A 57671-nucleotide genomic window follows, 5' to 3' on the forward strand; every position below is an offset into this window, starting at 1 on the left:
GTCGGACCCTTCGCGAGTGGTCAGGAGCCGTTGCCGGCCCTCGAGCCCGCCGTCGCATGGCGTTTGGTGAGCGAGAACCGGCGTGAGATCGCACGGGGATGCCGTGTGTTCACCGATGAGGGGGCGGCCCGCATCGATCTGGCGCAGCTGTTGCGCGCGGCATCGACGTTCGAGATCCACACCAGTCCGGCGCCCCGGTTGCGCAGCACCGGGTGGTTCGTCAGCGCGCGCGGATCGCTCGTGATGATGGGCGCTCGTCGCTACGAGAAGCGCTCGGCCGCCGAGAGCGCTGCGGCTCTCGCGGTGCGCCTCATGCAGGAGCTGGCCGCCACCGCGTCGCGCGGCACCGACCCCGGGCGCGGCCGGCCGGCACCGGTGGACCCGCTGATCCTGCAATGAGCGACGGCCTCATCGCCGAACGGTTCCGTCTCCGGAAGCTCCGGGGAAGCGGCGGCACGGCCGCCGTCTTCGAAGCCGATGACACACGGCACGGGCGCCGCGTGGCCGTGAAGCTGCTGCACCCGCATCTGGCCGTCGGGCCGGTCGCCTGGGAGGCGTTCTTCGAAGAAGTGCGGGCTGCGCAGGCGATCGCGCATCCGAACATCGCCGAGGTCTACGACGCGGGTCTCGCGCCGGGTGATCCACCCGTTGCATGGATCGCGATGGAGCTCGTCGAGGGCGTCACTCTCGCCGACCACGTACGAGAGCGCGGGCCATTGACCATCGTGGATGCCGTGGCCGTCTTCGCCGCCGTCCTCGACGCGACCGGCGCCGCGCACGCCGGCGGTGTCGTCCACCGCGACATCACGCCATCGAACATCATGCTCACCTCCCGCGCGAGCGCCGACGCGGACGGCACGGTGAGCGGCATCCGGCTCCTCGACTTCGGTCTGGCCGATGTGCCGGGGCGCACGACGCGCGGCGCGGACCCGCTGCTGAGCGGTGCGGCATCCGAAGGGGCGGACGCGGGCGTCGTCGCCAGCGTTCCCTATGCCTCGCCGGAACAGCTCTCGGGTGAGGCGGTCGGAGAAGCGAGCGACATCTACCAGATCGGTGCCACGCTCTTCTTCGCGCTGACGGGACGTTCGCCGTTCGAGGGCGAGACTGCGGCAGTCGTCCGCGCGCACCTGTCGGCGCCCCCACCGGTGCCGTCGGCGCGTCGTCGCGGCATCCCGCCGGCTCTCGACCGGCTCGTCACGACCGCCATGCTGAAGCGCCCGCAGGATCGATACCCCGATGCCGCCGCGATGCGCGCCGCTCTCGACGCCGTCGTCGACGTGGGGCCGGGCGAGGCGATGGCCGCATCGCCCACGGTGGCGACACGTGTGTATCGCACGCGGCTGCCGGGCGGCGATGTCCCCACCGGCGGCAGCGGGCTGCCCCTCGCCTCCACACCGGGGCCCCCGCCCGCACCTCTCTCGCACACGCGCGGGGCGTGGAGGGCGCCTCTCATCGCCGCCGGACTCATCGCCGCCGTGACCGCCGCTGCCGGCTGGTCGGCCATGGCCGCCTCGACGCCGGAGAACCCGATCGCGACAGCGGGCGCCGCCGCGACGGCGACGGCGACGTCGGCCCCGAGCGCATCACCGGCCGACACTGCGGCGGTGAGCGCGCGCCGCGTGGTCCCGGATGTCCGAGGGCTCACGGTCGACGAGGCGGTGAGCACGGTGGAGCGGGCGGGACTGACGGTCGGTGACATCGGCCGCGACGACGGACCCGCGGTGCGCGACACCGTGCTCGCCTCGGTGCCCGCCGCCGGCGACGAGGTCCGTGCGGGCGCCGTGATCGCGCTGCGCGCGGCGTCAGGCCTCAATACTGTTCCCGTCGTGACGGGGATGGTGCCGGCGGAGGCACAGGGCGTGCTGTCTGCCGCCGGCTTCTCCTCTCGTGTGGCCGTCGGCGGCTCGGGTGTCCCGGGCGTCGTCGCCGAGACCGCACCGGGGCCGGGGCAGGTCGCTGCGGTGGGCGCGGTCGTGGTGCTGCGGGTTCCCCCCGAGGCGTCCGCGACGCCGCGCGCGTCGGCGAGCCCGTCGCCGACGCCCCTGCCGTCGGCGACCCCGACGGACACGCCCCCGGCGACGGAGCCTCCCCGACCATGACGGACACCTCTCGCACGCACAGCGGTCATGCGTGCGACACGATTGCAGCGGTCGTCGTTCACCCTCCCGCGTCATCCTGGCTCCGCGAAGCCCCTCCCGAGGGCTCCGCCGCGCGCGCGTTGCGGAACGACCAGCGTCGCTCGGCCTCGAGATCCGCCCACCCGTTCCGCACGCCAGGGAGGCGCCATGACCACTGACTCCGTGACGGAGGTCATCCCGGCATCCCCGACCCCTCGGCCGCGGTCGCTGGTCTCGCGTCCCGTACAGGCGGACCGGGTCTTCCGTGCCGTCTGCTACGCGGCCGGAGGCATCACCGTGGCGATCATGCTCGCCGTCGGGGTGTTCCTCTCCGGCCGTGCCGGCGAGGCGCTCGCCCGCTCGGGGCCGGCGTTCCTGTGGACCCAGGCGTGGTCGCCGGAGGGCGGAGACGGCCAGTTCGGCATCGCCGCCGTGCTCTTCGGCACCGTCACGATCGCGTTCATCGCTCTGTCGATCGCGTTGCCGCTGTCGCTGGCCACGGCGCTGCTGATCAGCGAAGTGGTGCCCGGGCGCATCAGATCCACGCTCATCTCCCTCGTGGATCTGATGGCTGCCGTGCCCAGCGTCGTCTTCGGCCTGTGGGGTGTGTTCTTCCTGCAGGCGAATGTCATTCCGGTCTCGCAGTGGATCTCCACCTACTTCGCGTGGATTCCCCTCTTCGCCGTCACCGACCCTTCGGGCGCCCGCGTGACGGATGCCGGCGCCTTCACGTCCTCGGCCTTCATCGCCGGCATCGTCGTCTCGCTCATGATCGTCCCGACGCAGACCTCCGTCATGCGCGAGGCCTTCTCGCAAGCGCCGCTGGGTGAGCGGGAGGGCGCGCTGGCCCTGGGATCGACGCGGTGGGGGATGATCCGCACGGTCGTGCTGCCGTTCGGACGCGGCGGCATCATCGGCGGCACCATGCTCGCGCTCGGACGGGCGCTGGGGGAGACCATCGCCGTCGTCATGATCATCTCGCCCATCTTCACCATCAACTGGCAGGTGCTGAAGACGGGAACCAACTCCGTGTCGGCGCTGATCGCTCTTCGCTACGGCGAGGCCAGCCAGTTCGGTCTGTCCGCGCTCATGGCCGCAGGCCTCGTGCTGTTCATCATCACACTGATCGTCAACTTCACGGCATCCACCATCGTCGCCCGCAGCCGGTCGGGTGCGGAGAGCAACTGATGGCGATCATCGAAACAGTCCCGCGGTCGCCGGCCGCGCACGAGCAGTCGCCGAAGGTCCGCACCGCGATCCCCGTCCGTCACGACGAGGTGGGACAGCGGCGAGACCTGCGCAGCGTGCCGCTCGACGACGCGTTCAACGTGATCGGCGCGGTGGCAGCGGGCATTGCGGTCGCGACGCTGCTGTTCGGCTGGCTGACACCCATGACGGGGTTCATCGGATGGCTGATCATCTCGTTCATCGCCTTCCTCGGCATCTACGCGGTGCTCTCGTCGCTGCGTGCCGATCGCCTCACCGTCAGTGAGCGGATCATGACGGCCCTCTTCTACTCGGCGGGAGCGATTCTGCTCGGCGCCTTGGTGTTCGTGCTCGGGTATACGGTCGTGCGCGGTGTCCCGGCGCTGATCAACCCGAACTTCTTCGTCGAGACGATGAAGCTCGCCGGACCGCTCGAACCGCTCAGCGTCGGGGGCATTGCGCACGCGATCGTCGGTACGCTCATCCAGATCTCGATCGCCCTCGTCATCACGATCCCGCTCGGAATCACGACGGCGGTGTTCCTCAACGAGATCGGCGGTCGCTTCGCCCGGTTCGTGCGGACGATCTCCGACGCCATGACCGCGTTGCCGTCGATCGTCGCCGGCTTGTTCATCTACGCCGCAATCGTCACCCTCGTCACGCACCAGCGGTCCGGGTTCGCGGCGGCGCTCGCGATCAGCGTCATGATGCTGCCGATCATCATCCGCGCCTCCGACGTCGTCCTCCGCCTCGTGCCGAACAATCTGCGGGAGGCATCGTACGCCCTCGGCACGACCCGGTGGCGGACGGTCTGGCACGTCGTGCTTCCGACCTCGCGCTCGGGTCTGGTCACCGCAGTCATCCTCGGCACCGCGCGCGGCATCGGCGAGACCTCGCCCGTGCTGTTGACCTCGGGCGTGACGGCCGAGATGAACCTCAACCCGTTCAGCGGCCCGATGATCTCGCTGCCCCTGCAGGTGTTCGACTTCGTCAAGTCGCCCGAGCCGAACATGATCGCCCGAGGTTTCGGCGCGGCCGCCACACTCGTGCTGCTCGTGCTCGCCCTGTTCCTCATCGCACGCCTCATCGGCGGGCGGGGGCCCGGGCAGCTGAGCGACCGGCAGCGTCGCGCGGTCGCCGCGGCATCCGCGCGAGACCTCGGGCGCATCGAGGATGCCGCCGCGCGCACGCCGCGTGCGCAGCCCACGGCATCCGCTTCGCCAGAACCCACCCATTCGAACGAGGAGAACCCGTCGTGATCGCGCGAGCCCGCTGGTACCGTTTCGCCGCCGCGACCGTCGTCGCCGCGCTGATCGCGCTGATCCCGCTGCCTGCGCAGGCGGCCGAGTCGTATGTCCCCATCTCGGGCTCAGGATCGACCTGGTCGCAGAACGCACTCGACCAGTGGCGCAAGAACGTCGCGGGCAACTACGGCATGACGGTGAACTACTCCGGAACCGGCTCCTCGGCCGGTCGACAGGACTTCATCAACCAGACCGTCGACTTCGCGATCAGTGAGATCCCGTTCCAGGCCCACCCGGAAGACGGATCGGCGCCCGAGATTCCGGCCACGACCTACTCGTACATGCCGATCGTCGCCGGAGGTACCTCGCTGATGTACAACCTCAAGATCGCCGGCAAGCAGGTGACGAACCTGCGACTGTCGGGCGAGGTCATCGCGAAGATCTTCACCGGGGCCATCACCAACTGGAACGATCCGGCCATCCAGGCCGACAACCCCGCGCTCGCGATGCCCGACAAGTCGATCACGCCGGTCGTGCGCTCGGACGGGTCGGGCACGAGCGCCCAGTTCACACTGTGGATGTCGTCCCAGTTCCCGAGCATCTGGACGCGCGGCATGACGTCGCAGTTCCCGTCGCTGAGCGGAGCCTTCAAGGCGCAGAGCGGATCGCTCGGCGTCGCCGGCTACGTCAGTCAGAACTACGGTGAGGGTGCGATCACCTACGTCGAGTACTCGTACGCGCTGAAGTCGGGCTTCCCGGTCGCCAAAGTCCTGAACAAGTCGGGGTACTACGTCGAGCCGACCTACCAATCGGTCGCGGTCGCGCTCATGGGCGCGGCGATCAACTCCGATCTCACACAGAACCTCGACGGTGTCTACAACAACGCCGACCCTCGCACGTACCCCATGTCGAGCTACTCGTACATGATCGTTCCCACCCAGCCGACGAAGGTCTTCACCGCGGAGAAGGGGAAGACGCTGAGCAAGTTCGCGGACTACATGATCTGCGAGGGGCAGCAGCAGGCATCCGCGCTGGGGTACTCGCCGCTGCCGATGAACCTCGTGCAGGCGGCCTCCGACGTCATCAAGACGATCCCCGGAACCGTCGGCGGCGTGGACTTCAACAGCTGCAACAACCCGACCTTCAAGCCGGGCGACTCACCGTCGAACAATCAGCTCGCCGCCACCGCTCCGATGCCGGCCGACTGCGACAAGCAGGGAACGACGCAATGTGCCACCGGCACGGGGGGAGCGACCGTCGACACGCCCGTGACGGGTACCGGCGGATCGGGGCAGGCGACGAGCGGCTCCGGCGCCGCCGACGCCGCCGCGCCGGCGGCCGCCGCCGGCGCCGCGGCGGGCGGGTCCGACCCGGTCTACGATGCGAACGGCAATCTCGTCTCCGGAGCGAGCGCCGGTGGTGCGAAGGCGGTGTCGTCGCCGTTCACCCTCGCCTCCGACGGCTGGGGAGTGCCGCAGATCACGATGCTCGTCGCGTGCGCGTTCCTGCTCGCCGCCATCGTGCTGCCGCCGCTGCTGTCGCGACGCCTGCGCGGCTCGAAGCGCTGAGCACGTCGGTCACCCCGCGCCCCTGCGCGTGACGGGGCGCCTATTCGGCGTGCCTATTTTTTCCGTCTGATCTGGACATTAAAGCGTTCTCATGTTGAGTACGGGCTGGAGCAGGCTCGTTCCCAGGCGATTCATCTGATGTCCACAACCCGCCCATACCTTGATCGCATCCGGCGTAGGTCGCCGCGAATCCCTGGAGAAATCTTGAACGTGTTGCCGCGTACCCGACGCCGCACCTGGTTCGCTTCCGGACTCACCGGAGTGCTCACCGCCGGTGCCGTCTTCGCCCTCGTGGCGGGGCTGGGCGTGACGATCGCGCCGACCGGAGCTCGTGCCGCGGACTCGAGTCAGATGACGGTGACTGCCAAGGCCCAGGACCGGGATCTCGCCTCGGCGCCGATGCCCGATCTGGCGGTGACCGTGTCGCAGACGACGGACCTCGTCAACCAGGGGATCACGGTCAGCTGGACCGGCGCCAAGCAGTCGCAGCCCCCCGTGCCGGGTAGCGGGGGCACCAACTTCCTGCAGATCTTCCAGTGCTGGGGCGACGATCCGACCGACCCCACCCGTCCCGATCGCACCACGTGCGAGTACGGCGCGTTCAACAGGGCCGGCCAGACCCGAGACGGGGCACGGACGCCCGGCAGCGTGGCCGCGCAGGACCAGCAGTACACCGCGCCGGGAACGAACTTCTTCACCCCCACCATTACGGCGATTCCTTTCCGATCCGCGACCGGAAAGGTCATCGCGACCGTCGTCGACGGCAAGAAGGTGCCGGATGCCGTGAGCGTGAACGTCAACGAGTTCCAGACCAGCTACACGACGAACGAGATCCCCTGGGCCGGCAGCGGCCGCGACGGCGCCGGCTCGGTCGCGTTCGAAACGCACACCGCGCTGCAGTCGATCGGACTCGGATGCGGAGCCGCCGTCGGCGCCGGCGCGAGCGCGACCGGCGCGCCGTGCTGGCTCGTCGTTGTGCCCCGCGGCGTGAACGACGTGGGCGAGACTCAGAACTCCTCGTCGGGACTCTTCTGGGACAACTGGAAGCACGCGCTCGCCGTCCGTCTGCAGTTCCGACCCATCGGCGCGCACTGTGCGATCGGCGCCGCGGAGCGCCAGCTGCAGGGCAGCGAGCTCGTGGCGAACGCGATCCAGTCCTGGCAGCCGACGCTCTGCGGGCAGGCCGGGGGAGCCATCTACTCGCACCTGACCAGCGTCGAGTCGAACGCCGTGGTGGCGGCAGCCGCCGACCCCTCGGCGCCACTCGCCCTGACGTCCCAGCCCCTGCCCGTCGCCGACGGCCAGAAGGATCCGCTCGCCTACGCGCCCATCGCCCTGACGGGACTGTCGGTCGCATTCGCCGTCGACCGCACCGCGCCGAACAGCTCCACGGCGCCGGGTGGTGTGGCGGAACGCACCAATCTGCCGTTCACGCAGATGAAGCTCACTCCGCGGCTGATCGCCAAGCTGCTGACGTCGTCCTATGTCGAGTCCTTGCCGTATGGGGCCGACAAGACGGAGATCGGCTATAAGGACAACGCAAACCCCGGGAGCAACGCCTACAACCTCGCGGAAGATCCGGACTTCCGGTCCATCAACGACGCGGACTGGCAGTACCAGGGTCTTCGCGGTCTGGTCTTCGCCGGGCTCCTCGTTCCGCAGGGCCGATCCGACGGCGCCGTCGCGATCTGGAAGTACATCCTGGCCGACGCGGATGCCCGCGCCTTCCTCAACGGCGATCCTGACCCGTGGGGGATGAAGGTCAATCCCTGGTTCTCCACCAATCCGCGGATCAACCCCACGGGAACGGCTCTCGGTATCCCGATGGACAACTATCCCAAGGCCGACCCCATCGAGAGCCCCGCGGACAAGACGGAAGGAACTCCTCCGATCAACCTGGTGACCTGGCGGCCGTACACCAACGATTACGACTCGGGCGGAAAACTGACGCTTCAGGGCGATGCGCTGCTGCTGGGGTCATGGGATCCGCAGGCGAGCCCACCCAAGTTCAGCAAGACGGTCCGGCGTCTCCCCGGATATCAGGCGGTCATGAGCGTGACCGACCTCGGCGCATCGGAACGGTACGGCGTCCACACCGCGGCGCTCCTGAACCCCGCCGGCACGTTCGTCGCTCCGACGACGTCGAGCCTCACTGCTGCCGCTGCCGCCATGACGCCCGTGGCCGGCTCGTCCGGGATGGTGGCCTTCGACCCGGCCTCACCGCAAGCGGCGGCGGCGACAGACGCGTATCCGCTGGCCATGCCGGTCTACGCGGCGGCCCGCACGGACGGGAAGGATGCCGAGCTGCGCTCCAGCTACGCGTCTTTCATCCGCTACGCGGTGGGCGCCGGCCAGCGACCCGGATCCGCCGACGGACAGCTCCCCGAGGGCTACGCACCGATTCCGACGGCGTGGGTGGGGGCGGCCACCGAGGTCGCCGACCGCATCGCTGCGGGGCCGGTCGCGCCCTCGCCGCAGCCCTCGGCTCCGAGTTCCGCGACGGTCGTCAGAGCACCGGCCCCCGCCGCGGCCGCGCCGGTGAGCTCCAGCGACTCGTCGGGGACGTTGCCGCCCCAGCCGGCGGCGACAGGCGCCGCGATGTCGCTCAGCGCCAGCACGACGCCCGCCGATCCCGTCGCCGCGACCGGCGCGGTGGTTCCCATCGCTCTTCTCGCGGCCGTCGCAGCCGTCATCGTCAGCGCCCTCACGGGCCGCCGGCGACGGATGCCCTCACAGACTTGAGCCCGCTCACCGGGACCAAGACGACGCACACTCGCGTCGGACCCTTCACCTTCGAAAGGCAAACCATGAAGTTCAAGAAGACTGCGTCGTTCGGCGCGGTTGTCGCGCTCGCCCTCGCCGGCGTCGCGTTCGTGGCGGCGCCGGCCAACGCCGAGCCGACCACTCCCACCGGCGGCTACACACTCGCCGGTTCCGACACCATCCAGGACGTCGTCAACGCCCTCGTGAACGGCACCAGCGTCACGGGCTCGTTCGTGCAGGTGAAGGCATCCGGTGTGCCGAACGCGTCCTTCGACGCGTTCCCGAACACCGGCTCGGGCAGCTTCATCCAGACCAAGTCCGGCAGCCAGTTCAAGTACTTCCTGCGTCCTTCCGGCTCGGGCGACGGCATCAACTCGATGATCGCGTCGTTCAACCTCAAGAACAACGGCTACCAGTGGTCCAAGACCGGCTCGCAGAGCCTGCAGGGCTACGTCGACATCGCGCGCTCCTCGGGCGGCCCGAAGACGCTCGACTCGAACCAGTCCAGCCCGGCTGCCAGCGACATCGCCTTCGTCCCCTTCGCCCGCGACGCCGTCTCGTACGCGTACGTCGAGGATGCCTCGTGGAGCCAGTCGCAGAAGGACGCGGTCGCGGCCCTCAGCGGCGCGGACCTGAAGAACCTCTACGACGGCACCCAGCCGGTCGCCGGTGTCACCCTGCGCCCGCTGCTGCCGCAGTCCTCTTCGGGCACCCGCAAGTTCTTCCTCGGCAACGGCGGCGGAACGGGCCTCGGCTACTCGAACAACAACAAGCCCGCGGGCGTCGCGACCGGTGACGACGCCAAGCAGGAGAACGTGGCGACCGAGCTGAGCGCCGTCGGCGTCGGCGCGGTCATCCCCTTCTCGGCCGCCGGCTGGATCGCCCAGTCCAACGGTGCCGTTCCGTTCAACTCGATCGCTGCCGCCAACACCGCTCTCGGCTCCGCCGGCAGCGTCAAGCTGGGCAACCCGCTGTCCTCCTCGACGACGGTCTACACCGGCACGTCCTCGCTGACGCCCACCGCCGCCTACTACGCAAGCACCACGTGGGGACGCAACACCTACCTCGTCACCGCGCTGTCCGCGCTCGCGAACGATGCCAAGGTCGCCGCGCTGCTCGACCCGACCAAGACCGGCGCGACCAGCCTCGCTGGCTACGGGACGCTTCCGTCCACCCCGGGAGCCGTGAAGACGAAGTTCGGCTTCCTCGCGCCGTCGACGACGAACATCGTCTACGCCCTGTCCTCCGACACCTACTGATCTGCCGATCCTCAGAAAAGGACACCGCATCATCATGAAGAAAACCATTCAGCGCGGCGTCGCATTGTTCGTGACCGCCGCGGCAGTCACGGCAGTCGGCGCACTGGCGGCCGCGCCTGCGTACGCGGCGGCGCCCGTCAGCAACCAGACGGTCTACCTGCTCGACGGCAATGCGCTCCCCCTCCCCGCGACGGGAAGCAACTGGAAGAGCACTGACGTTCTGCTGTCGCCGGTCGCGAGCGACCCCAGTGCCGCGTCGAAGTTCTCCGACCCGAGCAGCTTCGTCGGCGTCATCACCTTCATCGCGAACCCGGGCACCGAAGACAACCCCGCCGGGTATCTCGGCACGGGAGGCGGGGGTGGCTGGGGTCCGTACGTGACACCCGACACCCTCACCGACAATCCCGCCGTCGCCGGCGACTTCCACGACCTCCTCAACGCGGGCGGCACGTTCAGCCTCGGTCAGGCGTGGCTCGACGGCAGCAACCACGCCGTGCAGGTCGTCTTCACGACCGTGGTGCTGGGTGCCGGTACGGCGACCACGGGCGGCAGCCTCAGCTGGACGGCTCCGGTGTCGACGACCGCCCCGGCGATCACGACGCAGCCGGCCGACAAGACGGTGCTGCCGGGCCAGTCGGCCGTTTTCACGGCCGCGGCCTCGGGCTCGCCGGCGCCGACGGTGAAGTGGCAGTCGTCGACCGACGGCACCACGTGGTCGGACGTGGCGGGCGCCACCTCCGACACCCTCACGGTGTCCAACGTGCAGCTGGCACAGTCGGGTACGAAGTACCAGGCCGTCTACACCAACTCGGCCGGCACGGCGACGACCTCCGCGGCGACCCTCACGGTCACCAACGTGGTGCCCACCGAGCCGACCGGTTCGGACGCGGGCAAGGTCACGATCGCCGACCCCGCCGACGGTGCCACCACGGTGACGGTCCCCGCCGGTGTCGGCCTCAAGGCTCAGACGCTGACCGCCTGGGGCTGGTCCACCGCGACCAACCTCGGTCAGGTCACCGCTGACGCCACCTCCGGTGACGTCGTCGTGAACATCGCCACGCTTGCTCCCGGTGCGCACACCATCGCGCTGACCCAGCCGGGCAGCTCGACGGTCGTCGTGTGGGGCACCTTCACGGTCCCCGTGCCGAGCTACCCCGCCAAGACCGACACGGTCGACCTGCAGGCGGCGGTCACGGCCAGCGACCTGTGGTCGCTGAACGCGGCGCAGACGGCGATCGACTTCGGCAACGTGGCACGCAACGCGTCGTCGACGAAGTCGCTCGGCAAGGTCACCGTCATCGACGACCGCAAGGTGCTCAAGGGCTGGACCCTCGACGCCGCGTGGTCGAAGTTCACGGCGGGCTCCGACGAGATCCCGGCCTCCGCGCTGACGATCACGCCGAAGGCGTTCGACAACGGTTCGCTGCTGCCGGGCGTCACGCTCGGCACCAACGGCACCAAGATCGCCGAGAGCACGGCGGTGTCGACGCTCACCGACGGTGCGCTGCTCGATGCCGACCTGAAGTTCGTGGCGCCGAAGGATGCCGCGGCCGGTCAGTACCACTCCACGCTGACGCTGACGCTCACCTCCAAGTGAGCCCTGCGGCCCGACGCTGAGCCGTGTGGGGAGGTCGTTCGCGACCTCCCCACACGGTGCGTTCACGATGCGATCGGGCCGACGCGGCATCCGTCATCTTCCGGAGCCGTCCCGATCACCCCTCGTTCATCCCCGCGACCACCCCTCGTCGCCCATATCTGCGGAGATTGACCGTGCAGTTCTCGACCACCCGATCGGGAAGGCGCATCCGGCACACGTTCGGTGCGTTCTTCTTCGCGCTCGCCCTCGCGCTCCCCGTCGCCGCGAGCGCGTTGCCCGCTCGTGCCGACGACACCGCTCCCGACCCCGGCGCGTCGGCGGCCTCGGTCGGTGTCGCGACGCGTCCCGCAGGAACGGACGGCCGCCCCGACGGGCGCACCCGATTCGCGTATGCAGCGGATCCCGGCCAGAGCGTGACCGACCAGGTGCTGGTCGGCAACACGGGCACGCAGCGACAGGACTTCACCGTCTACGCGACCGACGCGTACAACGCGACCAGCGGTGAGTTCTCGCTGCTCGCCACCGCCGAGACCCCGCAAGCCCTGGGCACCTGGGTGCGTTTCGAGAACGGCCAGGACCGCATCCAGTTCTCCCTCGAGCCGCAGGAAGTGCGTCTGCTCAGCTTCACCGTCGCCTTCCCCGCGGACGCGACCCCCGGAGACCACGCGGGCGGGATCGTCGCCTCGGTCACGGAGGAGGGGCAACAGGTCAGTCTCGACCGCCGCGTCGCGACGGCGCTGTTCGCGCGCGTGTCCGGCGACCTGCAGCCGCGTCTGACTCTGGCGAGCTTCGATGCGACGTATCAGGGCGACTGGTGGAACCCCTTCGGCGGCACGCTCAAGGTGCTCTATACGGTCGACAACCCCGGCAACGTCGCGCTCGCGGCGAACGTCTCCATGGGCGCCGTGACGTGGTTCGGCATCCCCGCCGCCGAGACGCAGGGCGGAGCGATCCCCGTGCTCCTTCCGGGCAACTCCGCGACCTACGAGTTCGATCTCGTCGGAGTGGGTCAGTGGGGTTACCTGAATCCGGCGGCGAAGCTGACGCCGTTCGTCGACGCCCCGGATGCCGCGATGCAGGTCGCGGTCGCACCGGTGAGCCGCGACACGGTTGTCGTCGCCGTCCCGTGGATGCTGCTGATCGCCGCCGCTGTCGCCGCGGCCGTGGTTCTGCTGCTGCGCTGGCGGCGCCGGCGCGACGAGGCGCGCGCCCGGGAATGGATCGCCTACACCGAGCAGCAGGCGGCCATCGCGGCCGAGGCGAGGGTGCGTGCCGCCGCGGCGACCGCCCCGGCGGATTCATGACCGGGATCGGGCGGGCGCTGGTCGCGGCGGCACTCGGGCTCGGACTGCTGCTGGTGCCCTCCACGCTGGTCCACGCCGCCGACGACGACGGCAATGACAGCGCCAACCTCACCGTCACCGTCACCGACGGGTCGACCCCCAGCCCCACGCCGCGCCCCACTTCATCGTCCGCCGCACCCGTCCCCTCTCCCTCGTCAGGCAGATCGGGCCCGGGTACGGGGGCGACGGGTGGACGTGGCGGAGCGGCCGGCGGCGGTGGAGTGGGCGCCGGCAGCGGGACGGGCACGGGCACGGGCACGGGCGGCACGGTCAGCATCGCGGGGATGGTCTACGTGAGCGGTGTCAATTCGTCGGTGGCCCTGTCGCCCGATCCTGCGGAGGCGGATGTCACTCTGTGGCTGTCGGTGCGAAACGCCTCCTCGAGCGTGATCGACCTGACCGCCGACTTCTGGATGGAGAGCGTGCTGTTCGGCACGGCACTGGATTCGGCATCCGCGGTGCCCGTCACGGGGCTGCAGCCGGGCGAGACGCGCCTCATCTCGACACGTCTGCACGGCGCCGGCCAGTGGGGCCTGGTCAACACCCACGTGAAGATCACGCCGCCCGCCACCGTCGACGGCACGGCCTTGACCCCCGTGACCCGCGACGCGCTGGTCGTCGTCTTTCCGTGGTTGAGCATCTTGCTGGCGGCGACGCTCGTGATCGCCCTGCTCGCGTGGCGCGCCGTCGCGCTCGCCCTCGCCGCGAAGACCTCGGAGGCCACGGCATGACCGTGCTCGACGATGCGACTCAGGTCGTCGCCCCGGTCGCGGTGCCCCCGGCATCCGCTCCGCCTCCGCCGCCGCGCCGGCCCCGCCGGATGCCGCGACCCGCTCCTCAATACGCGCCCCTGTCGGCCGGACAGGCTCTCGTACGCGGCATCGTGTCTCTCGTCGCCGCCCTCACCCTGGCCTTCGTGTTCCATCTGCTGGTGCTCAGTCACGTGCTGCACTTCGCCGCACAGCAGCAGCTCTCCGACACCTACCGCGCGCAGCTCGCTGCGGGCACGGCGCCGGTCAGCGAGGGGGACTTCAACGACGTGCTCCTCGCCGACGGCGCGCCCGTCGGCATCATCGACATCCCCCGCCTCGGGGTGCACGAGGTGATCGCCGAGGGAACGTCATCGGGTGTCCTCGCCGGCGGCCCCGGCCACCGCCGCGACACGGTGCTGCCGGGCCAGGTCGGCGTCAGCGTCGTGATGGGCCGCGCCGCCGCCTTCGGTGGGCCGTTCGGGCGTCTGCAGTCGTTGCAGCCGGGGGAGCGGTTCGAGGTGCGCACCGGGCAAGGGCTGCACACCTTCGAAGTGCTGGGAGTCCGCTACGCGGGCGACCCGACGCCGCCCGCACCCACCCGCGGAGAGAGCCGTCTCATCCTGCTCACCGCGCGCGGGGCGCCGTACGTGCCGACCGGGATCGCGTACGTCGACGCTCGACTCGTCGACAAAGGCCAACCCGCGGGTGCGCGTCAGACCACCCCGATCACGCTGCCGCCGTCGCATGCGGCGCTTGCGACGGACACGACGACCGTGTGGGCACTCGTCTTCGCGCTCCAGTTCCTCGTCGCCTCCGAGATCGCCGCCGCCTGGGCGTTTCGCCGGGTCGGCGCGCAGAAGACCTGGATCGTCTTCGTGCCGATCCTGCTGCTGGCCAGCGTCTTCGTCTGCGATCAACTCGTCCGCCTGCTTCCCAACCTTCTCTGACTCGGAGCCCCATGTCTGACGACATCGAACCGTCCCGCGCAGCCCACCGCGCCGAGCGTGCGCTCCGCCCGCGCTTCCTCGGACGCGCGAGCGGGCGCGCGCCGGTCTCCGCCGCGCTGGTGATGGCCGGTGGCAAATCGACCCTTTCTCCCGCGCCGAGCGGAGCCGTCGTTGTCGGCGGTGCCCCGGGGACGCACACGGATGCCGTCGGCGCGAGCGCGGTCCCGCTGTCGCCGTCGCAGCTCGAGGCGCGCTCCATCTCCGCGTGGTTCGGCGACCACCAGGTGCTCCACGACGTGTCGTTGCAGATGCCCGCGGGCCAGGTGACGGCCCTCATCGGCCCGTCCGGCTGCGGAAAGTCGACGTTCCTGCGCATCCTCAACCGCATGCACGAACTGGTGCCCTCGGCATCTCTCGCCGGCGAGGTGCTGCTCGACCACGACGACATCTACGACGCCGGCCATCGTCTCGTCGACGCCCGCAAGAAGATCGGCATGGTCTTCCAGAAGCCGAATCCCTTCCCGGCGATGTCCATCTACGACAACGTCGTCGCGGGCCTGAAGCTCGCCGGCATCCGTGCCAGTCGCGGTGAGAAGGACATGCTCGTCGAGACCTGCCTCACGAAAGCGGGACTGTGGCGGGAGCTGAAGGACCGGCTGCGCGCGCCCGGCGGCGGGCTTTCCGGCGGACAGCAGCAGCGCCTGTGCATCGCCCGATCCCTTGCGGTGCGGCCGCGGGTGCTCCTGATGGACGAGCCGTGTTCGGCGCTGGACCCGACCTCCACGCGCGTCATCGAGGAGACGATGACCGAGCTTGCTCACGAGGTCACGATCGTCATCGTCACCCACAACATGCAGCAGGCGCAGCGGGTGTCCCAGCAGTGCGCGTTCTTCCTCGCCTCGCAGGGCCAGCCCGGTCACATCGTCGAGCACGGCGACACCGACGCGATGTTCTCGTCGCCGATCGATCCGCGCACCTTCGACTATGTCAACGGCCGTTTCGGCTGACAGGGAGACGGACACGGATGGGTGCGCGGTGGTCGTGGCGCGAGATCGCACTCGCGCTCGGTGCCGTCGCACTGCTGGCCGTGTTCCTCGGGGGCGTCCTCACACACGTCGAGGCGGCGCCGTCCGTCTCGCCGGCATCACCCGCGGAGCGGCCCGTCGGTGCGTTCGTGGAGATGCCCGAGAAACAGGATGCCGAGGCCGTCGCGTCCGTCACCGGTGATGCGGTGGCCGCGTCGTCGGCCCCGCTCGCGCCCGTTGCGTCGGTCGACCCGGTCTGGCTCTCGCGCGTCTCTGCGGCCACCGGCATCCCCGCGCGCGCGCTGCAGGCGTACGCAAACGCGCAGCTGCGCATCGCGATCGAACAGCCCTCCTGCAAGCTCGGCTGGAGCACCGTCGCTGCGATCGGAGCGATCGAGTCCGATCACGGCCGCCACGGCGGTGCGGTGCTCGGCGAGAACGGGTACCCCACTCCCGCCATCCGCGGGCCGGCTCTCGACGGCGACGGCGTCGCCGCGATCGCCGACACCGACGGCGGCCGCTGGGACGGCGACACGCTCTGGGATCGCGCCGTCGGGCCGATGCAGTTCATTCCCGACACGTGGTCACGCTGGGGTGCCGACGGCAACGGCGACGGGGCCGCCGACCCCAACCAGATCGACGACGCGGCCCTCGCGACGGCGCGCTACCTGTGCGGGGCGTCGGCGATGACGGATGCCGCGGGCTGGCGTGCCGCGGTGTTCGCCTACAACCACCTCGACGCCTACGTCGACGATGTGGCCGCCGCCGCGAATCGCTATGCCGCTGCCGCGGCGGGCTGAGTCCGCACGAACTCCGCAGAATGTCATGAACTCCGCACCCGGGATGCCGATCGGGTGCGGACGTCGTCGCATCCTGCGGACCTGGCGAGGTGCCTCGTCGGTCGCCCGTCACATGGCGTCGGCGGTATGCGCCGATCCCTAGGATGGGGAGGTGGGCGCGGCATCCGAGTGCCCGTCGACATGTCTTCAGGAGTTCCACACGTGGCGCTGATCGTCCAGAAGTACGGCGGCTCGTCCGTCGCCGACGCCGAGAGCATCAAGCGGGTCGCCAAGCGCATCGTCGATGCGCGCCGCGCCGGGCACGACGTGGTCGTCGCGGTGAGCGCGATGGGCGACACGACCGATGAGCTGATCGACCTCGCCGCGCAGGTCGCCCCCATCCCGGCGCCTCGCGAACTGGACATCCTGCTGAGCTCCGGCGAGCGCATCTCGATGGCGTTGCTGGCGATGGCCATCCACTCGATGGGGTTCGAAGCCCGATCGTTCACCGGCAGCCAAGCCGGAATGATCACCACCGCCGACCACGGCTCGGCGCGCATCGTCGACGTCACCCCCGTGCGCCTGCGTGAGGCGCTCGACGAAGGTGCGATCGTCATCGTCGCCGGCTTTCAGGGCTTCAATCGGGATACCCGCGACATCACGACTCTCGGTCGTGGCGGCTCCGACACCACTGCCGTTGCGCTCGCCGCCGCGCTCGACGCCGACGTCTGCGAGATCTACAGCGACGTCGACGGCATCTTCACCGCCGACCCGCGCGTCGTGCCGAAGGCCCGCAAGCTCGACGTCGTGTCTGCCGAGGAGATGCTCGAGCTCGCCGCCAACGGCGCCAAGGTGCTGTACATCCGCGCCGTCGAGTACGCGCGTCGCCACGGCGTGATGATCAATGCCCGCTCGACGTTCAGCTCCGGACGCGGCACGTTCGTGCTCGGCCCGGGCATGAGCGTTCCCGAAAGCCTTGCTCCCGACAGCACAGAGGAGTCCCCCATGGAAGAGCCCATCGTCGCCGGCGTCGCCACCGATCTCAGCCAGGCCAAGATCACCGTCATCGGCGTGCCCGACGTTCCCGGCAAGGCGGCGGAGATCTTCACCGTCATCGCCAAGTCGGGGGCCAACGTCGACATGATCGTCCAGAACGTGTCGGCGGCTGCGACCGGTCGCACCGACATCTCGTTCACGCTGCCCAAGTCGGATGCCGCGACGGCGCTGCGGGCGCTCGCCGCCGAGCAGGCGGGCATCGGTTTCGAGAGCCTCGTGCACGACGACCAGATCGGCAAGCTCTCCGTCGTCGGCGCCGGTATGCGCACCCACTCCGGTGTGTCCGCGACGCTGTTCGAGGCGCTGTCGACCGCGGGCGTGAACATCGAGATGATCTCGACCTCGGAGATCCGCATCTCGGTCGTGCTCCGCGGTGACGAGCTCGCCCAGGCCGCCCGCGTCGTGCACACCGCCTTCGGTCTCGACAGCGACACCGAGGCGACCGTCTACGCCGGCACCGGCCGCTGACGCCGAGCGGCCGAACGGCCGCATATCCTCGTTCCATGTCGCCGCGTTCCGTTCCCGAGGATCAGGTCACCGCCGTGCCCTCGCGTTCGAGCATGGGTCGGGGCTTCGACGTGGTGGCCGCCATGGTCGCCCTGTCTCCGATGCACGCGGACGGGGTGAGTGTGCAGCAGGTGGCTCAGCAACTCGGACGCGATCGGTCGCAGGTGTCGCGTACGCTCGCCGCCGTGCATGATGAGGGGCTCGCCGTTCGCGACAGCGAGGGACGTTATCGCCTGTCGTGGGACTGGTACGCCACGGCGCAGGAACTCGTGCATCGGCGGCTGCGCAGCGCCGGGCTCGCCGTGCTCGACGACCTGGCGGCTGCGAGCGGCGAAGCCTGCTTCCTCAGTGTTCTCTCCGGCGATGCCACCGTCACGATCGTCGAGAGCATGCCGCCGGCGACACGAATGATCGGCTCGTGGGTGGGACGCGCCTACCCCGCGTTCTGCAGCGACGCCGGACGCGCCGTGCTGTGGGATGCCGACGAGGAGGAGATCCGTGGTGTCTTCGCCGACACGGACTTCTCCCGCGGCGGGCCCCGCGCTCCGCGCGACGTCGATGAGTTCCTCGCCCGCATGGAGGTGAGCCGCGCGCAGGGCTTCGCGATCGTCGACGAGGAAGCCGAGCCGCAGCTGTTCTCCGTATCGGCGCCGGTGTGGGATTTCCAGGGCGAGGTCGTCGCCGGTCTGCAGATCGTCGGCGAGAAGGATGCGCTGGCGCCCCGTGTCGACGAGCTCGGGGCCGCGTGCGTGTCTGCCGCCGCGGTCCTGTCGGCAGCGCTCGGCGCCGCCGACAGACGTTAGGCGGGCTGGTCCGCGACGAGGCTGAGTCTGTCGACGGCGGACGCCAGCGCGGTGAGCGCCTCCCGAACGCGGCGCTGCCCCCGAGCAGGAGCCGTCACCGCGACCGCAGCCACGATTCGTCCCCCTCGCCGCAGGGGCAGGGCGTGCTCGTGCGCGCCTTCGACGTACTCCTGCGCCGCGGTGATCCGCCCGCTCGTCCGATCGCGCGCCTGACGGGCGATCACCTCTTCGGGGGAGTGCGCTGCGGCGGGACCGCCGACGCCCACGAACTGCACCGCCTCCAGAAGAGCCGAGATCTCGGCGTCTGAGTGGTCCCAGAGCAGGGCCCGTCCCGCGCCGGTGCACCAGATCGGCAGGCGTGCGCCGGGATGCAGGTAGCCGTCGTCGCGCCCGGACGGATGCTCCACGCGCAAGAGCACGGCCGCAGGGCCGTCGGCGGCGGCGATGACCGCGCTGACGTCGTGGGCGACGGCGAGTCGGCGCAGCTCGCCGCGCGCGGCGCGCAGCCACGGGTGGGCGAGAGACGCGCCGGTGCGCAGATAGCGGGGCCCCGCACCGAAGAGCGTGGCCCCGTCGCGCTCCAGGTAACCCAGCTCGCGCAGCTCCTGCGTCAACCGCGACACGCGGCTGCGCTCGATACCGGTCGACTCGGCCAGTCGTGACGCGTTGTGCGCGAGCCGACCCGACCTCTCGCGACGCACGGCCTCGTCCACGAGGGCGAGGCCCTGAAGGAATGACGAGGGGGAAGCCATGTCGTGATCTCGCGTCGGTCAGGCGGACAGAGAGATCGCTCGCCGCGGCAGGAGGCGACCCCAGGATGTATAGAGGTTAGCCGCGATCTGTCCGCTCGCGTGTTCCAGATCGGCGCCGCTGATGCGTTCGGCCCCCTGTGCACCGTAGAGGACGACCTCGTCGCCGATCACGGCATCTTCGGCGCAGGTGACGTCGACCAGCAGGGTGTTCATCGCGAGCCGATCGACGACCGGCATCCTCCGTCCGCGGACGAGTACCTCGGCCCGCCCTCCGAGCGTGCGCTGATATCCGTCGGCGTAGCCGAGCGGAACGGCGGCGAGGCGGGCGGGGGCATCGAGTCGATGCGTCCGGTCGTAGCCCACCGTGCGCCCGGCCGGATACGCAGAGATCGCGGCGATCCGCGACACCAGGCGCATTGCGGGCCGAAGTTCGGCGAGGGATGCCGAGGTGTCGCCGTACAGTGCTGCACCGATCCGCACGAGGTCGAAGCGCGAGGCGGGAACGGTCAGGGCCGCATAGGAGGTCGCGCAGTGGCGCTCGAGCGGCCCCCGAGCCAGCAGTGCGCCCGCGTGGCGCGCCTGGATCGCGAACGCGGCGGCGCCGTCGTGGACGTCATCGGCGTCTTCGCACGGGAAGTGCGACGCGACGCCGACCACGTCCAGTCGCGCGTCGGCGCCGATCTGCCTCAGCTGCGCCGCCGCATTCGCGTCGTCGAGGTCGATGCCGTCACGGCTGATCCCGGTCGCGTTGATCGAGACGTGCGCGCGCACCCGCCGCCCGGTCGCCGCCCCCGCCGCGGCGACGACGGCAGCATGTGCGGCACCGCCGATCCACTCCTCGACGCCGAGGCCGGCGGCATCCTCCACCTCCTCGCGCAGGGCGGCGCGAAGCCGCAGGATGCGTCCGGTGAATCCGGTGGCCCGCACCGTGCGGGCTTCCTCGTTGGATGTCACACCGAAGCTCTCGACGCCGCGAGCGATGAGGGTCGGCGCGACGAGGTCGACACCGTGGCCGTAGGCGTCGGCCTTGACCACGGCGCAGACGTGCGCGCCCGGGCCGAGAGCGTCCCGCACCGCCCCGAGGTTGTGGGCGACGGCGCCGGTGTCGACCTCGACCCAGGCAGCGCTGGCGCTCACGCCTGCGGGGCGTCGTTCGCGGTGACCGGGGCCTCCTCCGACACCGCGACGCGATGGGTCGCCCCGCGGCGTCCGTAACGCCACCAGAAGAACAGGTAGCACGCGGCGACGAAGGGGACGCCGAAGTACAGCGCCGCGACCTGATTCGGGTCGAACGCGATCGCGACGATCGAGATCAGCAGCAGGGCGAATGCCACGATGGGAACGACCGGGAACAGCGGCGTGCGGTAGGCGAGCGTGCCGATGTCGCCGCCGTCGCGGACGAAACGTCGCCGGTGGAAGTACAGCGACGCGACGATCGACATCCATACGGCCACGACGGCGAAGCCGGCCACCGAGACGAGCACGAGGTAGACGGTCTCTGCCGCGATGATGCTCGACAGCAGCGAGACCAGTGCCAGAGCGAGGCTCACGCTCAGGGCGACGATCGGGATGCCGCGGGGCGTCAGACGCAGGAGCGCCTTCGGGGCGTGTCCCTCTTCCGCGAGTGAGAAGAGCATCCGCGCGCACGAGAAGAGGCCGCTGTTTCCGGCCGAGAGCAGGGCCGTGATGATCACGAAGTTCATGATGTCGGCGGCGAAGGGCACGCCCACGTACTGGAACACATCCACGAAGGGGCTGCTCGTCAGGCCTGCCTGATCGTAGGGGAGGATGGCGGCGATGACGGTGATCGAGCCGACGAAGAGCACGAGCAGCCGCAGCACGGTCGATCGCAGTGCGCGGGGGATGTTCTTCGCCGGGTCCTTGGTCTCTCCGGCCGCGACGCCGATGAGCTCCGAGCCGCTGAAGGCGTAGAACACCGCGAGCGAGGTCACGACGACACCACCCACGCCGCCCGGGAACAGGCCGGCCGGCGTCTGGAAGTTGCTGAAGAGGACAGCGGCGGGGTGCTCCGTCGACAGCGGGGTGAAGCCGAAGATCGCGGCGCCGCCGAGCACGATCAGGGCGACGATCGCGAGCACCTTCACCAGTGAAAGCCAGAACTCGGTCTCGCCGAACACGCGCGCCGAGATGGCGTTGATGGTGAACAGGGTCGCGGCGAAGATGAGGCACCAGAGCCAGACGGGCACCGCGGGAAACCAGCGCTGCATCAGGATGCCGGCGGCCGTGAACTCGGAGCCGAGCGCGACCACCCAGCACAGCCAGTAGAGCCATGCGGTCGTGAAACCGGTCGCCGGGCCGATCGAGCGTGCCGCGTAGATGTGGAAGGCGCCCGAGACCGGGTAGGCGATCGCCAGCTCACCGAGGCACGCCATCACCAGATAGACCACGACCGCGCCGACGAGGTAGGCGATGATCGCTCCCAGGGGGCCGGCCTGGTTGATGGTGTAGCCGGAGCTCAGGAACAGCCCCGATCCGATCACGCCGCCGAGAGCGATCATGATCAGGTGGCGGGCGTCCATGGAGCGCTGCAGACGGCGCAGGGGCACCTGCGTCGCCGTCGTGTGGGGCAGGACGTTCGGGAGGTCCTGCGCGGGAGTGGAGCGCATGTCGGTCTCTCAATCGAGTCGAGGTCGTGGGAATGAGAAGTGCTGCATTTTCACATCGTTGTGATGATGATGCACACCATGTGTTTCCGGGAGATTACTGATGCTTGCGCCCCGGCACAAGGTTTCGGGGTCGATCGAACAGCGCATTCTCGCAGACGGGCGATGTGTCAGCGGCGCGGACGACATGTCAGTGGGCAGGAGCACACCGGCAGGCGCGCACGGACGCGTCGGCTGCGCAGACTGATCGCACCCGTCCCCGACCTGAAGGAGATCGACGTGGACCGACATGACATCGCACTGATCGGATTCGGCGGCGTCAACCGCGCGTTCGCCCAGATCGTCCATGATCGCGGCGAGCGATTGGCCGATGAGCTCGGCTTCGCGCTGCGCATCGTCGCGATCACCGATCTGCGCCTGGGCTCGGTGATGCAGTCCGACGGCATCGATCTCGCCGCCGTCTTCGCGATGCAGGCTGACGACACGTTCGCCGGCTGGCGCGGCGGCGCCGCGGTGCCCCAGAACGACTACGTCATCCGCCACACGACGGCGGACATCGTCGTCGAGGCGACCTTCACCAATCCGCTCGACGGAGAGCCCGGCATCTCCCATGTCCGCACCGCGCTGGAGTCCGGCAAGAGCGTCGTGACCACGAACAAGGGTCCGGTCGCGCTGGCGTCGGGCGAGCTGAATCGGATCGCCGCGACGCACGGCGTCTTCTTCGCGTACGAGGGCTCGGTGATGAGCGGGACCCCGGTACTCCGCTTCGCCGCCGAGACGCTGAAGGGGCTGCGGGTCACCGAGGTGCAGGGGATTCTCAACGGCACGAGCAACTACGTTCTCGGCCGGATGGAGAACGGTCTGTCCCTCGACGCCGCCGTCGCCGAGGCGCAGCAGCTCGGTTACGCCGAAGCAGACCCGACTGCCGACATCGCCGGCTCGGACGTGCAGCTGAAGGTCGTGATCCTGGCGAACGAGATCCTCGGCGCCGACATCACGCCCGCCGATGTCACATGCGAGGGCATCGTCGGTGTGACACCCGAAGACATCGCACGCGCCGCTGCCGAGGGTGCGCGGTGGAAGCTCATCGGCTCGGCGCGCCGTGATGAGACGGGAGCGGTCGTCGCGAGCGTTCGCCCCGTGGCGCTGGCCGCCACCCACCCCCTCGCCGGCGTGTCCGGGGCGACCAACGCCGTCTCATTCGACACCGACCTGCTCGGCACCGTCACGGTGTCCGGACCCGGCGCTGGGCGCGTCGAGACGGCCTACGCACTGCTGTCGGACATCATCGCGATCGACGCCGCGCAGCACGCCCCGATCGAGGTGGGGTCGTGAGCGCGCCGGTGATCGAGAACGACCTGATCGTGACGTCGCCCTTCGACGGCGTGATCATCGGCACCGTCGTGCAGAGCGGACCGGACGAGATCGACGGCGTCCTCGATCGTGCGCGCACGGGCGCGGCGATCTCCCGCGATCTCTCCCGCTTCGCACGGCACGAGGTCCTCGAGCGCGCCGCGGCGCTCCTGCGGGAGCGGGCGGACGAGGCCGCTGCGCTCATCGTCGCCGAGGCGGGCAAGACCATCCGTCAAGCGCGCAAGGAGGTGCGGCGGGCCACGATGACGCTCTCGCTCTCGGCGGATGCCGCGCGCTCGCACCCCGGCGAGGTGATCGCCTTCGATGCCTTCGAGGGCTCGGAGAGCCGGCGCGGCTGGTTCACGCGCGAACCGCTCGGCATCATTGTGGCGATCACCCCGTACAACGACGCGTTGAACCTCGTCGCGCACAAGCTGGGGCCTGCCATCGCCGGCGGCAATGGCGTGATCCTCAAGCCGTCGCAGTTCACGCCGCTGACGGCGCGGTTCCTGGTCGACCTGCTGATCGAGGCCGGACTTCCCGACGAGATCGTCACCGTCGTGCACGGCGACCGGCATCTCGCGCAGGCGCTCGTCGCCGCCCGCGAGGTGCGCATGGTCTCCTTCACCGGCGGCTTCGCGACGGGTGAAGCGATCGCGCGACACGCGGGACTGAAGAAGCTCGCGATGGAACTGGGCGGGAACGCGCCCGTGCTCGTGTTCGCCGACGCCGACCTCGACGCCGCCGCAGAGGCGTGCGTCTCGGGCGCGTTCTGGGCAGCGGGACAGAACTGCGTGGGTGCGCAGCGTCTGCTCGTCCAGCGATCGGTGTACGACGCCTTCCGCGAACGCGTCGTCGCTCGCACCGCGGCTCTTCGTGCCGGAGATCCGACGGACGAGGCCACCGATGTCGGCCCGATGATCACGGAGGATGCCGCGCGGCGGGCCGAGCGACTCGTGGCCGACGCCGTCGCCGCGGGGGCACGCGTGCTCGTCGGCCATCGTCGCACCGGATCGGTCTACACACCGACCGTCGTCGAGAACGTCCCCACTTCGTGCGAACTCTGGGCCGACGAGGCGTTCGCCCCCGTCGTGACGCTGGTCGCCTTCGATACGGAAGACGAAGCGATCGCGCTCGCAGAAGAGCCGGAGTATGCGCTCCATGCCGCCGCGTTCACGTCCGACATCGCGCGCGCCCTGCGTGTCGCCGATCGGCTCGAGGCCGGCGGGGTCATGATCAACGACTCCTCCGACTACCGTGTCGACAGCATGCCCTTCGGCGGAGCCAAATACGGCAGCATGGGCCGTGAGGGCGTCCGGTTCGCCTACGAGGAGATGACGCAGCCCAAAGTCATCTGCATCAACGCATGAGCGCCGTGCGGGTGGAGCGCGACGCGCTCGGTCAGTGCGAGGTCCCCGCTGACGCGTACTGGGGTATCCACACGGCACGTGCGCGGCGGAACTTCGAGATCAGCGGGACGCCGATCTCCCGGCATCCCGCTCTGGTCGCTGCGCTCGCCGAGGTCAAGCTCGCTGCCGCGACGGTCAACGCCGCCCACGGACTCATCGACCCGCTCATCGGCAGGGCGATCGTCGCCGCGTGTCGACGCATCATCGCGGGTGAGCTGCACGACCATTTCGTCGTCGACGTGATTCAGGGCGGCGCCGGCACGAGCTCCAACATGAACGCGAACGAGGTCATCGCCAACGCAGCGCTCGAAGCACTCGGAATCGCGCGCGGCCGCTACGACGTCGTCCATCCCATCGACCACGTCAACCGCAGTCAGTCGACCAATGACGTGTATCCGACCGCGATCCGGCTCGCGACCGTCCGCGCCCTGCGGCGACTCGCCCCCGAGCTGACGGCGCTCGCGGCATCGTTCGAGGACCGCGGCGACGCGTTCGCCGGAATCCGCAAGATCGGGCGCACTCAGCTGCAGGACGCCGTGCCGATGTCGCTCGGCGATGAGTTCACCGCGTTCGCGGCGGCGATCTCAGAGGATCTGCGCCGTCTCGAGGAGACGGTGCCGCTCCTGTTGGAGTGTTCCCTCGGCGGTACCGCGATCGGCACCGGGGTCACCGCTGACGCGGCGTACCGGGGCGACATCGTCGCCGCGCTCGCGGCGGCATCCGATCTGCCCGTCACCCCCGCGGCGCACCTGTTCGAAGCGAGCTGGGACACCAGCGCCTTCCTGCAGACCTCGAGTCTGTTGCGGCGGATCGCGGTCAAGCTGTCAAAGATCAGCAGCGACCTGCGACTGCTTTCCAGCGGACCGCAGACGGGGCTGGGTGAGATCCGCTTGCCCGCGCAGCAGGCCGGGTCCTCGATCATGCCGGGAAAGGTCAACCCCGTCATCCCGGAGGCGATGAACCAGGTCGCGTTCGCGGTCATGGGTGCCGACGTCACGATCGGCATCGCCGCCGAGTCCGGGCAGCTGCAGCTCAATGCGTTCGAGCCGGTGATCGCGCACAGTCTGCTGCAGGCGATCGAGTGGCTGACGAACGGTGTGCGGATGCTGCGGGAGCGTTGCGTCGACGGTATCCGCGCGCGGGAGGAGACGCTCGAACGCAATATCAGCGTCGCCGTCGGGGCCGTGACGGCGCTCGTTCCGGCCATCGGGTACGAGGCGGCGGCCCGGGCCGCGCACCAGAGCCTGGCGACGGGGGAGTCGCTGGTCGACGCCGTGGTCGCGCACGCGGGCATCGACCGGGACGAGGTCGCGCAGCTTCTGGCCGCGGCGCGGTGACGCGCGGCCGGTTCAGCTGCGGTCGATCGCGCGCGTGAGGGAGACGGCAGTGACGGTGTTGGCGACGCCCGGAATCGCGGCGACCTGTTCCCAGATCTGCCCGATGCGATCCATCGTGGCGGCGTGGAGCGTGACGAACAGGTCGTACTCGCCCGACAGCACATCGCAGCGGACCACCTCGGGGATGCCGCGCAGGGTAGCGATGACGCGGTCATCGCGCATGCGGTCGGAGCGGTACACCATGACGAGCGCCGTCACTCCTCGCGCCGCCGCCGCTCCCGGCACGACCGTGTACCCGGCGATCACGCCGTCGCGCTCCATGCGTTCCATCCGCTGCTTGACGGCGTTGCGCGAAAGGTGCACGCGCGCTGCGATGGCGACGAGGGGCACGCGCGCGTCGGCCGTGAGAGCCGCGAGGATCTCGCGGTCGATGTCGTCGAGGGCGCCGCTGATCATGCTGACTCCGTGCATTAAAAGCAATTGTGAATGTTAATAAGGCACACTAGCGTGGAGGTGCGTACGGCGGAAGCGGGATCGCGCCGCGGACGTGACAGACGCCGATCGGCTTTCAGGAGGACCTCATGAGTGCACGCCCCGACCGTCGACGCGGCGAGAGCCTGTCCGATCTCAGCCTCGCCGTCCACGGCGGCATCCATGTGGATTCGACGCGCGCCCTGCGCACTCCGCTCGTGATGGCGAACTCATATGCCCTTCCGGAGGACCCCAGCGAGATCAGCTGGTCGGCGACCGCGCCCGGGCTCTACACGCGCAACACCGGCGTCAATCAGCAGGCGTTGCAGGACAAGCTCGCGGCGCTCGAGGGCGGGGAGGATGCCGTGGCTCTCGCCTCCGGCGTCGCCGCCCTGCATGCCGTCTTCTTCACTCACGTGCGCGTCGGCGATCACGTCGTCGTCAGTGACGAGACGTATGAGGCGACGTGGCGGCTCTGGACCGAACTGCTGCCGGGGCGCTACGGGATCGAAGCGACGTTCGTCGACATCAGCGACCTCGACGCCGTCCGCGCCGCGATGCGGCCGCAGACCCGGCTGGTGTGCATCGAGGCCATCGCGAACCCCACCACGAAGGTCGCCGACGTGGCCGCGCTCGCCGAGATCGCGCACGCGAGCGATGCCCTGCTCATGGTCGACTCGACGTTCACGCCCCCGCCGCTGTATCGCCCGCTGCACGATGGCGCCGACCTCGTGGTCCACTCCCTCACGAAGTACATCAACGGTCACGGCGATGCGATGGGCGGGGCCGTCATCGGCCGCCGCGAGCTGATCGAGCCGATCAAGGCCGACGCCATGGTCGATGTCGGCGGTGTCATCTCGCCCTTCAATGCGTGGCAGATCCAGCGCGGCTCGGTCACGCTTCCGTTGCGGATGCGCCAGCACACGGCATCCGCGGCCGCGATCGCCGCCTTCTTGGAGGATGACCCGCGGGTCGCCTTCATCCGGTACCCGGGCCTTCGCACTCATCCGGACCACGCGCTCGCGACGCGGCAGTTCACGGCTGGGTTCGGCGGCATGATGGCCTTCGCCGTCGACGGCGATCCCGATACGCAGAACCGGTTCGTGTCGCGGCTGCGGCTGATCACGTCGGGGTTCTCGCTCGGCCACGACGACTCACTGATCGTTCACACGGGCACCGGGGGTGGGCGCGTCGCCGCGTACCCCGAGGAATTCCGCCGCTGGGGTCACCTGCGACTGTCGGTGGGCCTGGAAGACACCGCGGACCTGTTGGCCGACATCGCCGCCGCGCTCGACGAGACGTTCGACGGGCGCTGACCACCGGGCGTGCGCACAGTGGCAGGAATGCGCGCCTGCGCGACCGGATGCCGCCGTCATACGGCGTCGGCCCATGCGGCGCGGCCGGTAGAATCGCGGCATCCGCCCGTTCGGGCACGTTCTCTCCGTTCACGGCATCGCTGCAAGGATCCCTCATGACCCGCATCTCTGACTCAGGACTCTCTGTCGCCGTCGTCGGCGCCACCGGACAGGTCGGCACGGTCATGCGCGAGATTCTCGCCGAACGGGCCTTCCCGATCCGTGAGCTCCGCCTGTTCGCCACGGCGCGCTCGGCCGGCACGGCTGTCGAGTTCGGCGGCGAGACCATCATCATCGAGGACGTCGCCACCGCCGATCCCACCGGCATCGACGTCGCGCTGTTCAGCGCCGGTGCGACCGGCTCGCGTGCGCATGCCCCGCGTTTCGCCGAGGCCGGCGCAGTCGTCATCGACAACTCGAGCGCCTGGCGCATGGACCCCGAGGTGCCGCTCGTCGTCAGCGAGGTCAATCCCCACGCGACGGTGAACCCGCCGAAGGGCATCATCGCCAATCCGAACTGCACGACGATGGCGGCCATGCCGGTGTTGAAGCCGCTCGACGCCGCGGCCGGGCTGGAGCGACTGGTCGTCAGCACCTACCAGGCCGTGTCGGGCTCGGGCCTCGCCGGCGCGCAGGAGCTGCTCGGTCAGGTCGAGGGCGTTCTTGCCCAGGGGCACACGCTCGATCTCGTGCACGACGGCAGCGCACTCGACTTCCCGCAGCCGGAGAAGTACGTCGCGCCCATCGCGTTCGATGTGATCCCCTTCGCCGGCAACCTCGTCGACGACGGCGACAACGAGACCGACGAGGAGAAGAAGCTCCGCAACGAGAGCCGAAAGATCCTCGAGCTGCCCGACCTCCGCGTTGCCGGCACGTGCGTGCGCGTTCCGGTCTTCACCGGGCACTCGCTGTCGATCCACGCGGAGTTCCGCGACGACATCACGCCCGAGCGGGCGCGCGAGATCCTGGCATCCGCTCCCGGTGTCGTTCTCGAAGAGGTGCCCACCCCGCTGCAGGCCGCCGGCAACGACCCCAGCTACGTCGGCCGCATCCGTGCCGACCAGTCCGCGCCCGAGGGCAAGGGGCTGGTGCTCTTCATCAGCAACGACAACCTCCGCAAGGGCGCCGCGCTCAACGCCGTGCAGATCGCCGAGATCGTCGCCGCGCGACTGGCCGCCGCCGCCTGACGGCGGTCCGAGCACCGCTCACCGCGAGACCGTCTGACTGCGAGACACGGTCCGCGCACCGAAACACCGCCGGACGGCGCGTGTCTCGGTGCGGAACTCGTTTCTCGCGGAATTCAGCGGTGCGAAAGAACCGCAAGAGTTGACGGCGGTGGATGCCGCGCCTCGCGGAGGCCGTGGAAAACGGCGCCTAGACTGGATCATTGTGAGTGAACCCGTCGACGTCGTCCTGATCGGCGGTGGCATCATGAGTGCCACCCTCGGAACCCTCCTGAAGCAGCTGCAGCCGGACTGGAAGATCGTGGTGCTCGAGCGCCTCAGCGACGTCGCCGAGGAGTCCTCCAACGCCTGGAACAATGCCGGCACGGGACACGCGGCGCTCTGCGAGCTCAACTACATGCCCGAGGCCAAGGACGGATCGGTCGACCCTGCCAAGGCGATCTCGATCAACGAGCAGTTCCAGCAGAGTCGGCAGCTGTGGGCGAGCCTGGTGGAGCGCGGCATCCTCGATGCGCCGTCCACCTTCATCAACGCGACCCCCCACATGACTTTCGTGCGCGGCGAGAAGGATGTCGCGTACCTCAAGAAGCGTTACGAGGCGCTGCGCACGCAGCCGCTGTTCGAGGGCATCGAATACTCCGAGGACTCCCGCGTCATCAATCAGTGGGCGCCGCTGCTGATGCACAAGCGCAAGAAGGCCGACGAGCCTTTCGCGGCCACGCGCGTTCCGGCCGGCACCGACGTCGACTTCGGTTCACTGACCCGTCAGCTCTTCTCCCACCTCGCCGACCAGGGCGTCGACGTCGTCACCAATCGCGAGGTGCGAAAGCTCCGCAAGAACGCGGACGGCACGTGGAACGTGTCGTACCGTCACACGCTCGGGCGTACGCCGGGGAGCCTGTCGGCGCGGTTCGTGTTCGTGGGTGCGGGTGGGTGGGCGATCAAGCTGCTGCAGTCCTCGCGCATTCCGGAGATCTCCGGCTACGGCGTCTTCCCCATCGGGGGGCAGTGGCTCAAGACGTCCAACCCGTCGATCGTTGCGCAGCACAAAGCCAAGGTGTACTCGCAGGCCTCCGTGGGGGCGCCCCCCATGTCGGTGCCGCATCTGGACACCCGCGTCGTCGACGGTGAGACGTCGCTGTTGTTCGGGCCGTTCGCGACCTTCAGCCCGAAGTTCCTGAAGAACGGCCGCATCACCGACATCGTCGCGCAGGTGCGTCCCGGCAACATCGGTCCGATGTTGAAGGTCGCCATCGACAATCCGGGCCTGATCAAGTACCTGGTCAGCGAACTGCTCAAGAGCCACAAGCGCAAGGTCGATTCGCTCCGCGAGTTCATGCCGACCGCGAAGGCCGAGGACTGGGAGCTGCTGCAGGCCGGCCAGCGCGCCCAGGTCATGAAGAAGGATCCGCAGAAGGGCGGCGTGCTGCAGTTCGGCACCGAGGTCGTCACCTCGGCCGACGGGTCGATCGCCGGTCTGCTGGGAGCCTCTCCGGGAGCGTCGACCGCGGTATCCATCATGCTCGGCCTGCTGAAGACATGCTTCCCCGACCACATCTCCGCGTGGGAGCCGGAACTGAAGGCGCTGATCCCGAGCTACGGGTCGACTCTCAACGGCGACCCGGCCGCCGCGGAGGCGTCGCTCGACGCTACCGCCGGCGTGCTCGGCATCAACCGCTGATCCGGGTCGGGGCGGCACGGGCATGGCGAAGCTGTACTTCCGCTACGGGGCGATGAACTCCGGCAAGTCGACGGCCCTGCTGCAGGCGGCATTCAACTACGAGGAACGCGGACAGCACGTGCTGCTGGCCAAGCCCGAGATCGACACGAAGGGTGCCGATCAGATCTCCAGCCGACTCGGCGTGGAGCGTCAGGTCGACTTCCTCATCGGTGCGGATGCCGATCTGCGCGCCCTCGTCGCCCAGCACGCCGCCCGCTACGACGGACGGGTGGCGTGTCTTCTCATCGACGAGGCGCAGTTCCTCACCCCGGCCCAGGTCGACGACCTGTTACGGATCGTCGTCGACGACGGCATCCCCGCCCTTGCCTACGGCATCCGTACCGACTTCCAGACGCGCGCCTTCCCCGGCTCGGCCCGGCTTCTGGAGCTCGCCCACAGCCTCGAAGAGCTGAAGACCATCTGTCGCTGCGGGCGCAAGGCGCTGTTCAACGCGCGACTGGTCGGTGGTCGGTTCGTCTTCGACGGCGACCAGGTCGCCATCGACGAGCTGTCGCACGAGAAGGTCACCTACGAGTCGATGTGCGCGGAGTGCTACCTGCGCGAGTCGGGCGGCCGGCTCAGCTGACGCGCGCCCCGTCGCGGCGGCGCGGCAGCGGGACCAGCATCGAGGTCGTCCTCCGGTACTGGGCGTATGCGGGGTACTTCGCAGCGGAGATCGACTCGGTGAACACGGTCGACCCGACGAACAGGAGCGTCAGCAGGATGGCCCCGACGATCGTCGGGTTGAGCACGCCGCCCCACACGCCGGCTCCGGACGCGACCGCGGCCGTCGCGCCGAACGCGTAGAAAGCCCACCACTGGGCCTGCTCGAAGAAGAAGTTCGGATGCCGGCTGTAGGCGAAGAGCCCCGTCGTGAGGAAGCCGTCGGCGCTTCCGCGCGCTTTTGCCTGATGGAAGTCCCACTGCTGCTGATCGGCGACCGTCTCACCGATGAGGAATCCGACGAAGAGCGCGGCGATGAGCGCATCGGCCGCCGTGAGCGGAGCCGGATGAGTCCTCGCCCACTCCGCGGGGAGTGTGATCAGGACGAGCAGCGTCATCTGGTACAGCACGATGAACACCAGGTTGAAGACCTGGAACCGTGCGGGCGACATCCTGCCGCGCAGGATCGCCCACCGGTAATCCTCCACCCCGGAGTAGCCGCCCTTCCGCGCGAAGTTGAAGGTCAGCCGCGCACCCCACGCCGTCACGAGCGCCGCCATCAGAACCAGGCGCCCGGCGTCGTCGCCGTCGGCGAGTGCGCTCGCCGCGAAGACCCACACGTAGACCACCGGGACCACGGACCACGCGCGATCCACCCACGACGTGTCCTTGGTGACCAGTGAGGCGATCCAGCACAGCGCCGAAACGGCGGCGGCGATGACGACGACCACGAAGAGCGGATCCATGGTCTGAGCGTAGGCCCGCCGGTGCGACCGGCGCGGCTTTTTGCCGGTCCGAACGGCGTACGCTACTGTGGCCTGACCATTAAGCGACGGGGAGACCAGGATGACCGAGAACGCACCGGCACGCGCCTGGCGGGTCGTGCTCGAGAAGATCGAGGCCGACCTGCTCAGCGGTGCGCTCGGACCGGGCGATCGTCTGCAGCCCGAGCGCGAGTTGGCGGCCACACTCGGTGTCGGCCGTTCCAGCGTGCGCGAGGCTCTTCGGGTCCTGGAGGTGATGGGGCTCATCCGCACCGCAACGGGATCCGGGCCGACGGCGGGCGCGATCGTGACGGCGACGCCGCACGGCGGGCTGGCGCAACTCCTGCGTCTGCAGGTCGCTGCCCATGGCTTTCCCATCCCGGACGTGTACGAGACGCGACTTCTGCTGGAGGAGTGGGCCGTCGCCCACCTGGCAGACATCGACGAGCCCGACCTCACGGAGGCGCGGGCCACTTTCACCGCCATGGAGGACGAACAGCTGACTGCTGACGACTTCCTCGCGCTCGACGCCCAGTTCCACCTGCGCTTGACGGATGCCGCCGGAAATCTCGTGGTCGCCGCGACGATGGCCGGTCTTCGCACGACGATCGAGAGCTATATCCGTGCCGGTGCGCGCCGGATCTCCGACTGGGACACGACCGTCCAGCGGCTGCACCGCGAGCACGGCGATATCCTCGCCGCGATCGAGTCCGGCGACGCGGAGCGTGCGCGCGAGCTCGTGCGCGCCCACATCACCGCCTACTATGCGGATGCCGGGTTGCCGGCACCCTCGACCGCCGTGGTGGCCGTCGACGGCTGACGTCAGCGACGGGGGAGCGTCGGGATCAGCTCGGTGAGATAAGCGGAGGTGTGCTCCCACCCCTCCACGGCCTGGCAGGTCACACCCATCGCGAGGACGGGGTAGTCGTTGCCGTGCTCGTCGAGGCGATCGCCGACGAACAGCATGTCATCGAGCGAGATGCCGGTGACCTCGGCGAGCTTGCGCATGCCGTACGCCTTGTCGATGCCGCGGTGGGTGATGTCGACCGACGTCGAGCCGCCGGAGCGGACCTCGAGATCGGGAATGCGCGCGGCGACCGCGTCGCGCAGCGCGTTCTTCTTCTCGCCCGTCGGGTCCCAGGCCATCTTCGCCTCGAGGGGAGCTGTCTGCCCGAGCGCGGAGAAAGTGACCTGCGAGCCGCGATCCTCCAGGATGTCTCCCCACGGCTCGGCCTCCCACAGGCCCAGGCGACGGGCCTCTTCCTCGACGGCGGTGAGGGCGCGCGACTTCTCGTCGTCGGTGAGGGCGTGCGCGTAGACCGTGCGGACGCCACCCTCCTCGAGTCGGTAGTACTGCGTCCCGCACGTGGGCATGAGGTGGAAGCGGTCGAGGGTCGCGGCATCCGCCGCCGGAAGCCGCTCGACGACCTGCGACTGGAACTGCTGCAGCTGGCCGCCCGAGATGATGGCCACCTCGACGCGCGTCGCGAGCTCGAGTAAGAGCTCTCCGATGCGGGGATCGATGGCGCTCTTGGAAGGAGCCAGCGTGTCGTCGAGATCGAACGCGATCAGGCGGGGGGTGGTCATCGGGTGCTCCCATCCGGTGAATGAGCAAGGAAAGGCCCCGCCGGATCTCTCCAGGCGGAGCCTCTCTGCTGTCGGGGTGACAGGATTTGAACCTGCGGCCTCTTCGTCCCGAACGAAGCGCGCTACCAAGCTGCGCCACACCCCGTGGCAACCCTCCGAGTCTACCCCGTCGATGCCTCCCGTGACGAATCGAGCAGGCTGTCGTCCTCGCGACGCGCGCGCAGCGTGAGCACCGACGCTTCGGGACGGCATCCGAAGCGCACCGGAGCGTAGATCGAGTGTCCGAGCCCGGCCGAGACGTTCAGCGGCACGCGGCGTCCGGCAGCCGCCCAAGTGCTCAGACCGCGGGCCTGGTCGAGGGGGATGTCGCAGTTGGCCACCAGGGCGGAGGGGGAGAAGGGGATGCGCACCTGACCGCCGTGCGTGTGTCCGGCGAAGATCGCCTGGGCGCCCAGTTCGACGAATCGGTCCAAGACGCGTCGGTACGGCGCGTGCGTCACACCGATCACGAGGTCCGCATCCCGTGCAGAACGCAAGAGCCGACCGCGTCGGGCGCCCTCTATCGCGGCAGGCAGAGCCGGCAGATCGTCCCACTCGCGGTGCGCGTCGCTGACTCCGAAGGTCTCCAGCCGCAGGCCGCCGGCCTCGACAACAGCCGCGGTGTTGTTCAGGTTCGTCCAGCCGAGCTCATCGGTGAAGTAGGCGTCCATGGCTGCCGTGTCCAGCCCCACGACGTTGCGCGGACCGGCCGACGGCCCGCGGAAGTAGTTGAGAGGATTCCGGGCCGACGGTCCGCTCACGTCGTTCGAGCCATGGACGAAGAGTCCCGGCACACTGCGCAGGGGCGCGAACGCGGCACGGATGCCCTTCAACCCCTCGGCATGGCCGAGATTGTCTCCGGTGTTCACGACGAGATCGGGTCGGACCGCGTCGGCGAGCAGGGCGATCCACTGCTGCTTGCGATGCTGCCACGGAGCCATATGGGCATCCGAAAGATGGAGCACCGTCAGCGACGGAGAACCGACCGGAAGGATGTCGAGCTCATGCCGACGGACCGTGAAGAGGAAGCGTTCGATGCAGGTGCCCCAGACGGCAGCTCCGACGGCCACCGCCCCCGCCGCCGAGAGGGCGGCGAGGGCGGTGCGCGCGGGCGTCACGGACGTCCGCCGCAGTTCTTGGCCTGGTACTGCACGGTGATCTGCGTGCTGCGGTTGACGACCGTTCCCGCGGCGGGATTCGTGCCGGTCACGGTGCCGTTGTCATCGGCGGTCGGCGAGGCGGTGCACTGCTGGGCGACATTGCTGAAGCCCTGCGCCTTCAGTGTGTTCACGGCATCCGCGGGCTTGCCGCTCACGGCCGGAACGGCGATCCCCTGCCCGTTGCTGGGACGGATCGTGACGGTCGTGCCGCCGGCGACCTTGCCCGCACCGGGGTCCTGCTGGACGATGGTGCCCGCGGCTTCGGTTCCGTCGACCGGGTCGCCCACCGTCACCGAGAATCCGGCCGTGCTCAGCGTCTGCTGCGCCTGGTCGATGGTCATGCCGATCACCGACGGCAGATCTGTCAGCTGGCGCTTGGTCAGCGCGGCATCCGGGTCGGGGAAGCGATCGCCGCCGTACTTGGCGTTCGCGGCCCCCTGCATCGCCGGCCAGATGGAGTTGCGGATCTTGGAGAGTACGTAGCCGTTCTCGTAGTGATCGCTGAGGAGGTCGGTGCCTTCGACGTTTCCGACCCAGACGACGGTCGCGACCTTGGTCGACGAGCCGTCCATCCAGGTGTGCAGGTACTCGTGGATACCGGTCTTGCCGAACACGGGGACGCCGTCGCCGATCTGGGCGCCGGAGCCGGTGCCCGTCATGACGCCCTGCAGCGTGTACGCCGCCGTCGCCGCGACCGCCTCGCTCATCGCGGGCTGGCAGGTGATCTGCGGGGTGATGTCCTTGCCTTGCGCATCGAGCGCCTTGTCGATCGCCTTCGAGGGGCACAGCGTGCCCTTGGCGGCCACCGAGGCGTAGACCTGGGCCATGTCGATCGGAGCAACGGCCTGATCGCCGAGCACGTTGTAGGCGTAGTTCGTGGTGTCCAGCGCTCCGCCGCTGCCCGTCATCACGCCCATCTTCATCGCCAGCCGGTTCGTGCTGCAGACGGAGATCTTCTCCGCCATCGTGAGGAATCCGGAGTTCAGGGAGTCGCGCGTGAAGTTGTACACGGTACCCACGTAGCCCGAGTTGTTCTCGAAGTTTCCGATCTGTCCGTTGCCGTTGTTGCCCGCGACGACGTTCTGGATCGTCCCGTCGCACTGGTCGACCTTCTTCGGGCCGATGCGCCCGTTCAGGGTCTCGTTGACCGAGTGTCCCTGCTCGAGCCAGTTGAGCAGACTGAAGATCTTGTAGGTCGAACCCGCCGAGTGACCGCCGCCGCCACCGTTGTCGGCGCGCACGTTGTAGTTGACCTGTGTGGTGGGTCCGTTGACGGCGGCATCGTCCGTCGAGAACGGGCGGTTCTGCACCATGGAGAGAATGCGCCCCGTGCCGACCTCCACCTGCACGGCGGACGCGCCCAGGTTCATGTAGTCGACATGGGCGGGCACGATGGAGATGGCCTTCAGGCCCTCGTCCTGCAGCGTCGGGTCGAGCGTCGTGTAGATCTTCATCCCGCCGCGACGCAGGTTCGCCGCGCGCGTGTCTTCGTCGGCGCCGAAGGCGGGGTCGTTGAGCAGAATGGTGCGCACGTACTCGCAGAAGAACTCGGCGCCCGTCGCGTTCTGGCAGCCCTGGCTGCGGTTCGTGATGTTGGGTGTGATGGGCGAGGCCATCGCGTCGTCGTACTCCTGCTGCGAGATCTTGCCGTTGGCCAGCATGCGGCCCAGCACGTAGTTGCGTCGGTCGAGGGTGAGGGAGTACCCGTCGGCCTGGCTGTTGATCGGGTTACCGGCCTTGTCGGTCGTCGACCCTTCCGGCATATCGATGCGGTAGACGTTGGGAGCCTGCACCATGCCGGCGATCGTGGCCGCCTGTGCGATCGTCAGGTCTGCTGCCGACACGCCGAAGTAGTGTTCGGCCGCCGCGCCGATGCCGTAGACGAGGCCGCCGAAGTTGGTGATGTTGAGGTAGCCCAGCAGGATCTCATCCTTGGAGTACTGCTTCTCGAGCTGGATCGCGTATCGCATCTCCTGCAGCTTGCGCTGGTAGCCCTCGGACCCCTGGTTGGCCGTCGTCGTGGCGTAGCATGCGGCGACTTCGTCGGAGTTCTGCGCCTTGCTCTCACAGTTCTGCTGCAGCACGTTCTTGACGTACTGCTGGGTGATCGACGAGCCTCCGCGGTTGGAACCGTTGGAGGCGTTGCCCACGAGCGCGCTCAGGGTGCCGACGAGGTCGACGCCGCCGTGCGTGTAGAAGTTCTTGTCCTCGCTGGAGGTGATTGCGTCGTACATCACCGGGTTGACCTGGTCGAACGTCACCGGGATGCGGTTCTGGTCGTAGAACTCCGCCATCAGTGCGTCGTTGCCGTTCGCGTCCTTGCGGTACATCTCGGTCGGCAGCATGAGCGGATCGATCTGGAGGAAGCCCGGCATGTTCTCGAACGTGTCGAGTGCGCTGGAAGCGGCGTAGCCGGAGACCGCGATCGCCGGTGTCACGGTGGCCGTGACGAGGATGCCGGCGATGGCGCTCAGACCGACGAGTCCCGCAATGCCACCGAGCACACCGGTGGCCGTCCGTTTGAGTTGGGGCATAGGCTTGATCGTAAGGGAGAACCCTGGGGGATCCCTCGGTGCGCGCGGGCGCGCCACCACTGGCTACACCGAATCCGGGAGTCCGCATGACCACGTGGGAGTACCTCACGACCCCTCTGCTGATCCACAACACCGCCGCGATCCTCAACAACTGGGGCAAGCAGGGGTGGGAACTGGTTCAGGTCGTCCCCGGACCCGAAGGTGGACTCGTCGCGTACTTCAAGCGCCCCGTCGGCGCGGGCACCGCGAACGCGGGCCTCGGCGCGGCGGCGGTCGCCGCCCAGCAGTTCGGGGAGGACGCATGAGCATCGCCGCCCGTCTGAATGAGCTCGGCATCGAGCTCCCCTCCGTGGTTCCTCCGGTCGCGTCGTACGTCCCCGCCGTCGTTCACGGCGATCTCGTCTACACCTCGGGCCAGTTGCCGATGGTCTCGGGTGCGCTGCCGGCCACAGGCAAGGTCGGCGAGGGAGACGGGCTGGTTGCGGCATCCGACGCCAAGAACCTGGCGCGCCAGAGCGCGCTGAACGCCCTCGCGGCGGCGGCAGCCGTCGTGGGCGACATCGATCGGCTGGTGGGCGTCGTCAAGGTGACCGGGTTCGTCGCGTCCGTGCCGGAGTTCACCGGTCAGCCCGGTGTCATCAACGGCGCCAGCGATGTGCTCGGCGACATCTTCGGTGACGCCGGACGCCATGCCCGTTCCGCCGTCGGCGTGCCGGTGCTGCCGCTGGACAGCCCCGTCGAGGTCGAGGTCGTCTTCTCCATCGCCTGATCCTCGTGCACCCACCCGTTGCGCGGAGGCGATGACGCCGCCAGGGTGGAGGTATGCCGTTCCTCGCTCTGCTGGTCTTCGTCATCATGGTCGCCGCGCTCGTCGATGCGATCACGAGGCGCGACGATCAGGTGCGCCACCTGCCGAAGTTCGCCTGGATCATCTTCATCATCCTGCTGCCCCTCGTGGGATCGGTCCTCTGGTTCGCGCTCGGTCGCGAATGGGGCAGGGCGTCCGAACCGATGAGCTTCGGCGACCCTCGACGGTGGTCACGTGAGGCGGAGCCGCCGGCCGCGGCATCCCCGATGCGCGATACCCGCACGACCGAGCAGCAGCTGGCCGATCTCGCGCGGGAGGAGCGTGCTGCGCGCCTCGAGGCGGAGATCCGGCGGCGCCGGTCGGCACAGGAGGACGGCGCGAACTGACGCGCCGCCCTCCGATCGGCCGCGGCGGCCGATGGGGCCCTACTTCTTCGTGACCTTCGACTGGATCGTCGACATGACCATGGTGTCGGCCAGCGTCGTGGTGTCGCCGACCTCGCGTCCCTCGGCCACGTCGCGCAGGAGCCGACGCATGATCTTTCCGGAGCGGGTCTTCGGCAGCTCGGTGACGATGTACACATCACGCGGGCGTGCGATGGGGCCGATCTGCTCGCCGACCCACCGGCGGAGGACGTCCACGATGCCGTCGACGTCGTGCGCCTTGAGGAACGACTCCTTCAGCACGCAGAACGCGACCACCGCCTGGCCCGTCGTGTCGTCGGCGGCACCGACCACCGCGGCCTCGGCCACCGCTTCGTTGCCCACGAGCGCCGACTCGATCTCTGTCGTCGACAGACGGTGCCCGGACACGTTCATCACGTCGTCGACCCGGCCGAGGAACCAGACGTCGCCGTCATCGTCCAGGCGCGCGCCGTCGCCCGCGAAGTAGAAGCCCTTGTCTTGGAACTTCTCCCAATAGGTCTCGACAAACCGTTCCGGGTCGCCCCAGATGCCGCGCAGCATCGAGGGCCACGGCTTCGTGATGACCAGCAGGCCCCCGTTGCCGTTGCCGACGTGCGTGCCTTCGTCGTCGACGACGTCGATGCCGATTCCGGGAAGCGGCACCTGAGCCGATCCCGGCTTGGTCTCGGTGACTCCGGGCAGTGCCGACACCATGATCGCGCCCGTCTCGGTCTGCCACCACGTGTCGACGATGGGGGCCGCATCACCGCCGATGATCGATCGGTACCACATCCATGCCTCGGGGTTGATGGGCTCGCCCACAGAGCCGAGGAGACGCAGCGAGGACAGATCGAACTTCTGCGGGATCTCGCGGCCGAGCTTCATGAACGAACGGATCGCCGTCGGCGCGGTGTACAGGATGGTCACGCCGTACTTCTCCACCAGTTCCCACCACCGGCCCGGATGCGGCGCGTCGGGCGTGCCCTCGTAGAGCACCTGGGTGGCGCCGTTGGCGAGCGGACCGTACGTGACGTAGGAGTGCCCGGTGATCCAGCCGATGTCGGCCGTGCACCAGAAGACGTCCGAGGCCGGGTGCAGGTCGTGCACGACCCGGTTGGTGAACGCCGCCTGCGTCAGATAGCCGCCCGAGGTGTGCAGAATGCCTTTGGGCTTTCCGGTCGTGCCCGAGGTGTAGAGGATGAACAGCGGGTTCTCCGCCGGGAACGGCTGCGCCTCGTGCTCGGCGGATGCCGCGGGAACCGCTTCGTGCCACCAGATGTCTCGGCCCTCGGTCCAGGAGATCTCGTTGTCCGTGCGGCGCACCACCAGCACGTGCTCCACGCTCTCCTGCAGCCCCTCGCCGCGGTCGCCCAGGGCCTGGTCCACGGCCGGCTTGAGGGGCGAGACACGTCCCTTGCGGTATCCGCCGTCGGCGGTGATAACGAGTTTCGCTCCCGCGTCGTCGATGCGCGAGCGCAGGCTGTCGGCCGAGAACCCGCCGAAGATCACGGAGTGGATGGCGCCGATGCGGGCGACCGCGAGCATCGCGACGATCGCTTCGGGGATCATCGGCAGGTAGATGGCGACGCGGTCGCCGGCTCCGATGCCGAGCTGCTCCAGCACGTTCGCCGTCCGCTTGACCTCCTCGGTCAGCTCGGCGTAGGTGATGCGGCGCTCATCGCCGGGCTCGCCTTCCCACAGCAGCGCGACGCGGTCGCCGTTGCCGGCCGCGACATGGCGGTCGAGGCAGTTGTACGCCACGTTCAGCTCGCCGTCGGCGAACCACTGGGCGAACGGCGGGTTCGTCCAATCGAGGACCTGGGTGAACGGGGTGTGCCAGTGCAGGCTCCGGGCCTGCTCCGCCCAGAAGCCGTCGCGGTCGGCATCCGCCTGCGTGTACAGACCGGCGGTGGCGACGGCATCCGCGGCGAACTCGGGGGAGGGGGCGAACCGGCGGGTTTCATTCAGCAGGTGGTCGATCTGGCTGCTCATCTGCGCGCTCCTTTGCGGCGGTGGCGGGATCGGGTCCCGGACGACTCACGAAATCTAGCGACCGCGACCGACACGGCACTACCTCCGGAAGGAGGGGGCGAGCCCTGCGGCGCGGGTCCGTGGTTTCACCGATATATCAGCGTCGACACGCGTTTTCGAGTGGAGCGGGGCTGGACGTCTGCGTATGCTCGATCCGGCCGAACTTCGATTCAGGCAGCGCGACTCCCGACCACCCCCGATTCCGGGATGTCGCGTGGCGGCATCCCATCTCCCCCTATGGGATGCCGCCTTCTCTCTTTCCGCCCCGTCGGCTCCTCCCCAGGGAGGGCGATCGCTGCGTTCCTCACGGGTGAGGTCGCGCCCGGCCGTCGCCGCGCGCCGCGCACGTAGCGTCGGGGTATGTCCGAGCCTTTCGTCGCCCACCGCCGCGGCACACGTCGCGTTCCGGAGGCGGTACGCCGGTTCGTCGTCGATGAGCGTGGCGTCGAGTCCGTCGCGCGTGTCCGCGCCGACGCGGCGGAGCCCGCGATGGCGTCGGGGCCGGTTCCGCTGCGTCGTGCGCGACGCCGGCGCCTTCCCGATCACCCGGCCCTCGAGCCCCTTCGTCACCTCCTGAGCGATCCCGAGGTGACGGACGTGTTCATCAACGGCACAGACGGCCTGTTCGTCGACCGCGGCGCCGGGGCCGTGCCGGTCGTCGAGTGGCGGGCGGATGCCGATGAGCTGCGCGCGCTGGCCGTCGCGCTCGTCGGAATCGGCGGGCGCCACCTCGACGACGCCTCGCCCGTGGTCGACGTGCGGTGGGAGCACGGCGCGCGCGTGCACGCCGTGCTTCCCCCCGTCGCGTGCACGGGCACGGCCATATCGATCCGTCTGCCGCAGGTCGACGTCCCCGATCTCGATGAGCTCGCCCGTCGCGGCCTCTGCGATGCCGAGACCCACAGGCGGCTCGAGAAGCTCGTGGCGGCGCGTCGCAACATCCTGGTGTCGGGCGCGACGGGTGCGGGCAAGACCACGCTGCTGTCGGCGCTGTTGGGCCGGGTACCGCCGCACGAGCGAATCGTCACGATCGAGGACGTCGCCGAGTTGCGGGTGGACCATCCGCACCACGTGCGTCTCGAAGCGCGCCAACCGAATCTCGAAGGCGCCGGCGCGGTTCCGCTGTCGCGTCTCGTCCGCGAAGCCCTGCGGATGCGGCCCGATCGGCTGGTCGTCGGAGAGTGCCGTGGCGAGGAGGTCCGCGAACTGCTGACCGCCCTGAACACGGGTCACGAGGGCGGCGCGGGCACGGTGCACGTCGGCCGTATCGCCGATCTGCCCGCTCGGCTCGAAGCGCTGGGCGCTCTCGCCGGAATGGACGATCGGGCGCTCGCGCGCCACGTCGTCAGCGCGATCGGTGTCGTGGTGCACGTCGAGCGCGGTCCGGACGGCATTCGTCGCGTGGTCGGTTTCGCCCGGCCCGGGCTCGACTGCCATGGTCGGTTGGAAATGGCGGCCGTGCCATGAAGGCTGCCCCGGCTGAGGCCACGGAGGCCGCCGAGACGTTGCAGAGGCTCGCCGTCCTGCTGGAGGCCGGTGTCGCGCCGGCGCAGGCGTGGTCACTGTTGGCGGAGGACGGCGATGCCACGGCGCTGCGCCTCCTCGGCGACGCTGCGCCCGACGACGGCGGAGGGGAGGCGGAGGGCGTTCCCCCTCCGCAGCACCACCCGCTGCTCGATCCGACGGAGAACATGGATCGGCTGGGAGGGGCGTGGACCGACGTCGCGGTGGCCTGGCGCGTCGCCCAGACGGTCGGAGCTCCGCTGGCGCCGAGTCTTCGCCAGTTCGCCGGCGCGCTGCGATCAGCTGCCGAGATGCGCGATGACGTCGCTGTGGCCCTTGCCGACCCTCGGGCCACGGCGCGCCTCGTCGCGTGGTTGCCTGCCGTCGCGATCCTTCTCGGGGTCGCCCTCGGATTCGACGTGGCCGCGGTGCTGGTGCACCCGGTCGGAATCGGCTGCATCGCCACCGGCGCCGCGCTCATGCTCGCAGCGCGCCTCTGGACGGCGCGCCTCGTCGCTCGGGCGGAGCCCGACAGGGGGCTGGCGGGGCTACAGAGCGAGATCGTGGCGATCGCTCTCAGCGGGGGCGTGTCGGTCGAGCGCGCCCTCGCCGTGACCACCGCTGCGGGCGCGGGCGAGATCGAAGCCGACGTCCACGCGATGCTTCGGCTCTCACGACGTGCCGGTGCGCGCGCGGTGGAGTTGCTGCGTGCGGACGCGGCAGAGCAGCGTCGCAGGGCGCGCACGGACGGCCGGCTGCGCGCCGCTCGCCTCAGCTCTCGGCTGCTCCTGCCGATGGGTGTCTGCACCCTGCCCGCCTTCCTTCTGCTCGGCGTCGCGCCCCTGCTGATCTCGGTCCTCAGCGGTTCGACGCCCCTCCTCACGTCCGCGGGATCGCCGGCGGCCTGACGTGCCCCCTTCCACACCGAGAGAAAGTAGGACTCTGCATGTTCCATCCTTCGCCCATCACGCTCACGAGCGGCGGGGCCACCGCTCTGCCGCCGCTCACGCTGCGACGTGCGCGCGAGCTCTACGCCGACGAGTCGGGGGCGGCCACCGCGGAGTACGCCGTGGCCACCATGGCCGCCGTGGCCTTCGCCGGGCTGCTCGTCATGATCATGCGCAGCGATGAGGTCCGCGGCATCCTCACCGACCTCGTCCGCCGCGCCCTGACGGTCGCATGATCCGCCGGTGCGATGACGGCGGATCCGCGACTGCCGAATTCGCCGTCATCGTGCCCGCGGTGGTCCTTCTCATCGCCCTGACCGCGGGCTCTCTGAGCGCCGTCGGTCGCCTCGTGCGTCTCGAGCAGGCGGTTGCACAGGCCGCGCGACTCGCCGCTCGCGGCGAGCCCGATCGGGTCGCCGAGCTCGTTGCGACCATCGCCGATGCGCGTCTCGATGCGATCGCCGCGGACGGCGACCTCGTCTGCGTGACGGCCTCCGCCGGCGTCCGCGTGCCGTTGCCCCTTCCCGAGCTGAGCGCGCGCTCCTGCGCTCTCGACGGCGGGCGGTGAGCATGGTGTCGGCGGATACGTTCGACGCGCGCGGTGGGGAGTCCGTCTGATGGCCGGGTCCGCCGCCGCGCTCGGCGCTCTCGCCGTCGCCGCGGCGGCAGCGGTGGGAGTCGGCGCGGTCGGCGCCGCCTCGGTCCACTCCGCTCGCGCGGCGGGAGCGGCCGACGCCGCGGCTCTCGCCGCCGCGGATGCCGTGACCGGAGCTGCGATCGGCGTGCCGTGCGATCGCGCGGCCGAGGTGGCCGCCTCCGTGGGGGCGGAACTCATCGCGTGCGCGGTCGTCGAGATGACCGCCACCGTTCGCGTTCGCGTCGGCGGCGGCCTGCTCGGCGCCGAAGCCCGCGCGCGTGCCGGACCGCCGTCGGGGAGGGAATGACCGGCCCGCTCCCAGCGTCTTCCCCATGGGGCGGTGTGTATGGTGTGCATCGGAGAAAGGACGCCACGTGGCAGCTGTCAAGAGTGCTGGGGGCAAGAAGCTCGTCATCGTCGAGTCGCCGACGAAGATGAAGTCGATCCAGGGATACCTGGGCGACGGATACGAGGTGCTCAGCTCGGTCGGTCACATTCGTGACCTTGCGGACAAGAAGGACATTCCCGCCGAACTGAAGAAGACCTCGGTCGGGAAGTACTCGATCGACATCGAGAACGGCTTCACTCCGCTGTACGTGGAGAGCGAGCGCGGCAAGAAGACCGTCGCCGAACTCAAGCGCGCCCTGAAGAACGCCGACGAGCTCCTGCTCGCAACCGATGAAGACCGCGAAGGCGAAGCCATCGCGTGGCACCTCCTGGAGGCACTCAAGCCCAAGGTCCCCGTCAAGCGCATGGTGTTCCACGAGATCACCAAGGACGCCATCCGCGCCGCCGTCGACAACACCCGCGAGCTCGATCTCGCGCTGGTCGACGCTCAGGAGACACGCCGCATCCTCGACCGCCTGTACGGGTGGGACGTGTCCGACGTCACCCGGCGCAAGGTCGGTCAGGGCACCTCCGCCGGGCGCGTGCAGTCGGCGGCCACCCGCCTGGTCGTCGATCGCGAGCGTGAGCGGATGGCGTTCGTCTCGGCCTCCTACTGGGATGTGGAGGCACTCGCCGCCTCCGGACAGGAGTCTTTCGCCACGCGCCTCGCCCGCCTCGACGGCGCGCCGCTGGCCCGCGGCACCGACTTCGACGACGCCGGTCAGCTCAAGAAGGCCGTCGTCGTGCTGACGGAGTCGCAGGCGCGTGAACTTGCCACCGCGATCGAGACGCGAGGCGACGCCACCGTCACCGCCGTCGAAGCCAAGCCCGGCACCCGCAGCCCGAAGCCCCCGTTCACCACCTCCACCCTGCAGCAGGAGGCCGGACGCAAGCTCTCGATGAGCGCCAAGCACGCCATGGGCGTCGCGCAGCGGCTCTACGAGAAGGGCTTCATCACCTATATGCGCACCGACTCGACGGCCCTGTCGACGCAGGCCGTCACCGCCGCGCGCACCCAGGCCGTCGCCCTCTACGGCGACAAGGCCGTGCCGGTCAACCCGCGCAGCTACCGCAACAACAGCAAGAACGCGCAGGAGGCCCACGAGGCGATCCGCCCCTCCGGTGATGCGTTCCGCACCCCGGCATCCGTCGCGTCCTCGCTCGACCGCGACGAGCTGCGTCTGTACGAGCTCATCTGGAAGCGCACCGTCGCCTCGCAGATGTCGGATGCGAAGTACGAAACGACCACGGTGACGCTCGAGACCGAAGCCGCAGGTCGGACGGCCGCGTTCACCGCGTCGGGAACCGTCTACACCTTCAAAGGTTTCCTCGAGGCCTACGAAGAGGGACGGGACGAGAAGCGCGGCGACGCGGACAAGTCCGACGATCAGTCCCTTCCGGCGCTCGCCGTCGGCGACGTGCTCTCTCTGAGCGACGTCGAGCCCAAGGGCCACGCGACGAGCCCGAAGCCCCGCTACACGGAGGCTTCGCTGGTCAAGGCGCTCGAGGAGAAGGGGATCGGCCGCCCATCCACCTTCGCGAGCATCATCGACGTCATCATCAATCGCGAGTACGTCACCAAGCGGGGCCAGGCACTGGTTCCGAGCTGGCTCGCGTTCAGCGTCGTCCGACTGCTCGAGGAGCACTTCGCCGACCTCGTGGACTACGACTTCACCGCGGCGCTCGAAGACGATCTCGACGCGATCGCCCGCGGCGAGCAGCAGCGGGTCGCGTGGCTGAACGAGTTCTACTTCGGCTCCGAGAACCACGTCGGTCTGCGCCACATCCTCGACAACCTCGGCGAGATCGACGCGCGCGAGATCAACGCCACCAAGATCGGCGACGTCGCCACACTCCGCTTCGGACGCTACGGGCCGTACCTCGACGTGCCCAACGATGACGGCACGACGCGCATCGTCAACGTCCCGAGCGATCTGGCCCCCGACGAGCTCACCCCCGACAAGGCTCGTGAGCTCATCGACGCGCCGATCGCCGGCGACCGGGTGCTCGGGCAGAACCCGGACAACGGGCGGGACATCGTCGTCAAGGATGGACGCTTCGGTCCCTACCTCGAAGAGGTGCTGCCCGCAGAGCCCGAGTCCGAGCCCGAGCCGGTCGCTACCGAAGGCGCCCCGAAGAAGCGCGTCGCCAAGAAGAAGGTCGAAGCACCCAAGCCGCGCCGTGCGTCGCTGTTCAAGAGCATGTCGCCCGAGACCATCGACCTCGAGACCGCTCTGAAGCTCTTCTCGCTGCCGCGCACCGTCGGCGTCGAACCGGAGACGCAGACTCCGATCACGGCCCAGAACGGCCCCTATGGCCCGTACCTGAAGAAGGGCACGGACTCGCGCTCGCTCACGAGCGAGGACCAGATCTTCGACATCACGCTCGAGCAGGCGCTGGAGATCTATGCGCAGCCCAAGTACGCGAACCGCGCCGCGAGCTTCCTGAAGGAGTTCGAGGCCGACCCCGTGTCGGCCAAGCCCATCCGCATCAAGGATGGCCGGTTCGGCGCGTACGTGACCGACGGCACCACGAATGTGACCATTCCGCGCGGCCAGACCGCCGATGACATCACGTTCGAGGTCGCCGTGCAGATGCTGGCGGACAAGCGCGCCAAAGGTCCCGCGCCCAAGCGCACCACCCGGCGAGCGACGACCACGCGCAAGCCGGCCGCCAAGAAGAAATGACCCGCGGGATCTGGGTCACCTTCGAAGGCGGCGACGGCACCGGCAAGACCACGCAGGCCACGCGTCTGGAGACCTGGTTGCGTGAGCAGCAGCGCACCGTCGTGCGCACGCGCGAACCCGGCGGCACGGAGGTGGGTGTGCTCATCCGCGAGATCGTGCTGCACCATCGCGGCGAGGTCGCGTCGCGGGCCGAGGCGCTGTTGTACGCCGCGGACCGCGCGCAGCACGTGGCCACGCTCGTGCGGCCGGCGCTGGCGCGCGGCGACGTGGTGATTCAGGACCGCTATCTCGATTCCTCCGTGGCCTACCAGGGCGCGGGACGCGTGCTGGATGCCGAGCAGGTGCGGGATCTGTCGATGTGGGCCACCGAGGGGGCGCTGCCGGATCTGACGGTGCTGCTCGACCTCGACCCGGCTGTCGCGCGGCGGCGCCTCGACGCGGCGGACAAGCCCTTCGACCGTCTCGAGGCCGAGAAGAGCGCGTTCCATGAGCGGGTCCGCGACGCCTTCCTCGCCCTCGCGGCGGCCGATCCACGCCGCTTTCTCGTGCTCGACGCGGCACGGTCGGAGGACGAGCTCGCCGCCGCTGTCCGCGATCGCATCCGCCCTCTGCTGGCCTGAGGTGTCACCTCCGCGGCACGACCCGATCGGCGGTGGGCTGTCGGCACCTGCCCGTAGGCTGGGCTCATGAGTGCGGATTCGGCGATCGCCACGGCAGATCGATCCCGCGCCGCGTTGCCGTGGGGCGAGGTATGGGGTCAGGATGAGGCGCTGCAGCAGCTGCAGGCCGCGGCATCCGACCCCAGTCAGCTCGCCCACGCATGGCTGATCACCGGGCCCGCCGGGTCGGGGCGCTCGACGCTGGCTGCGGCCTTCGCCGCCGCGCTCATCGCTGAGCCGGGCGACGAGGCGGCGATGCGCCAGGTGCTCGCGGGAACGCACCCCGACCTCACGGCGCTGCGCACCGAGGGCGTCATCATCTCCATCAAGGATGCGCGCGCCCTCGTCGAACGCTCCTATTTCTCTCCGTCGCTGGGCCGGTACCGCGTCATGGTGATGGAAGACGCCGATCGCATGATCGAGCGCACCAGCAACGTGCTGCTCAAGGCGCTCGAAGAGCCGCCCGAGCGCACCGTGTGGATTCTCTGTGCGCCGAGCGAGGCCGACCTCCTGCCCACGATCCGTTCGCGGGTGCGCACTCTCCGCCTGCGCGAGCCCGACGTCGCCGACGTCGCCCGGCTCATCGTCGCGCGCACGGGCGTCGACGAGCAGACCGCCGAGCAGGCGGCGCGGCTGTCGCAGCGTCACATCGGCATGGCCGTGCGCCTTGCGACGGATGCCGACGCGCGGGCACGCCGTGACGAGACCCTGCGTGCCGTGATGTCGGTGCGTGGCGTCGGGTCCGCCGTCGAGACGGCGGCGCGCATCGTCCAGGTCGCCACCGACGACGCCAAGGCGCTGACCGCCGAACGCGACGACGCCGAGCGTGAGGCGTTGTTGCGGACGCTGGGCATCACGCCGGGAGCCGCGGTGCCGCCCGCCGTGCGCAGTCAGCTCAGCGCGCTCGAGGACGACCAGAAGCGCCGAGCGACGCGGAGTCTGCGTGACGGCATCGACCGCGTCCTGACCGATCTCGAGTCGATGTTCCGTGACGTGCTGATGCTGCAGTTCGGTCGCGGTGACGATCTCATCAACCGAGAGTTGGCCGATGAACTGGCCGCCCTCGCGGCGGCGTGGACGGCTCCGCGCACGCTGGTCGTGCTCGACGCCATCGCCGCCACCCGAAGCAACCTGGAGGGCAACGCCGCCCCCGCCCTGGCCCTGGAGAGCATGCTCGTGACCGTCGCGAGCGGGAGGACCCTGTGACCGAGACACCCCGCCGTCCCCGCAGAACCCTCATGCGCCGAGCGCTGATCGCCGTCGCATCCGTCGCCGCGGCATCCACGATGCTCACCGGCTGCCTGTATGCGGCGATTCCGCCAGAGAGTGCGAGCACGCCGGCACCGAGCCGCCAGCCGGACGTCGAGGGCGTTCCGGCCGGGTTCGAGCAGTTCTACGGGCAGGCACTCGACTGGAAGGCGTGCACCGGGACCGACGCCGGCCGTTTCGACTGCACGACCGTGTCGGCGCCGTTGGACTGGTCCGACCCCGCGGTCGGCACGATCGACCTTGCCGTCATCCGTCGCGCCGCGAGCGACGGGGCTCCGATCGGCTCGCTTCTGACCAACCCGGGTGGCCCGGGGGCGAGCGGGTACGACCTCATCGCCCAGTCCTCGTCTTTCGCCGTGGGCTCGGCGCTGTCGGATGCCTACGACGTCATCGGCTTCGACCCCCGCGGCGTGGGGCGCTCGACCGCCGTTCGGTGTTTCGATCCGTCGGCGATGGACGCGTACCTCTTCGACATTCCCACCGATCCGCGAGGCAGTCAGGGGTGGACCGATGAGCTGACGGCGCGAAACCGCGACTTCGTCGCTGCGTGCGAGGCGAACAGTGGCGGCATCCTGAAGTACATCACCACCGACAATGCGGCGCGCGACATGGATCTGCTGCGCGCCGTGCTCGGGGACACCAAACTCAACTATCTCGGCTACTCCTACGGCACCTTCCTGGGCGCGACCTACGCCAAGCTGTTCCCCGAACGGGTCGGACGACTCGTGCTCGATGGCGCGATCGATCCGTCGGTTTCCGGGCTCGACGTGAGCACGACGCAGGCGATCGGGTTCGAGTCGGCGCTGCGGGCGTACATGGCGGACTGCCTGCAGAGCCGCAGCTGTCCGTTCTCCGGCACGGTCGATGAGGGTATGGCGGCGCTCGGCACTCTGCTGGCCAGCGTCGATCGCGTACCGCTCACCGCCTCGGACGGCCGCAAGCTGGGGGCTGACACGCTCATGACGGCGATCATCGCCGCCCTCTACTCGCAGGACAGCTGGACGTATCTGTCCACCGCGCTCTCGGATGCCCTCGCCGGCAAGCCCGACACCGCGTTCCAGCTCGCAGACTTCTACTACGCGCGCTCGAACGGCACCTATCAGGACAACTCGACCGAGGCGTTCCGTGCCTACAACTGCATGGACTATCCGCTCGACACCTCGCAGGCCGACAAGGATGCTGCCGATGCGATCGTGAAGCAGAAGGCGCCGACGATCGCCCCGTACTGGCAGGGCGTCGACGTCTGCGAGGTGTGGCCGTATCCGCCGACCGGTGTGCGCGAGAAGATCACCGCCGACGGGGCGGCGCCGATCGTCGTCGTCGGCACGACGAACGACCCGGCGACCCCGTACGAGTGGTCGGTGTCGCTCGCGCAGCAGCTGTCTTCGGGCGTGCTGATCACCCGCCAAGGCGAGGGCCACACCGGCTACAACAAGGGCAACGCCTGCGTCGACAAGGCCGTGGAGTCCTATCTCGTCGACGGCACCGTGCCGACGAACGGCCTCACCTGCTGATCGCTAACGACGCAGGACGCGTCGAGCGAGGGCGTTGCCCACGAACTGCACGAGCTGCACGATGACGATGATCACGAGCACCGCCGACCACGTCACCCACGGGTTGAACTGTTTGAAGCCGTAGTTGATGGCGAACTCGCCGAGACCGCCGGCGCCGATGGCGCCGGCCATCGCCGTCATGTCCACGAGGGCGACGACGACGAAGGTGTAACCCAGCAGGAGCGGGCCGAGCGCCTCGCGCGGGATCAGTCGGAACAGGATCCTCGAGCGGCTCGCTCCCGCGGCGCGCGCCGCCTCCACCACTCCCGGGCGCACCGTCAGCAGGTTCTGTTCGACGATGCGACTGATCGCGAACAGCGACGCGATCGTGATCGCGAAGATCGCGAACGGCACGCCGATGCCGGGAAGTCCGATGCCGCGGGCGATCGGTTGGACGGCGGCGAGCAGAATGATGAACGGTATCGGACGGAAAGTGTTCACGATGACGTTGAGAACCCCGAACACCACGCGGTGGGGAAAGAGGCTGCCGGCCCGCGTGGCGTAGAGCGCCATTCCGAGCACCAGGCCGCCGAGGCCGCCGAGCAGCAGCCCGGCGGAGGCGACGTAGAGGGTCTCGACCGTCGCGTCCCAGAGCTGCGGCAGAAGAGTGATGAGCCTATCCACGAGTGTCCTCCTCGGTCAGACGAGCGACGGTGGATGCCGCCGCCAGTGCGCGCTCCACGGCATCCGCCTCGCCGGTGAGCGCGAGGGTGAGGTGGCCGAACACTCGACCGTGGATGTCGTTGATACCGCCGTGGACGACTTCGAATCTCACGCCGTGCGCGGCAAGGATCGCGAAGACCTCGGCCTGCGCGGAACCCTCGCCCTCGCGGACGTCGAGGGTGACGATGCGCCCGTCGTGCCGCGCGCGCAGTGCAGCAAGGTCGGCTCCGCGGGGGACCTCGTCGATGACGCTCGCCACGAAGCGTGCGGTGGCGGGGTGCTGGGGGGCGGAGAGTACGTCGAACACGCTGCCGGACTCGATGACACGACCGCCCTCCATGACGACGACGCGGTCGGCGATGACCCGGATCACGTCCATCTCGTGCGTGATGAGCACGATCGTCACGCCGAGTTCACGGTTCACGCGCCGCAGGAGAGCGAGCACCTCCTGTGTGGTGTCGGGGTCGAGGGCGCTCGTGGCCTCGTCGGCGAGGAGGATGCGAGGGCTCGTCGCGAGAGCGCGGGCGATGCCGACGCGCTGCTTCTGCCCGCCCGAGAGCTGTTCCGGGTAGGCGTTCGCCCGGGCGGCGAGGCCGACGAAGTCGAGCAGCTCGGCCACGCGATGGCGGATCTCGTTCCGCGGCCTGCCGGCGACCTCGAGCGGGTAGGCGATGTTGCCCGCGACGGTGCGCGAGTCGAAGAGGTTGAACTGCTGGAAGATCATCCCGATGTCGGAGCGAAGGCTGCGCAGCTGCCGTTCGGGCAGTCGCGTGATGTCGGTGCCGTCGATCTCGACCGCACCTGTCGTGGGGATCTCGAGGGCATTGATCAGGCGCAGGAGGGTGGACTTGCCCGCCCCCGAGTAGCCGATGACGCCGCACACCTCGCCGGCAGCGATCTGAAGCGAGACGTCGTCGAGGGCGACGACGGGTGGAGCGCCCTTCGTCTGCGGCGGATAGGTCTTGGTCGCGGAGACCAGTCGGATGAGGCTCATGAGATCTCGCTCGGTGTCGATGGACGGACGACGAACGCGCGCATGCGGCCCTGCCCGGAGGCGGGGCCGCATGCGCGGCGGTCACTGCTGGGCGCGGATGTCGTCCTCGGTCTTGTTCAGCGAGCTGACGAGGTCGGCGACCGGCGTCTTCAGCAGCACGGCGCTGCCGCCGGATGCGTCGAGCACCCCTTGCTGCACCGATGCCGTCTCCTGGTAGATCTTCACGAGCTTCTGATACGTCGGGTTGTCGGCATCCTTGGCCTTCGCGGCGAAGACGTTGATGTACGGGAAGGCCGCCGGGTCGGCGGGGTCATCCTGTGCGAGCAACTGATCCTTGGTGAGCCCGGACTTTGCGACGAAGTCGTTGTTGACCACGGCGCCGGCGAAGTCGGGAAGAGAGGATGCCGTGAAGTCGGCGGCCACGGCCTCGACCTTCACCGTGGAGCCGGGCTCGATGTCGGCCACGGTCGAGAAGATCGATCCGCCGCCCTTGAGCGAGATCAAACCGGCCGACTGCAGCACGAGCAGGGCGCGTGCCTGGTTGGACTCGTCGTTGGGGACGGCGATCGTGCCACCGTTCGGGATGTCCGCGACGCTCTTGTACTTCGTCGAGTACAGGCCCAGCGGGTAGATCGCGGTCGCACCGACCGGGACCAGATCGTCACCTGCCTTCACGTTGTAGGTCGCGAGGTAGATGATGTGCTGGAACTGGTTGAGGTCGAGCTCGCCCGCAGACAGGGCGGGGTTGGGCTGGTCGTAGGCGTCGAAGTTCACGATCTCGACGTTGATCCCTTCGGCGGCCGCGGCATCCTTGTAGGTCTGCCAGTACGGGTCGCCCGCGCCGACGACACCGATGCGGACGGGGTCCTGCGCGCCGCCGGTGCCCTCCGCGGGGGCGGCGGCGCCGGACGCGCAGGCGCTCAGAAGAAGGGCAAGGGGAACGGCCAGGATCGCGGCCAGGGACTTTCGGGACATGGTGGTGCTCCTTGTGGATCGGGGCACCGCGTCGCGCGGGATCTCTCGGCTCCCCGCGCTCGCCTCGTCGCGGTGCCTGATCGACGGTAGGCACAGTCGACCGAGGTCGCGGAATCGCTCCGTAACACGGCGACACCGCGCGGGTGAGGCGGTCGCCGTCGTGGTTCGCGACCGGGCTCCGGACCCTGTAAGATCGGTGATCGTGCATGGCGCTCCGGCTCCTTGCGCCGCCTTAGCTCAGACGGCAGAGCGATTCACTCGTAATGAATAGGTCAAGGGTTCGATTCCCTTAGGCGGCTCCACTTCTTCACCGACTTCGGGGAGACCGATGGATCACGCGATCGACGCGCTGATCGAGATCTTCACCTGGGTCGGTTTCGGCGCCTTTCTCCTCCTCGCGATCGCCGTCGTGATCGCGTGGGCGGCGGACGGCACGTGGCTGCCGGCCGACGCGATCATCGACCGTGACGGTGAGCAGCCGGTCGCGCGGTGGTTCGACGCCGACGGGGACGCCAACAGTGCACCGCTGTCGGCGGCGGATGCCGCGGTCATCGGCGACGCCGCCGCGGCATCCATCTGGTACCGCCATGGCTGGCAGGGGCGGATGCGGCTGCAGCGGCGAGCGGCGGGGCTGCGTGCGCTGACCTGGTCGGCGGCGGGCATGCTCGCGCTCGGCGTGGTCAGCCTCGTCGCGGGGTGGGTGCTCTACTTCGCCCGCGGGTGACGCGGGTGACGGGGTTGACGGGGGTGACGCCGCCGCCGCACATCGTGCTGGCAGGATCGGCTTATTACTAGATAAGCTAGCGACATGACTCGTCGCACCGACACACCCACCCGCTGGCTGCGTATCGGCATTCCCGTTCTGCTCGTCCTCATCTGGCTGGTGGGCGGCTCGATCGGTGGCCCGTACTTCGGCAAGATCGACGAAGTCGCCACCAACGATCAGTCCTCGTTCCTGCCGTCGTCGGCGGAGTCGACGCAGGTGCAGGAGCGGCTCTCGCAGTTCACCGGCGGCGACAGCATCCCGGCCGTGGTGGTCGTCACCGGTGAGGGAGCGCTGAGCGCCACCCAGCTCACCCAGATCACCGAACTCGCCGCCACGATCTCCGACGTCGAGGGCGTCGAGCAGGTCTCCCCGGCGATCCCGTCCGACGACGGCGAGGCGGTGCAGTTCTTCGTGCCGATCTCGACCTCGGGCGACGTCGGTGAGACGGTCAAGGCCGTCCGCGAGAGCATCGAGAAGAACCTCCCGACGGGCCTGGAGGCGTGGGTGACCGGGCCCGCCGGCTTCACCGCCGATCTGGTGGCCGGCTTCCTGGGCATCGACGGGATCCTGCTCGCCGTCGCACTCGGCGCCGTGTTCATCATCCTCGTCATCGTCTACCGATCGCCGCTGCTGCCGATCCTCGTGCTGCTGACCTCGACGTTCGCTCTGTGCGTCGCGCTGCTGACGGTGTGGTGGCTGGCCAAGGCCGGCATCTTCGTGCTCAACGGTCAGGTCCAAGGCATCCTCTTCATCCTCGTGATCGGCGCCGCCACGGACTACGCCCTGCTGTACACCGCACGTTTCCGCGAAGCGATCGGCACGGGTGCGCGACGGTGGGATGCCGCGGTCATGGCCTGGCGCGGCGCCTTCGAGCCGATCATCGCGTCCGGCGGCACCGTCATCGCCGGCCTGCTGTGCCTGCTCCTGAGCGACCTCGCCAGCAACCGGGCGCTCGGACCGATCGCCTCGATCGGCATCGCCTTCGCAGTGCTGTCCGCTCTCACCTTCCTGCCCGCGCTTCTCGCGATCTTCGGGCGCGCGGCGTTCTGGCCCTTCATCCCGAAGGGCGCCGACGGCGACCCGGGCGACAACGCCGAGCGTCTCGTCACCGACCCGAGCGCTCCCGTTCGCGGGTTCTGGGGTCGCCAGGCCCGTCTGGTCGCGCGCCATGCGCGGCCGGTATGGATCGTCTCGACGGTCGTGCTGCTCGCGGCATCCGTCGGCGTGCTGCAGCTGAAGGCCGATGGCGTGCCGCAGAGCGACCTGGTGCTGGGAGCCTCGCAGGCCCGCGACGGGCAGGACGTGCTCGCGCAGCACTTCGCCGCGGGATCGGGGAGCCCCGCATACATCGTCGTGCCCCAGGACCGGGTCGCGGATGCGGTCACCGTGCTCGAGAAGGCGCCCGGCATCGAGTCCGTCGCAGCGACCGCCAAAGACACCGTCTCTGGTCAGATCGGCGTCTCGGTGCAGGACGGTACGGCGGTCTACACGCTGGCCGGTCCGCCGAGCGCGACGCCGCCGCAGCCGACGGTGGTCGACGGCGACGTGCTGTTGGTCGCGACGCTGTCGGACGAGGCCGACTCGCTGGCCGCGGAGCAGACCGTACGCGACCTGCGGACGACCTTCACCAGCGAGCTCGGTGCCGATATCGCACGCGTCGGCGGACCGACCGCGATCGATCTCGACACGAACGACACGTCGATCCGCGACCGCACTCTCATCATCCCGGTGATCCTGGCTGTCATCCTCGTCATCCTCATGCTGCTGCTGCGAGCGATCGTCGCCCCGGTCATCCTGATCCTGAGCGTGATCCTGTCGTTCGGTGCCGCGCTCGGAGTCAGCGCGTTGGTCTTCGACAACCTGTTCCACTTCCCGGGAGCCGATCCGGCGGTGCCGCTGTACGGCTTCGTCTTCCTCGTGGCTCTGGGCGTCGATTACAACATCTTCCTGATGTCGCGCGTGCGGGAGGAGTCGAAACGGCACGGCACACGCCCCGGCATCCTGCGCGGACTCGTCGCGACCGGCGGCGTCATCACCTCTGCCGGGCTCGTGCTGGCCGCGACGTTCGCCGCACTCGGTGTGATCCCGATCCTCTTCCTCGCCCAGCTGGCGTTCATCGTCGCCTTCGGCGTGCTGCTCGACACCTTCGTGGTGCGCTCGCTGCTCGTGCCGGCGGCGACCTACGACCTCGGGCGGCGCATCTGGTGGCCCTCGCGCCTCGCGCGGGCCGACGTCGACGCGGTTCCGAACTCCTCCATTCCGTCGGAGGGGGCCGCGACACGCCGCTCGCGGCGGTCGAACCGGAACGACGCGCGGGAGTTGTGAACGGGCCGCGCTGACCGCCGCGGCGTCGAAGGGTTAGCCTCGGTGGTATGACCAGAGCACTGTTCATCGTCGACGTCCAGAACGACTTCACGGAGGGTGGGGCGCTCGCCGTCTCCGGTGGCGACGCGGTCGCGCGCGGGCTGACGGCATACCTGTCCGCCCACGGGAGCGAGTACGACGTCGTCATCGCCTCGCGGGACTGGCACGAGGGCCACACCGACAACGGCGGTCACTTCGCAACCGATGCGGAGCCCGACTTCGTCGACACGTGGCCGGTGCACTGCGTGGCAGACACACCGGGCGCTGACTACGACGCCGAACTGGTCACGGATGCCGTGACCCACCACGTGAAGAAAGGACAGGGCATGCCCGCCTACTCGCTGTTCGAAGGAACCACGGATGCCGGTGAGAAGGTGTCGGCGCTGCTGAGCGCCCACGGCGTGACGGAGGTCGACGTCGCGGGGCTCGCCACCGACTACTGCGTGCGCGCCTCGGCGCTCGACGCGATCGAACACGGACTTCACGTGCGCGTGCTCACCGACCTGGTCGCGGGGGTCGCGCCGGAGACCTCCGACGCCGCGCTCGCCGAGCTCGCCCACGCGGGCGCCGAGCTGGTCGGAGCGGCAGCGTGAGCGCCCCCGCCGGTTGGTACCCGGACCCCGCAGACCCCACGGCGCGCCGTTGGTGGGACGGGACGCAGTGGACCGCCCAGACCGCGCCGGCGCCGCGGTTCGGCGAGTACGCGCCGACGCCCGGAGCGCCGACCACCCCTGTCGCACCCGTCACCCCTGCTGCGCCCGTCGGGCCGCCGACTTCCTCCCCGCAGGCCGCGCCGGCGATGGGCGGCTCTGCGGCCTATCCTGCCGCACCCGCCTACGCCGGCCCGGGGGCCACCCCGCCCGTCGTCGACGTTCCGACCAGCACGGTCTGGGTGTGGTTGGCCGTCGCGGCATCCGTCCTGCCGATCCTGTCGGTCTTCCTCATCGACTGGAACGGCTACATCGCAGCCGTCGTGGCGATGTCGCGCGAGGCCTCGTCGGGGATGACCGGCGTGCCGGCGGAGCTGATGTCGTGGGAGGCGCGCACGTTGGGCATCTCCCTGATCGGGTGGGTGTTCTACGCCGCGTTCGTCGTGTTCAGCTGGC

At 69.4% G+C, this 57671-nt stretch carries 51 protein-coding genes and 2 tRNA genes (2 of these 53 only partly in view); 40 read left to right on the forward strand and 13 right to left on the reverse strand.

Going from position 1 to position 57671, the window contains the following annotated elements; all coding sequences use genetic code 11:
• From CEP17_RS00815 to CEP17_RS00885, 15 genes are all read left to right on the forward strand, one after another.
• Window positions 1-399, forward strand: the 3' portion of a protein-coding gene (locus CEP17_RS00815; protein ID WP_112930903.1) for a hypothetical protein. 102 nt of this gene lie to the left of the window's left edge; the window shows 399 of its 501 coding nt (coding positions 103-501); the start codon falls outside the window, past its left edge; it ends in the stop codon at window positions 397-399.
• The gene (locus CEP17_RS00820; protein ID WP_112930904.1) at window positions 396-2099 is read left to right on the forward strand and encodes a serine/threonine protein kinase; all 1704 of its coding nucleotides are present in this window, start codon (window positions 396-398) and stop codon (window positions 2097-2099) included. The genes CEP17_RS00815 and CEP17_RS00820 overlap by 4 nt, the downstream gene beginning before the upstream one ends.
• 186 nt (window positions 2100-2285) lie before the next feature.
• A complete protein-coding gene (gene pstC, locus CEP17_RS00825; protein ID WP_112930905.1) occupies window positions 2286-3305 on the forward strand; it encodes a phosphate ABC transporter permease subunit PstC in 1020 nt (339 codons plus the stop codon).
• Window positions 3305-4582, forward strand: a complete 1278-nt coding sequence (pstA, locus tag CEP17_RS00830) for a phosphate ABC transporter permease PstA (protein ID WP_112930906.1) — start codon at window positions 3305-3307, stop codon at window positions 4580-4582. Before pstC ends, pstA begins: the two co-directional genes overlap by 1 nt.
• Window positions 4579-6135 (forward strand): phosphate ABC transporter substrate-binding protein PstS, encoded by a 1557-nt coding sequence (gene pstS, locus CEP17_RS00835; RefSeq protein ID WP_112930907.1) that lies wholly within the window; start codon window positions 4579-4581, stop codon window positions 6133-6135. The genes pstA and pstS overlap by 4 nt, the downstream gene beginning before the upstream one ends.
• A gap of 210 nt (window positions 6136-6345) precedes the next feature.
• On the forward strand, window positions 6346-8877 hold the full coding sequence (locus CEP17_RS00840; RefSeq protein WP_112930908.1) for a hypothetical protein: 2532 nt from the start codon (window positions 6346-6348) through the stop codon (window positions 8875-8877).
• Between the two features lie 65 nt (window positions 8878-8942).
• The gene (locus CEP17_RS00845) at window positions 8943-10157 is read left to right on the forward strand and encodes a hypothetical protein (RefSeq protein WP_036316992.1); all 1215 of its coding nucleotides are present in this window, start codon (window positions 8943-8945) and stop codon (window positions 10155-10157) included.
• Between the two features lie 34 nt (window positions 10158-10191).
• Window positions 10192-11754 (forward strand): immunoglobulin domain-containing protein, encoded by a 1563-nt coding sequence (locus CEP17_RS00850; protein WP_112930909.1) that lies wholly within the window; start codon window positions 10192-10194, stop codon window positions 11752-11754.
• Window positions 11755-11927: 173 nt separating this feature from the next.
• On the forward strand, window positions 11928-13058 hold the full coding sequence (locus tag CEP17_RS00855; protein ID WP_112930910.1) for a DUF916 domain-containing protein: 1131 nt from the start codon (window positions 11928-11930) through the stop codon (window positions 13056-13058).
• Window positions 13055-13828: a hypothetical protein gene (locus tag CEP17_RS00860; protein WP_112930911.1), complete on the forward strand. Its 774-nt coding sequence runs from the start codon at window positions 13055-13057 to the stop codon at window positions 13826-13828. Before CEP17_RS00855 ends, CEP17_RS00860 begins: the two co-directional genes overlap by 4 nt.
• The gene (locus CEP17_RS00865) at window positions 13825-14796 is read left to right on the forward strand and encodes a sortase (protein ID WP_112930912.1); all 972 of its coding nucleotides are present in this window, start codon (window positions 13825-13827) and stop codon (window positions 14794-14796) included. The genes CEP17_RS00860 and CEP17_RS00865 overlap by 4 nt, the downstream gene beginning before the upstream one ends.
• A gap of 122 nt (window positions 14797-14918) precedes the next feature.
• Window positions 14919-15803 carry a phosphate ABC transporter ATP-binding protein gene (locus CEP17_RS00870; RefSeq protein ID WP_112932828.1) on the forward strand — a complete coding sequence of 295 codons (885 nt, stop codon included), beginning with the start codon at window positions 14919-14921 and terminating at the stop codon, window positions 15801-15803.
• 17 nt (window positions 15804-15820) lie between these two features.
• The gene (locus tag CEP17_RS00875) at window positions 15821-16621 is read left to right on the forward strand and encodes a lytic murein transglycosylase (protein ID WP_112930913.1); all 801 of its coding nucleotides are present in this window, start codon (window positions 15821-15823) and stop codon (window positions 16619-16621) included.
• 201 nt (window positions 16622-16822) lie between these two features.
• Window positions 16823-18124 (forward strand): aspartate kinase, encoded by a 1302-nt coding sequence (locus CEP17_RS00880; protein WP_036317014.1) that lies wholly within the window; start codon window positions 16823-16825, stop codon window positions 18122-18124.
• Window positions 18125-18159: 35 nt separating this feature from the next.
• Window positions 18160-18966 (forward strand): IclR family transcriptional regulator C-terminal domain-containing protein, encoded by an 807-nt coding sequence (locus CEP17_RS00885; RefSeq protein ID WP_112930914.1) that lies wholly within the window; start codon window positions 18160-18162, stop codon window positions 18964-18966.
• On the opposite strand, the gene CEP17_RS00890 is transcribed toward CEP17_RS00885, so the two are convergent.
• The 3 genes from CEP17_RS00890 to CEP17_RS00900 are packed head-to-tail and all read right to left on the reverse strand — an operon-like array spanning window position 18963 to window position 22258.
• Window positions 18963-19718 (reverse strand): IclR family transcriptional regulator C-terminal domain-containing protein, encoded by a 756-nt coding sequence (locus tag CEP17_RS00890; RefSeq protein ID WP_112930915.1) that lies wholly within the window; start codon window positions 19716-19718, stop codon window positions 18963-18965. The genes CEP17_RS00885 and CEP17_RS00890 overlap by 4 nt on opposite strands.
• A gap of 18 nt (window positions 19719-19736) precedes the next feature.
• Entirely contained in the window at window positions 19737-20855 is a 1119-nt protein-coding gene (gene alr / locus CEP17_RS00895) for an alanine racemase (RefSeq protein WP_162722372.1), read from the reverse strand.
• Window positions 20852-22258 (reverse strand): amino acid permease, encoded by a 1407-nt coding sequence (locus CEP17_RS00900; protein WP_239498609.1) that lies wholly within the window; start codon window positions 22256-22258, stop codon window positions 20852-20854. Before CEP17_RS00900 ends, alr begins: the two co-directional genes overlap by 4 nt.
• 363 nt (window positions 22259-22621) lie before the next feature.
• Between CEP17_RS00900 and CEP17_RS00905 the strand changes: the two genes are divergently transcribed.
• From CEP17_RS00905 to CEP17_RS00915, 3 genes are read left to right on the forward strand one after another with little or no spacing between them, the layout of a single operon-like run.
• The gene (locus tag CEP17_RS00905; protein ID WP_112930918.1) at window positions 22622-23677 is read left to right on the forward strand and encodes a homoserine dehydrogenase; all 1056 of its coding nucleotides are present in this window, start codon (window positions 22622-22624) and stop codon (window positions 23675-23677) included.
• Window positions 23674-25065 carry an aldehyde dehydrogenase family protein gene (locus CEP17_RS00910; protein WP_036317060.1) on the forward strand — a complete coding sequence of 464 codons (1392 nt, stop codon included), beginning with the start codon at window positions 23674-23676 and terminating at the stop codon, window positions 25063-25065. The genes CEP17_RS00905 and CEP17_RS00910 overlap by 4 nt, the downstream gene beginning before the upstream one ends.
• On the forward strand, window positions 25062-26441 hold the full coding sequence (locus tag CEP17_RS00915; protein WP_112930919.1) for an aspartate ammonia-lyase: 1380 nt from the start codon (window positions 25062-25064) through the stop codon (window positions 26439-26441). The genes CEP17_RS00910 and CEP17_RS00915 overlap by 4 nt, the downstream gene beginning before the upstream one ends.
• Before the next feature lie 12 nt (window positions 26442-26453).
• On the opposite strand, the gene CEP17_RS00920 is transcribed toward CEP17_RS00915, so the two are convergent.
• Window positions 26454-26912, reverse strand: a complete 459-nt coding sequence (locus CEP17_RS00920; protein ID WP_239498554.1) for an Lrp/AsnC family transcriptional regulator — start codon at window positions 26910-26912, stop codon at window positions 26454-26456.
• 110 nt (window positions 26913-27022) lie between these two features.
• Here CEP17_RS00920 and CEP17_RS00925 point away from each other — a divergent pair, with 110 nt between their 5' ends.
• From CEP17_RS00925 to CEP17_RS00940, 4 genes are all read left to right on the forward strand, one after another.
• Window positions 27023-28228 carry an aminotransferase class V-fold PLP-dependent enzyme gene (locus CEP17_RS00925; protein WP_112930920.1) on the forward strand — a complete coding sequence of 402 codons (1206 nt, stop codon included), beginning with the start codon at window positions 27023-27025 and terminating at the stop codon, window positions 28226-28228.
• Window positions 28229-28383: 155 nt separating this feature from the next.
• The gene (locus tag CEP17_RS00930) at window positions 28384-29454 is read left to right on the forward strand and encodes an aspartate-semialdehyde dehydrogenase (RefSeq protein ID WP_112930921.1); all 1071 of its coding nucleotides are present in this window, start codon (window positions 28384-28386) and stop codon (window positions 29452-29454) included.
• Window positions 29455-29656: 202 nt separating this feature from the next.
• Window positions 29657-31132 (forward strand): malate:quinone oxidoreductase, encoded by a 1476-nt coding sequence (locus tag CEP17_RS00935; protein WP_112930922.1) that lies wholly within the window; start codon window positions 29657-29659, stop codon window positions 31130-31132.
• A 22-nt stretch (window positions 31133-31154) separates the two neighbouring features.
• A complete protein-coding gene (locus CEP17_RS00940) occupies window positions 31155-31757 on the forward strand; it encodes a thymidine kinase (protein WP_112930923.1) in 603 nt (200 codons plus the stop codon).
• Here CEP17_RS00940 and CEP17_RS00945 read toward each other — a convergent pair.
• Entirely contained in the window at window positions 31750-32580 is an 831-nt protein-coding gene (locus CEP17_RS00945) for a DUF1295 domain-containing protein (protein ID WP_112930924.1), read from the reverse strand. The genes CEP17_RS00940 and CEP17_RS00945 overlap by 8 nt on opposite strands.
• Before the next feature lie 100 nt (window positions 32581-32680).
• On the opposite strand from CEP17_RS00945, the gene CEP17_RS00950 reads away from it, so the two are divergent.
• Window positions 32681-33418 (forward strand): FadR/GntR family transcriptional regulator, encoded by a 738-nt coding sequence (locus tag CEP17_RS00950; protein ID WP_112930925.1) that lies wholly within the window; start codon window positions 32681-32683, stop codon window positions 33416-33418.
• 2 nt (window positions 33419-33420) lie between these two features.
• Here the strand turns inward: CEP17_RS00950 and CEP17_RS00955 are convergent, their stop codons facing one another.
• From CEP17_RS00955 to CEP17_RS00970, 4 genes are all read right to left on the reverse strand, one after another.
• The gene (locus CEP17_RS00955) at window positions 33421-34185 is read right to left on the reverse strand and encodes an HAD-IIB family hydrolase (protein ID WP_112930926.1); all 765 of its coding nucleotides are present in this window, start codon (window positions 34183-34185) and stop codon (window positions 33421-33423) included.
• Between the two features lie 71 nt (window positions 34186-34256).
• A tRNA-Pro gene (locus CEP17_RS00960) sits at window positions 34257-34330 on the reverse strand.
• Window positions 34331-34346: 16 nt separating this feature from the next.
• Window positions 34347-35342, reverse strand: coding sequence for a metallophosphoesterase (locus CEP17_RS00965; RefSeq protein WP_112930927.1), 996 nt, complete (start codon window positions 35340-35342; stop codon window positions 34347-34349).
• A complete protein-coding gene (locus CEP17_RS00970; protein WP_112930928.1) occupies window positions 35339-37918 on the reverse strand; it encodes a transglycosylase domain-containing protein in 2580 nt (859 codons plus the stop codon). Before CEP17_RS00970 ends, CEP17_RS00965 begins: the two co-directional genes overlap by 4 nt.
• An 86-nt stretch (window positions 37919-38004) precedes the next feature.
• On the opposite strand from CEP17_RS00970, the gene CEP17_RS00975 reads away from it, so the two are divergent.
• The 3 genes from CEP17_RS00975 to CEP17_RS00985 are packed head-to-tail and all read left to right on the forward strand — an operon-like array spanning window position 38005 to window position 39112.
• Entirely contained in the window at window positions 38005-38223 is a 219-nt protein-coding gene (locus CEP17_RS00975) for a DUF4177 domain-containing protein (RefSeq protein ID WP_036317087.1), read from the forward strand.
• Window positions 38220-38687, forward strand: coding sequence for a RidA family protein (locus tag CEP17_RS00980; RefSeq protein WP_112930929.1), 468 nt, complete (start codon window positions 38220-38222; stop codon window positions 38685-38687). Before CEP17_RS00975 ends, CEP17_RS00980 begins: the two co-directional genes overlap by 4 nt.
• 53 nt (window positions 38688-38740) lie before the next feature.
• A complete protein-coding gene (locus CEP17_RS00985; protein WP_112930930.1) occupies window positions 38741-39112 on the forward strand; it encodes a PLD nuclease N-terminal domain-containing protein in 372 nt (123 codons plus the stop codon).
• A gap of 39 nt (window positions 39113-39151) precedes the next feature.
• Here the strand turns inward: CEP17_RS00985 and acs are convergent, their stop codons facing one another.
• Window positions 39152-41122, reverse strand: coding sequence for an acetate--CoA ligase (acs, locus tag CEP17_RS00990; protein ID WP_112930931.1), 1971 nt, complete (start codon window positions 41120-41122; stop codon window positions 39152-39154).
• Window positions 41123-41521: 399 nt separating this feature from the next.
• Between acs and CEP17_RS00995 the strand changes: the two genes are divergently transcribed.
• The 9 genes from CEP17_RS00995 to CEP17_RS01035 all read left to right on the forward strand — a co-directional run bounded on the left by CEP17_RS00995 (window position 41522) and on the right by CEP17_RS01035 (window position 50764).
• On the forward strand, window positions 41522-42628 hold the full coding sequence (locus CEP17_RS00995) for a TadA family conjugal transfer-associated ATPase (protein ID WP_112930932.1): 1107 nt from the start codon (window positions 41522-41524) through the stop codon (window positions 42626-42628).
• A complete protein-coding gene (locus CEP17_RS01000) occupies window positions 42625-43572 on the forward strand; it encodes a pilus assembly protein TadB (RefSeq protein WP_112930933.1) in 948 nt (315 codons plus the stop codon). Before CEP17_RS00995 ends, CEP17_RS01000 begins: the two co-directional genes overlap by 4 nt.
• Window positions 43573-43610: 38 nt before the next feature.
• Window positions 43611-43847 carry a DUF4244 domain-containing protein gene (locus CEP17_RS01005; RefSeq protein WP_036286284.1) on the forward strand — a complete coding sequence of 79 codons (237 nt, stop codon included), beginning with the start codon at window positions 43611-43613 and terminating at the stop codon, window positions 43845-43847.
• A gap of 59 nt (window positions 43848-43906) precedes the next feature.
• The gene (locus CEP17_RS01010; RefSeq protein ID WP_239498555.1) at window positions 43907-44179 is read left to right on the forward strand and encodes a TadE family protein; all 273 of its coding nucleotides are present in this window, start codon (window positions 43907-43909) and stop codon (window positions 44177-44179) included.
• 49 nt (window positions 44180-44228) lie between these two features.
• A complete protein-coding gene (locus tag CEP17_RS01015; RefSeq protein ID WP_036316007.1) occupies window positions 44229-44555 on the forward strand; it encodes a hypothetical protein in 327 nt (108 codons plus the stop codon).
• Window positions 44556-44622: 67 nt separating this feature from the next.
• Window positions 44623-47322, forward strand: coding sequence for a type I DNA topoisomerase (gene topA / locus CEP17_RS01020; RefSeq protein WP_112930934.1), 2700 nt, complete (start codon window positions 44623-44625; stop codon window positions 47320-47322).
• Window positions 47319-47942, forward strand: coding sequence for a dTMP kinase (tmk, locus tag CEP17_RS01025; RefSeq protein WP_112930935.1), 624 nt, complete (start codon window positions 47319-47321; stop codon window positions 47940-47942). Before topA ends, tmk begins: the two co-directional genes overlap by 4 nt.
• Before the next feature lie 66 nt (window positions 47943-48008).
• Window positions 48009-49187, forward strand: a complete 1179-nt coding sequence (locus CEP17_RS01030) for a DNA polymerase III subunit delta' (RefSeq protein WP_051039436.1) — start codon at window positions 48009-48011, stop codon at window positions 49185-49187.
• Complete coding sequence (locus CEP17_RS01035) at window positions 49184-50764, forward strand: alpha/beta hydrolase (RefSeq protein WP_112930936.1); 1581 nt, start codon at window positions 49184-49186, stop codon at window positions 50762-50764. Before CEP17_RS01030 ends, CEP17_RS01035 begins: the two co-directional genes overlap by 4 nt.
• 3 nt (window positions 50765-50767) lie before the next feature.
• Here CEP17_RS01035 and CEP17_RS01040 read toward each other — a convergent pair whose 3' ends face one another.
• From CEP17_RS01040 to CEP17_RS01050, 3 genes are all read right to left on the reverse strand, one after another.
• On the reverse strand, window positions 50768-51427 hold the full coding sequence (locus CEP17_RS01040) for an ABC transporter permease subunit (protein WP_016464466.1): 660 nt from the start codon (window positions 51425-51427) through the stop codon (window positions 50768-50770).
• Entirely contained in the window at window positions 51420-52460 is a 1041-nt protein-coding gene (locus CEP17_RS01045) for a methionine ABC transporter ATP-binding protein (protein ID WP_112930937.1), read from the reverse strand. The genes CEP17_RS01040 and CEP17_RS01045 overlap by 8 nt, the downstream gene beginning before the upstream one ends.
• Window positions 52461-52541: 81 nt before the next feature.
• Window positions 52542-53435, reverse strand: coding sequence for a MetQ/NlpA family ABC transporter substrate-binding protein (locus CEP17_RS01050; protein ID WP_036315991.1), 894 nt, complete (start codon window positions 53433-53435; stop codon window positions 52542-52544).
• Window positions 53436-53661: 226 nt separating this feature from the next.
• Here CEP17_RS01050 and CEP17_RS01055 point away from each other — a divergent pair.
• From CEP17_RS01055 to CEP17_RS01075, 5 genes are all read left to right on the forward strand, one after another.
• A tRNA-Thr gene (locus tag CEP17_RS01055) sits at window positions 53662-53737 on the forward strand.
• A 26-nt stretch (window positions 53738-53763) separates the two neighbouring features.
• Window positions 53764-54159: a hypothetical protein gene (locus CEP17_RS01060; RefSeq protein ID WP_112930938.1), complete on the forward strand. Its 396-nt coding sequence runs from the start codon at window positions 53764-53766 to the stop codon at window positions 54157-54159.
• Between the two features lie 84 nt (window positions 54160-54243).
• Window positions 54244-56526, forward strand: coding sequence for an MMPL family transporter (locus CEP17_RS01065; RefSeq protein WP_112930939.1), 2283 nt, complete (start codon window positions 54244-54246; stop codon window positions 56524-56526).
• Between the two features lie 47 nt (window positions 56527-56573).
• Window positions 56574-57158: an isochorismatase family protein gene (locus tag CEP17_RS01070; protein ID WP_112930940.1), complete on the forward strand. Its 585-nt coding sequence runs from the start codon at window positions 56574-56576 to the stop codon at window positions 57156-57158.
• Window positions 57155-57671: the 5' portion of a DUF2510 domain-containing protein gene (locus tag CEP17_RS01075; RefSeq protein ID WP_112930941.1), read on the forward strand. It continues 266 nt past the right edge of the window; 517 of the gene's 783 nt are visible here — the first part of the coding sequence; it begins with the start codon at window positions 57155-57157; its stop codon lies beyond the right edge, outside the window. The genes CEP17_RS01070 and CEP17_RS01075 overlap by 4 nt, the downstream gene beginning before the upstream one ends.

It is taken from the genome of Microbacterium sp. PM5 (genome assembly GCF_003293595.1).
Classification (GTDB): Bacteria; Actinomycetota; Actinomycetes; order Actinomycetales; family Microbacteriaceae; genus Microbacterium.

Excerpts from the sequence above, each read along its gene's own strand:
- CEP17_RS00820 (WP_112930904.1), top strand. The coding sequence starts at position 396 with ATGAGCGACGGCCTCATCGCCGAACGGTTCCGTCTCCGGAAGCTCCGG.
- pstC (WP_112930905.1), top strand. The coding sequence starts at position 2,286 with ATGACCACTGACTCCGTGACGGAGGTCATCCCGGCATCCCCGACCCCT.
- pstA (WP_112930906.1), top strand. The coding sequence starts at position 3,305 with ATGGCGATCATCGAAACAGTCCCGCGGTCGCCGGCCGCGCACGAGCAG.
- CEP17_RS00845 (WP_036316992.1), top strand. The coding sequence starts at position 8,943 with ATGAAGTTCAAGAAGACTGCGTCGTTCGGCGCGGTTGTCGCGCTCGCC.
- CEP17_RS00850 (WP_112930909.1), top strand. The coding sequence starts at position 10,192 with ATGAAGAAAACCATTCAGCGCGGCGTCGCATTGTTCGTGACCGCCGCG.
- CEP17_RS00860 (WP_112930911.1), top strand. The coding sequence starts at position 13,055 with ATGACCGGGATCGGGCGGGCGCTGGTCGCGGCGGCACTCGGGCTCGGA.
- CEP17_RS00865 (WP_112930912.1), top strand. The coding sequence starts at position 13,825 with ATGACCGTGCTCGACGATGCGACTCAGGTCGTCGCCCCGGTCGCGGTG.
- CEP17_RS00870 (WP_112932828.1), top strand. The coding sequence starts at position 14,919 with ATGGCCGGTGGCAAATCGACCCTTTCTCCCGCGCCGAGCGGAGCCGTC.
- CEP17_RS00875 (WP_112930913.1), top strand. The coding sequence starts at position 15,821 with ATGGGTGCGCGGTGGTCGTGGCGCGAGATCGCACTCGCGCTCGGTGCC.
- CEP17_RS00885 (WP_112930914.1), top strand. The coding sequence starts at position 18,160 with ATGTCGCCGCGTTCCGTTCCCGAGGATCAGGTCACCGCCGTGCCCTCG.
- CEP17_RS00890 (WP_112930915.1), bottom strand. The coding sequence starts at position 19,718 with ATGGCTTCCCCCTCGTCATTCCTTCAGGGCCTCGCCCTCGTGGACGAG.
- CEP17_RS00900 (WP_239498609.1), bottom strand. The coding sequence starts at position 22,258 with ATGGACGCCCGCCACCTGATCATGATCGCTCTCGGCGGCGTGATCGGA.
- CEP17_RS00915 (WP_112930919.1), top strand. The coding sequence starts at position 25,062 with ATGAGCGCCGTGCGGGTGGAGCGCGACGCGCTCGGTCAGTGCGAGGTC.
- CEP17_RS00920 (WP_239498554.1), bottom strand. The coding sequence starts at position 26,912 with ATGCACGGAGTCAGCATGATCAGCGGCGCCCTCGACGACATCGACCGC.
- CEP17_RS00925 (WP_112930920.1), top strand. The coding sequence starts at position 27,023 with ATGAGTGCACGCCCCGACCGTCGACGCGGCGAGAGCCTGTCCGATCTC.
- CEP17_RS00930 (WP_112930921.1), top strand. The coding sequence starts at position 28,384 with ATGACCCGCATCTCTGACTCAGGACTCTCTGTCGCCGTCGTCGGCGCC.
- CEP17_RS00940 (WP_112930923.1), top strand. The coding sequence starts at position 31,155 with ATGGCGAAGCTGTACTTCCGCTACGGGGCGATGAACTCCGGCAAGTCG.
- CEP17_RS00945 (WP_112930924.1), bottom strand. The coding sequence starts at position 32,580 with ATGGATCCGCTCTTCGTGGTCGTCGTCATCGCCGCCGCCGTTTCGGCG.
- CEP17_RS00950 (WP_112930925.1), top strand. The coding sequence starts at position 32,681 with ATGACCGAGAACGCACCGGCACGCGCCTGGCGGGTCGTGCTCGAGAAG.
- CEP17_RS00955 (WP_112930926.1), bottom strand. The coding sequence starts at position 34,185 with ATGACCACCCCCCGCCTGATCGCGTTCGATCTCGACGACACGCTGGCT.
- CEP17_RS00970 (WP_112930928.1), bottom strand. The coding sequence starts at position 37,918 with ATGCCCCAACTCAAACGGACGGCCACCGGTGTGCTCGGTGGCATTGCG.
- CEP17_RS00975 (WP_036317087.1), top strand. The coding sequence starts at position 38,005 with ATGACCACGTGGGAGTACCTCACGACCCCTCTGCTGATCCACAACACC.
- CEP17_RS00980 (WP_112930929.1), top strand. The coding sequence starts at position 38,220 with ATGAGCATCGCCGCCCGTCTGAATGAGCTCGGCATCGAGCTCCCCTCC.
- CEP17_RS00985 (WP_112930930.1), top strand. The coding sequence starts at position 38,741 with ATGCCGTTCCTCGCTCTGCTGGTCTTCGTCATCATGGTCGCCGCGCTC.
- acs (WP_112930931.1), bottom strand. The coding sequence starts at position 41,122 with ATGAGCAGCCAGATCGACCACCTGCTGAATGAAACCCGCCGGTTCGCC.
- CEP17_RS00995 (WP_112930932.1), top strand. The coding sequence starts at position 41,522 with ATGTCCGAGCCTTTCGTCGCCCACCGCCGCGGCACACGTCGCGTTCCG.
- CEP17_RS01000 (WP_112930933.1), top strand. The coding sequence starts at position 42,625 with ATGAAGGCTGCCCCGGCTGAGGCCACGGAGGCCGCCGAGACGTTGCAG.
- CEP17_RS01005 (WP_036286284.1), top strand. The coding sequence starts at position 43,611 with ATGTTCCATCCTTCGCCCATCACGCTCACGAGCGGCGGGGCCACCGCT.
- CEP17_RS01015 (WP_036316007.1), top strand. The coding sequence starts at position 44,229 with ATGGCCGGGTCCGCCGCCGCGCTCGGCGCTCTCGCCGTCGCCGCGGCG.
- tmk (WP_112930935.1), top strand. The coding sequence starts at position 47,319 with ATGACCCGCGGGATCTGGGTCACCTTCGAAGGCGGCGACGGCACCGGC.
- CEP17_RS01030 (WP_051039436.1), top strand. The coding sequence starts at position 48,009 with ATGAGTGCGGATTCGGCGATCGCCACGGCAGATCGATCCCGCGCCGCG.
- CEP17_RS01045 (WP_112930937.1), bottom strand. The coding sequence starts at position 52,460 with ATGAGCCTCATCCGACTGGTCTCCGCGACCAAGACCTATCCGCCGCAG.
- CEP17_RS01050 (WP_036315991.1), bottom strand. The coding sequence starts at position 53,435 with ATGTCCCGAAAGTCCCTGGCCGCGATCCTGGCCGTTCCCCTTGCCCTT.
- CEP17_RS01060 (WP_112930938.1), top strand. The coding sequence starts at position 53,764 with ATGGATCACGCGATCGACGCGCTGATCGAGATCTTCACCTGGGTCGGT.
- CEP17_RS01065 (WP_112930939.1), top strand. The coding sequence starts at position 54,244 with ATGACTCGTCGCACCGACACACCCACCCGCTGGCTGCGTATCGGCATT.
- CEP17_RS01070 (WP_112930940.1), top strand. The coding sequence starts at position 56,574 with ATGACCAGAGCACTGTTCATCGTCGACGTCCAGAACGACTTCACGGAG.